The organism is Streptomyces sp. NPDC051207 (assembly GCF_040682395.1).
In the GTDB taxonomy this organism is placed as follows: Bacteria; Actinomycetota; Actinomycetes; order Streptomycetales; family Streptomycetaceae; genus Streptomyces.
In genome coordinates, this window is the sequence record NZ_JBFBAX010000011.1 from 1 (window position 1) to 57,671 (window position 57,671).

Annotated in this window: 44 protein-coding genes and 9 pseudogenes (1 of these 53 running past the window's edge); 20 read left to right on the forward strand and 33 right to left on the reverse strand. The window is 70.0% G+C overall.

The features are described from left to right. A pseudogene (locus AB0M97_RS13520) lies at positions 1-85 on the forward strand (IS5/IS1182 family transposase); the annotation flags it as partial. A 620-nt stretch (positions 86-705) separates the two neighbouring features. Here AB0M97_RS13520 and AB0M97_RS13525 read toward each other — a convergent pair. Beyond that, positions 706-1,173 (reverse strand): hypothetical protein, encoded by a 468-nt coding sequence (locus AB0M97_RS13525; RefSeq protein ID WP_365960991.1) that lies wholly within the window; start codon positions 1,171-1,173, stop codon positions 706-708. A gap of 581 nt (positions 1,174-1,754) precedes the next feature. Between AB0M97_RS13525 and AB0M97_RS13530 the strand changes: the two genes are divergently transcribed. Continuing rightward, entirely contained in the window at positions 1,755-2,081 is a 327-nt protein-coding gene (locus tag AB0M97_RS13530; RefSeq protein WP_365961125.1) for a GGDEF domain-containing protein, read from the forward strand. On the opposite strand, the pseudogene AB0M97_RS13535 reads toward AB0M97_RS13530, so the two are convergent. Then, positions 2,080-2,680, reverse strand: a pseudogene (locus AB0M97_RS13535) (transposase); the annotation flags it as partial. The gene AB0M97_RS13530 and the pseudogene AB0M97_RS13535 overlap by 2 nt on opposite strands. A 316-nt stretch (positions 2,681-2,996) precedes the next feature. On the opposite strand from AB0M97_RS13535, the gene menE reads away from it, so the two are divergent. Next, positions 2,997-4,184, forward strand: coding sequence for an o-succinylbenzoate--CoA ligase (gene menE / locus AB0M97_RS13540; RefSeq protein ID WP_365960992.1), 1,188 nt, complete (start codon positions 2,997-2,999; stop codon positions 4,182-4,184). A gap of 95 nt (positions 4,185-4,279) precedes the next feature. Here menE and menC read toward each other — a convergent pair whose 3' ends face one another. From menC to AB0M97_RS13570, 6 genes are all read right to left on the reverse strand, one after another. Beyond that, positions 4,280-5,392, reverse strand: coding sequence for an o-succinylbenzoate synthase (gene menC / locus AB0M97_RS13545; RefSeq protein ID WP_365960993.1), 1,113 nt, complete (start codon positions 5,390-5,392; stop codon positions 4,280-4,282). Between the two features lie 80 nt (positions 5,393-5,472). Further along, positions 5,473-6,261: an SDR family oxidoreductase gene (locus tag AB0M97_RS13550; protein WP_365960994.1), complete on the reverse strand. Its 789-nt coding sequence runs from the start codon at positions 6,259-6,261 to the stop codon at positions 5,473-5,475. Further along, complete coding sequence (locus AB0M97_RS13555; RefSeq protein ID WP_365960995.1) at positions 6,252-6,968, reverse strand: enoyl-CoA hydratase/isomerase family protein; 717 nt, start codon at positions 6,966-6,968, stop codon at positions 6,252-6,254. Before AB0M97_RS13555 ends, AB0M97_RS13550 begins: the two co-directional genes overlap by 10 nt. A gap of 4 nt (positions 6,969-6,972) precedes the next feature. Continuing rightward, positions 6,973-8,805 (reverse strand): 2-succinyl-5-enolpyruvyl-6-hydroxy-3-cyclohexene-1-carboxylic-acid synthase, encoded by a 1,833-nt coding sequence (menD, locus tag AB0M97_RS13560; RefSeq protein ID WP_365960996.1) that lies wholly within the window; start codon positions 8,803-8,805, stop codon positions 6,973-6,975. Next, complete coding sequence (locus AB0M97_RS13565) at positions 8,802-10,310, reverse strand: glycoside hydrolase family 88 protein (protein ID WP_365960997.1); 1,509 nt, start codon at positions 10,308-10,310, stop codon at positions 8,802-8,804. The genes menD and AB0M97_RS13565 overlap by 4 nt, the downstream gene beginning before the upstream one ends. A 15-nt stretch (positions 10,311-10,325) precedes the next feature. After that, positions 10,326-11,453 carry an isochorismate synthase gene (locus tag AB0M97_RS13570; protein WP_365960998.1) on the reverse strand — a complete coding sequence of 376 codons (1,128 nt, stop codon included), beginning with the start codon at positions 11,451-11,453 and terminating at the stop codon, positions 10,326-10,328. A 1,529-nt stretch (positions 11,454-12,982) separates the two neighbouring features. Here AB0M97_RS13570 and AB0M97_RS13575 point away from each other — a divergent pair. Further along, a pseudogene (locus tag AB0M97_RS13575) lies at positions 12,983-13,162 on the forward strand (hypothetical protein); the annotation flags it as partial. Positions 13,163-13,294: 132 nt separating this feature from the next. On the opposite strand, the gene AB0M97_RS13580 reads toward AB0M97_RS13575, so the two are convergent. The 6 genes and pseudogenes from AB0M97_RS13580 to AB0M97_RS13605 form a co-directional block, all read right to left on the reverse strand. Continuing rightward, complete coding sequence (locus tag AB0M97_RS13580; RefSeq protein WP_365960999.1) at positions 13,295-14,566, reverse strand: FAD-dependent oxidoreductase; 1,272 nt, start codon at positions 14,564-14,566, stop codon at positions 13,295-13,297. A gap of 755 nt (positions 14,567-15,321) precedes the next feature. Continuing rightward, positions 15,322-16,443 (reverse strand): annotated as a pseudogene (locus AB0M97_RS13585) (IS630 family transposase). Positions 16,444-16,710: 267 nt separating this feature from the next. After that, a complete protein-coding gene (locus AB0M97_RS13590) occupies positions 16,711-17,874 on the reverse strand; it encodes a histidine decarboxylase (RefSeq protein ID WP_365961000.1) in 1,164 nt (387 codons plus the stop codon). Positions 17,875-17,954: 80 nt separating this feature from the next. Further along, positions 17,955-19,172, reverse strand: a complete 1,218-nt coding sequence (locus AB0M97_RS13595; protein ID WP_365961001.1) for an amidohydrolase family protein — start codon at positions 19,170-19,172, stop codon at positions 17,955-17,957. A gap of 202 nt (positions 19,173-19,374) precedes the next feature. Further along, positions 19,375-19,590 (reverse strand): hypothetical protein, encoded by a 216-nt coding sequence (locus AB0M97_RS13600; protein WP_365961132.1) that lies wholly within the window; start codon positions 19,588-19,590, stop codon positions 19,375-19,377. Between the two features lie 65 nt (positions 19,591-19,655). Continuing rightward, positions 19,656-19,970 (reverse strand): annotated as a pseudogene (locus AB0M97_RS13605) (nitroreductase family protein); the annotation flags it as partial. Positions 19,971-20,895: 925 nt separating this feature from the next. Here AB0M97_RS13605 and AB0M97_RS13610 point away from each other — a divergent pair. Together AB0M97_RS13610 and AB0M97_RS13615 are read left to right on the forward strand one after the other, a co-directional pair. Then, positions 20,896-21,048, forward strand: a complete 153-nt coding sequence (locus AB0M97_RS13610) for a hypothetical protein (protein ID WP_365961002.1) — start codon at positions 20,896-20,898, stop codon at positions 21,046-21,048. A gap of 71 nt (positions 21,049-21,119) precedes the next feature. Continuing rightward, entirely contained in the window at positions 21,120-21,506 is a 387-nt protein-coding gene (locus tag AB0M97_RS13615) for a hypothetical protein (RefSeq protein WP_365961003.1), read from the forward strand. A 947-nt stretch (positions 21,507-22,453) separates the two neighbouring features. Here AB0M97_RS13615 and AB0M97_RS13620 read toward each other — a convergent pair. From AB0M97_RS13620 to AB0M97_RS13640, 5 genes are all read right to left on the reverse strand, one after another. Further along, complete coding sequence (locus AB0M97_RS13620; protein ID WP_365961004.1) at positions 22,454-23,830, reverse strand: cellulase family glycosylhydrolase; 1,377 nt, start codon at positions 23,828-23,830, stop codon at positions 22,454-22,456. 674 nt (positions 23,831-24,504) lie between these two features. Next, a complete protein-coding gene (locus AB0M97_RS13625) occupies positions 24,505-26,823 on the reverse strand; it encodes an RICIN domain-containing protein (RefSeq protein WP_365961005.1) in 2,319 nt (772 codons plus the stop codon). Positions 26,824-27,578: 755 nt separating this feature from the next. Beyond that, a complete protein-coding gene (locus AB0M97_RS13630; protein WP_365961006.1) occupies positions 27,579-27,803 on the reverse strand; it encodes a ubiquitin-like protein in 225 nt (74 codons plus the stop codon). A 711-nt stretch (positions 27,804-28,514) separates the two neighbouring features. Beyond that, positions 28,515-28,676: a hypothetical protein gene (locus AB0M97_RS13635; protein ID WP_365961007.1), complete on the reverse strand. Its 162-nt coding sequence runs from the start codon at positions 28,674-28,676 to the stop codon at positions 28,515-28,517. A gap of 38 nt (positions 28,677-28,714) precedes the next feature. Next, the gene (locus tag AB0M97_RS13640) at positions 28,715-29,140 is read right to left on the reverse strand and encodes an Hsp20/alpha crystallin family protein (protein WP_365961008.1); all 426 of its coding nucleotides are present in this window, start codon (positions 29,138-29,140) and stop codon (positions 28,715-28,717) included. 292 nt (positions 29,141-29,432) lie between these two features. Here AB0M97_RS13640 and AB0M97_RS13645 point away from each other — a divergent pair, with 292 nt between their 5' ends. From AB0M97_RS13645 to AB0M97_RS13655, 3 genes are all read left to right on the forward strand, one after another. After that, complete coding sequence (locus AB0M97_RS13645; RefSeq protein WP_365961009.1) at positions 29,433-29,951, forward strand: DUF308 domain-containing protein; 519 nt, start codon at positions 29,433-29,435, stop codon at positions 29,949-29,951. A gap of 78 nt (positions 29,952-30,029) precedes the next feature. Then, positions 30,030-30,410 (forward strand): hypothetical protein, encoded by a 381-nt coding sequence (locus AB0M97_RS13650; RefSeq protein WP_365961010.1) that lies wholly within the window; start codon positions 30,030-30,032, stop codon positions 30,408-30,410. Between the two features lie 84 nt (positions 30,411-30,494). Beyond that, positions 30,495-30,917: an Hsp20/alpha crystallin family protein gene (locus AB0M97_RS13655; protein WP_365961011.1), complete on the forward strand. Its 423-nt coding sequence runs from the start codon at positions 30,495-30,497 to the stop codon at positions 30,915-30,917. 422 nt (positions 30,918-31,339) lie between these two features. Here the strand turns inward: AB0M97_RS13655 and AB0M97_RS13660 are convergent. The 3 genes and pseudogenes from AB0M97_RS13660 to AB0M97_RS13670 all read right to left on the reverse strand — a co-directional run. Continuing rightward, positions 31,340-31,729: pseudogene (locus AB0M97_RS13660) on the reverse strand (hypothetical protein); the annotation flags it as partial. Between the two features lie 271 nt (positions 31,730-32,000). Next, on the reverse strand, positions 32,001-32,417 hold the full coding sequence (locus AB0M97_RS13665) for a CBS domain-containing protein (RefSeq protein WP_365961012.1): 417 nt from the start codon (positions 32,415-32,417) through the stop codon (positions 32,001-32,003). A gap of 640 nt (positions 32,418-33,057) precedes the next feature. Beyond that, entirely contained in the window at positions 33,058-33,504 is a 447-nt protein-coding gene (locus tag AB0M97_RS13670; protein ID WP_365961013.1) for an ATP-binding protein, read from the reverse strand. A gap of 238 nt (positions 33,505-33,742) precedes the next feature. Between AB0M97_RS13670 and AB0M97_RS13675 the strand changes: the two are divergent. Beyond that, a pseudogene (locus tag AB0M97_RS13675) lies at positions 33,743-34,066 on the forward strand (transposase); the annotation flags it as partial. A 30-nt stretch (positions 34,067-34,096) separates the two neighbouring features. Here AB0M97_RS13675 and AB0M97_RS13680 read toward each other — a convergent pair. Further along, entirely contained in the window at positions 34,097-34,714 is a 618-nt protein-coding gene (locus tag AB0M97_RS13680; RefSeq protein ID WP_365961014.1) for a hypothetical protein, read from the reverse strand. Between the two features lie 1,125 nt (positions 34,715-35,839). On the opposite strand from AB0M97_RS13680, the gene AB0M97_RS13685 reads away from it, so the two are divergent. Together AB0M97_RS13685 and AB0M97_RS13690 are read left to right on the forward strand one after the other, a co-directional pair. Next, a complete protein-coding gene (locus AB0M97_RS13685) occupies positions 35,840-36,157 on the forward strand; it encodes an STAS domain-containing protein (RefSeq protein WP_365961126.1) in 318 nt (105 codons plus the stop codon). Then, complete coding sequence (locus AB0M97_RS13690) at positions 36,154-37,086, forward strand: anti-sigma factor RsbA family regulatory protein (RefSeq protein ID WP_365961015.1); 933 nt, start codon at positions 36,154-36,156, stop codon at positions 37,084-37,086. The genes AB0M97_RS13685 and AB0M97_RS13690 overlap by 4 nt, the downstream gene beginning before the upstream one ends. A gap of 417 nt (positions 37,087-37,503) precedes the next feature. On the opposite strand, the pseudogene AB0M97_RS13695 reads toward AB0M97_RS13690, so the two are convergent. Beyond that, positions 37,504-37,692, reverse strand: a pseudogene (locus AB0M97_RS13695) (hypothetical protein); the annotation flags it as partial. Between the two features lie 1,029 nt (positions 37,693-38,721). Here AB0M97_RS13695 and AB0M97_RS13700 point away from each other — a divergent pair. Then, the gene (locus AB0M97_RS13700) at positions 38,722-39,651 is read left to right on the forward strand and encodes an ADP-ribosylglycohydrolase family protein (RefSeq protein ID WP_365961016.1); all 930 of its coding nucleotides are present in this window, start codon (positions 38,722-38,724) and stop codon (positions 39,649-39,651) included. A 434-nt stretch (positions 39,652-40,085) separates the two neighbouring features. Next, complete coding sequence (locus AB0M97_RS13705; protein WP_365961127.1) at positions 40,086-41,210, forward strand: phospholipase D-like domain-containing protein; 1,125 nt, start codon at positions 40,086-40,088, stop codon at positions 41,208-41,210. Positions 41,211-41,230: 20 nt separating this feature from the next. Here AB0M97_RS13705 and AB0M97_RS13710 read toward each other — a convergent pair whose 3' ends face one another. The 4 genes from AB0M97_RS13710 to AB0M97_RS13725 all read right to left on the reverse strand — a co-directional run bounded on the left by AB0M97_RS13710 (position 41,231) and on the right by AB0M97_RS13725 (position 46,175). Continuing rightward, positions 41,231-41,653: a hypothetical protein gene (locus AB0M97_RS13710; RefSeq protein WP_365961017.1), complete on the reverse strand. Its 423-nt coding sequence runs from the start codon at positions 41,651-41,653 to the stop codon at positions 41,231-41,233. Beyond that, positions 41,650-42,621, reverse strand: coding sequence for a polyphosphate kinase 2 (gene ppk2, locus AB0M97_RS13715; protein ID WP_365961018.1), 972 nt, complete (start codon positions 42,619-42,621; stop codon positions 41,650-41,652). The genes AB0M97_RS13710 and ppk2 overlap by 4 nt, the downstream gene beginning before the upstream one ends. 24 nt (positions 42,622-42,645) lie before the next feature. Continuing rightward, entirely contained in the window at positions 42,646-42,888 is a 243-nt protein-coding gene (locus AB0M97_RS13720) for a DUF6411 family protein (protein WP_365961019.1), read from the reverse strand. Positions 42,889-43,325: 437 nt separating this feature from the next. Next, positions 43,326-46,175 carry a SpoIIE family protein phosphatase gene (locus AB0M97_RS13725; RefSeq protein ID WP_365961020.1) on the reverse strand — a complete coding sequence of 950 codons (2,850 nt, stop codon included), beginning with the start codon at positions 46,173-46,175 and terminating at the stop codon, positions 43,326-43,328. Between the two features lie 509 nt (positions 46,176-46,684). Between AB0M97_RS13725 and AB0M97_RS13730 the strand changes: the two genes are divergently transcribed. Continuing rightward, positions 46,685-47,650: a YihY/virulence factor BrkB family protein gene (locus tag AB0M97_RS13730; protein WP_365961021.1), complete on the forward strand. Its 966-nt coding sequence runs from the start codon at positions 46,685-46,687 to the stop codon at positions 47,648-47,650. 131 nt (positions 47,651-47,781) lie between these two features. On the opposite strand, the pseudogene AB0M97_RS13735 reads toward AB0M97_RS13730, so the two are convergent. Next, positions 47,782-47,959 (reverse strand): annotated as a pseudogene (locus AB0M97_RS13735) (MFS transporter); the annotation flags it as partial. Positions 47,960-48,793: 834 nt separating this feature from the next. On the opposite strand from AB0M97_RS13735, the gene AB0M97_RS13740 reads away from it, so the two are divergent. Further along, a complete protein-coding gene (locus tag AB0M97_RS13740; RefSeq protein ID WP_365961022.1) occupies positions 48,794-49,486 on the forward strand; it encodes a DsbA family protein in 693 nt (230 codons plus the stop codon). Here AB0M97_RS13740 and AB0M97_RS13745 read toward each other — a convergent pair. After that, positions 49,373-49,906 carry a MarR family transcriptional regulator gene (locus AB0M97_RS13745; protein WP_365961023.1) on the reverse strand — a complete coding sequence of 178 codons (534 nt, stop codon included), beginning with the start codon at positions 49,904-49,906 and terminating at the stop codon, positions 49,373-49,375. The two genes, AB0M97_RS13740 and AB0M97_RS13745, sit on opposite strands and share 114 nt — an antisense overlap. 695 nt (positions 49,907-50,601) lie before the next feature. Here AB0M97_RS13745 and AB0M97_RS13750 point away from each other — a divergent pair. Further along, positions 50,602-51,516 carry a ParB N-terminal domain-containing protein gene (locus tag AB0M97_RS13750; RefSeq protein ID WP_365961024.1) on the forward strand — a complete coding sequence of 305 codons (915 nt, stop codon included), beginning with the start codon at positions 50,602-50,604 and terminating at the stop codon, positions 51,514-51,516. A 93-nt stretch (positions 51,517-51,609) separates the two neighbouring features. Here the strand turns inward: AB0M97_RS13750 and AB0M97_RS13755 are convergent, their stop codons facing one another. The 3 genes from AB0M97_RS13755 to AB0M97_RS13765 form a co-directional block, all read right to left on the reverse strand. Further along, entirely contained in the window at positions 51,610-52,755 is a 1,146-nt protein-coding gene (locus AB0M97_RS13755) for an FAD-dependent monooxygenase (protein WP_365961025.1), read from the reverse strand. Next, positions 52,752-53,300 carry a hypothetical protein gene (locus AB0M97_RS13760; RefSeq protein WP_365961026.1) on the reverse strand — a complete coding sequence of 183 codons (549 nt, stop codon included), beginning with the start codon at positions 53,298-53,300 and terminating at the stop codon, positions 52,752-52,754. Before AB0M97_RS13760 ends, AB0M97_RS13755 begins: the two co-directional genes overlap by 4 nt. A 92-nt stretch (positions 53,301-53,392) precedes the next feature. Then, complete coding sequence (locus AB0M97_RS13765; protein ID WP_365961027.1) at positions 53,393-53,878, reverse strand: carboxymuconolactone decarboxylase family protein; 486 nt, start codon at positions 53,876-53,878, stop codon at positions 53,393-53,395. Positions 53,879-54,305: 427 nt separating this feature from the next. Here AB0M97_RS13765 and AB0M97_RS13770 point away from each other — a divergent pair, with 427 nt between their 5' ends. The 3 genes in view from AB0M97_RS13770 to AB0M97_RS13780 are tightly spaced (at most 51 nt apart) and all read left to right on the forward strand, a layout consistent with a single transcriptional unit that may run on beyond the window. Continuing rightward, positions 54,306-55,391, forward strand: coding sequence for an AMP-binding protein (locus AB0M97_RS13770; protein WP_365961028.1), 1,086 nt, complete (start codon positions 54,306-54,308; stop codon positions 55,389-55,391). Further along, the gene (locus AB0M97_RS13775) at positions 55,391-56,767 is read left to right on the forward strand and encodes an aldehyde dehydrogenase family protein (protein WP_365961029.1); all 1,377 of its coding nucleotides are present in this window, start codon (positions 55,391-55,393) and stop codon (positions 56,765-56,767) included. The genes AB0M97_RS13770 and AB0M97_RS13775 overlap by 1 nt, the downstream gene beginning before the upstream one ends. 51 nt (positions 56,768-56,818) lie before the next feature. Next, positions 56,819-57,671, forward strand: partial view of a 3-deoxy-7-phosphoheptulonate synthase class II gene (locus AB0M97_RS13780; RefSeq protein WP_365961030.1) — the 5' portion only. 527 nt of this gene lie beyond the right edge of the window; the window shows 853 of its 1,380 coding nt (coding positions 1-853); its start codon is at positions 56,819-56,821; its stop codon lies off the right edge, out of view.

Here is a 57,671-nt window from a genome sequence, read left to right on the forward strand (position 1 = left end):
CCGCTACGAGCGCAAGCCCGAGCACTTCCTCGCCTTCGCTGCCATCTCAGCCACCCTCATATGCCACCGTAGACTCACCAACTGAAATGGCCTCTTACCGGCGGCCATCGGCGGTCTGGCCGGTCAGCGTCCGGATCCCGATCCGGACGGGCTCCGCCGCCCGCGTACCGGGAAGCGGGAAATACCCCCGACACGTGCACCCGCTAAAGCGCTCACCCGGTCGCTCCGCCTGGCCCTCGCCCACCCGACCCCGGCGGGCGAGGACCGGACAGGCCGACCGGCCGCCCTGCCCGCGCCCGCCAACGAACAGCCGGCGGGCGCGGCGCTTGCTGCCCACCGACATCAGGAGGGCCAGCTCGTGCTCATCCCCCGCCCGCGCCGCCGGATCGGCCGGCCCCGTCCGCAGCGCCCCGGCCTCCGGCTACCCGCACCACCCCGACCGGCTCCCCAGCGCCTGGAGCTGGTGATGCGGAGCCCTAGGAAGAAGCGCCCTCGCGAGTGAAGCGGTGCCGCGCAGCGACGCGACGCTGCCAACTGGAGTTGCAGCAGGTTCGACGAGGCCCGCAGCGACCGCGTTGCCGCAAATGCGCAGGTGAACATGCTGCCTGGCACGGTCAGACGGCCGCGAGTTCTCGCAGTCATGGGCAGATTCTTCGAGCGGATCCAGCCTCCTGCCCATTGCTGGAGCAATCCGGAAGTCGCCGCCTAAGCAATCCAGTCCTCGCTGTGCCGATGGCGATGCAGCCCCACGGCTGCGAACTCGTCCGTGGCCGCATCTGCCACCACACCCAGCCTCCGGAGGGCCTGTGAGATCGGGCTGCCGGCTGATCCGAAGGGCTGACCCTCCGGGACATGGAGTGGTCCCAGTACGAGGGCCCCGTCAGCCCAGACGGCGGCGTGTTGCTCGCCGACACCGCCGAAGTACTCGGCTTCCACATAGGCCACCAATCCGGCGGCTGACCAGTCCGCAAGCCGCTTGTCGAACCCGCCCGGAAGCCGCCAGAACCCCACAGGCACTTCGGCGCCGTCCGTTGCAGCGTCGAAGAGCTGGTCCGTGATCGGCATCAGCGACAGACCTTGGCCGAGAGAGGCCACCCGAGCGGCAGGCAGGTCCCGTGAGGCACCACGGAGCACCTCGTCTTTGGCGATGACTGCCTGCAGTTCGTACCCCATCCCAACGCCCCCTCCACGGATCGGAGGCCCCATCTTGTCGCACGCGCTGACGTCGAACCCGCGTGGCACCCATGGCCAGGGCTTTCCCTCCTCCACCGGGTTCCGGAGAGAGCACCGATCAGAGTCCTCGAACCCGCTGGTTTCGGAGTTCGATCGGCGCGCTCTTGAGATGCCCGGCAAGCTGCCGGACGGCTGGGAAGCGCGCGGTGTGCACCTCGGCTGGGAGCTCGGCTGGAAGGCCGCGACCGCCGGCCGCTGGAACGACCCGTACAGCTGGCACGCGCCGACGGCGGCGACTTCGAGCTGTAGCTCTGCCCCGGGACGGCCGCCATCGGCCTGGTAACCACGTCGACCGCCCCGGGCCCACCCAACGGACTCCATCCTGCGCGTTCAGGGCGGGATTGGCCCGCGCACCCTCCTGACACCGCCGCTGACCGGCTGGACCGTGCACGCCGTCGCGTTGCACCGCAAGCTCGCCGCGATCCACAAGGACCCGCTGACCGGCCTGCTGCGCCGCGACGCTTACACCGCCCCGCGACCGCCGGATCCTGGCTCGCCACGGCGACACCGCGACCGTGGTCATGGTCGACGCCGACCGGTTCAAGGAGATCAACCACGGCCTGGCGCACGTGGCTGGCGACACCGTCCTCGCGGTGATCGAGGCCCGGCTCACGGCCTGGGCAGGCCCGCGCGTATCGGCCGGCCACCTCGGAGGCGATGAGTCCTCTGTGGTCCTGGACTTGCCCGCCGATCGCCGGGAGGAGCGCCTGGGCCAGTTGGTCCGGATGCTGCACACGCCGGTCACCCTGGGCGACGGCCGCACCGTCGACGTTGCCGCCTCGGTCGGCGCCGCGTCCCCGGACGTGATCGGCACACGCGATCTGACGAGTCTGCAGAGGGCGGTGTGAGCCTCAGCTGTGTGTGGGCGGTGATGACGCGCCAGGTCCAGCGGTCCACGCCTCGGCGAGCGGAGCTTGGGGCGGGTCCAGCCGAGGGCCTGCTTGATCATGCGGAAGGTGTGTTCCAGGTCGAAGCGGCGGAGCAACGCCTGCCAGCGCAGGTCGACATCATCGTCGGTCATGCCGGTGCGAGAGGAGCACAGCCACAGGGGCAGCCGGTCGTGTCGCCAGGCAGGCGGTCGACCTGCAGGCGGATCAGCGTGCCTTCGATGACGGGGAGTGCGCCGGTGTAGTCGATCCACGCCGAGCGGGGGGTGAGCCGGGAGGAGGCGGTCGAAGGACATGGCTTTCGCGGTGCCGTAGCGGTCGGTGACCTGCACGGTTGCCTGGTCGGGATCGCTGCAGGTGTCGGGCTTGGCGAAGCGGAACTCGCCTCCGTGCTTGGGCGGGCACCGGCCATCGGGGTGGGTGCGGTGAAACTCCTCGCGGGTGGGTGCGGGGCGGCGCATCACTCGGTCCGTGCACTTCCGCCCGAGCACCTCAACCGGCAGGCCGGCCAGGAGGTAGGCCATGCGCGGGGCGTCGTAGCCGGCGTCGAAGACGACCAACGACCAGCATCTCCGGATCGCCCAAACACCGTGGTGGTCCGCCCCATCGGCCAGGCCCACTGCCCCCAAAGGGCACCGGGGGCGAGTCCCCAAAACCTGTATCAGGGCTTCGCGGGCAGCAGTCTGGAACGGCTGTCCGCCCTCAGCGATGGCGTCGGTGTCCTGCCATGCGCGTGGGTGGCGAAACAGCGTGCTCCGTTCAGGTCTAGGCAACTCCCCTATCACATAAGGCCGTTAGACTGCTCGGCGGCAGGATCTACGGCGCGCAAAGCGTCCTGGGGCCGCACCTCGGGCGCTCGACCGGGGGGCGGCGACGATGTTGGTGACACTGCCTTGTGACGGGTCGCCGGAGTCCACGACGGCCTTGGCCGCGGCGGTCGGTGCCGCGTTGGAGAGTGGTGGTCCCGCGGTCCTGCCTGTGGCGGCCGCCGCCGCGCGGCCGTCGTTCGACGTCACCGCCGGTGTACCCGACGGAACGGCGGCCGTCGTCGGGACGTCCGGCTCGACGAGCCACCCCAAAGGCGTGCTGCTGTCGGCCGACGCCCTGCGCGCGTCCGCGGAGGCGACGCACGCCAGGCTGGGCGGGCCGGGCCGTTGGCTGCTGGCATTGCCGTCTCACCATGTCGCGGGACTTCAGGTGGTGGTGAGGTCGCTGCTGGCGGGGAGCGCCCCTGTCGTTCACGACTCGCGCGACGGGTTCCGCGCCGAGGATTTCCGCTCGGCCGACTGCCGGTACACCGCCCTCGTGCCCACCCAGCTCGTACGTCTGTTACGGGCGGGCGGCGCGGCCGTCGACGCCCTGTGTGCCTTCGACGCGGTTCTGCTGGGGGGCGCCGGCGTGCCGCCCGAGCTCATCGACCGCGCCCGGGCGGCGGGGGTGCGGGTGGTGACCACGTACGGTATGAGTGAGACCGCCGGAGGGTGTGTCTACGACGGGGTGCCACTCGACGGTGTACGCGTGCGGGTCGTCGATGACCCGCGGCACGTGGACGCCGAGGGCCCCGCAGAAGGGGACAGCCGGGGGTCGATACTCCTCGGCGGACCGACCTTGGCCTCCGGGTATCTGGGCGAGCCGGAGCTGACGGCACGGGTCTTCTCGGGCGGCTGGTTCCGTACGGACGACCTCGGCCGGTGGCGTGCAGACGGCCATCTGGACGTGCTCGGCAGGGCTGACGACGTGATCATCACGGGAGGGGTGAAGGTTTCCCCGTCAGTGGTGGAAGCGGTTCTGCGCGAGCAGCCCGGGGTGGGCGATGCCTGCGTCGTCGGCGTGGCCGACGGCCACTGGGGGCAGATCGTGGCTGCGGCCGTCGTGCCCGACGAACCGGGTGCCCTCGGGGCGGGCGCAGAGGGTGAACTGGCAGGTGCGGTACGGGTCCGGCTCGGGGCCGCGGCCGCGCCGAAGGCTGTACGAGTGCTGGCCGAGCTGCCCGTGCGGGGCGTGGGGAAGCCGGATCGGAGAGCCGTCCACGGACTCTTCGAGAGCGGCGGCGGCCGTCTCTGACTGCGCTCAGCCGTCAGTCCCCTCGATGGTCAGCTGTCAGCCCCTCGGTGATCAGACGTCAGTCCCCTCCGTCATCACCGTCAGCCCTTCCGCGATCAACCGTCTGCCGTCAGCCGCGCATGCCTCCGCGTGTGCGCGGCCAAGAAAGCCATGTCGACCTCATACGGGACAGGCTGATCGGGGACGTCGATCAAACCGTCCTTGGCCCGGGTCTCGGGGGTGACGATGTCCCGGTCGAAGTACTTGTCCGAGCCGGAGTTGTCGCCGGGCAGGGTGAAGCCGGGCAGTGAGGACAGCGCGATGTTGGCCGCGCGGCTGACCCCGAAGTCGTGCATGCCACCGCACCAGACCGGTGTCCCGGCAGCCAGACAGGCGTCGTGGGCCAGCTTGGCTTCCAGCAGGCCGCCCAGCCGGGCCGGTTTGATGTTGACGACCCGGCAGCTGCCGAGTTCGAGGGCGCGACGGGTCCGCTTGGCGGAGTTGAGGCTCTCGTCGAGACAGAGCGGTGTGCGCAAATTCTGTTGCAGGACGGCGTGCTCCGCCAAGTCGTCCCAGGCGAGGGGTTGTTCGATCATCATCAGGTCGAAGGCGTCGAGCTCCTTGAGGTGGGGGATGTCCTGGAGGGTGTAGGCGCAGTTCGCGTCGACCATGAGCGGCAGGGTGGGGAACCGGTCGCGTACCGCCTCCAGCACGCTCACGTCCGCGCCGGCGCCGATCTTGAGCTTCACCCGGCGGTAGCCTTGGTCCACGTGGCGCTGGACGGTGTCGCACAGCCGCCCGAGATCGCGGTCCATGCCCAGGCTGACGCCCGATTCCACAGTACCGCGGGCGGCGCCGCCGAGAAGGTCGGGCAGCGGGCGGCCGGTCGCGGCGGCCAGCAGGTTCCAGGCGGCCATCTCAATGCCACTGCGGGCGAAGTTGTTGGCCTTGACCCGGGAGTACAGAGCGGTGAACTCCTCGATGGTGTCCCATGCACGTCCCAGGACGGCGGGCACGAGGAAGTCGTGCATGACGGACCACACCGTGTCCGTGGTCTCGCCCGTGTAGTACGGGTCCACGGGCGCGGGTGCTTCGCCCCAGCCCACCAGCCCCTCGGCGCTTGCCCGCACCACCACGTGGCGCAGTGTGCCGGCGCCGTGGGTGCTGGCTTGGAAGACATGGTTGAGGCGCAGCTCGATGACGTACAGATCGATCCGGTCGACGCGCATGCGGATACTCCCGCTTGTTGGGGTGACAGGTGTGGGGGTGGCGGGTGTGGGGGTGGCAGGTGTCGGGGTGACAGGCTGACTCATGGTCTGAGGGACGAACCCCCGTCCACCGTCACCGTGGTGACCGTAAGGTGTGCCGCCTGGTCGGAGGCGAGGAACCCCACGACGGAGGCGATCTCCTCCGGATCCGCGAACCGCCCGCGCGGGATGCCGACGCGGTAGCGGTCCGGCTCCCCGTGCAGCAGTGCCTCACGGCGACCGGAGACATGCCAGTTGGCGCGGGACATCGCGGTCTCGGTGGTGCCCGGCGCCACGACGACGCAGCGCACTCCGAGCCCGGCGAGTTCCAGGCCGAGGCAGTTGGTGAGGTAGTGGGCCGCCGCCTTGGAGGCGCCGTACAGCCCCTGGCCGTTCTTGACGATGGTGGCGCTGTTCGACCCGATGGTGATGATGCGGCCCGCGCGGCGGTCGGCCATGCGCCGCCCCACCGCACGCATGCAGTTGAACGGGCCGCGGGCGTTGACCGCGAAGACCCGGTCCCACTCCGCGTCGTCGTGCGCGGTGAGCTCGGCGACCCGGCCCAGCACTCCCGCCGCGTTGACCAGAACGCCGATCGGGCCGACCGTACGCTCGGCCGTCTCCACGACCCGTTCCACTTCGGCGGAGTCGGTGACGTCCAGACGCATCCCGAGCGCCGATGCACCCTGGTCGCGCAGCGACCGTGCCACTGCGCTGGCACCCGCGTCGTCGATGTCGGCCACCACCACGGACGCTCCCGCCGTGGCCAGGCAGGAGGCGACGGCGGAGCCCATGCCGCCGGCCGCGCCGGTGATGAGAGCGGTGGTCCCCGCGATGCCGGTCAGTCGCATGTCTCGTCTTCCCCCTCCCCCGGACCGAAAAAGGCGTCCAGCGTGCGACGTTCGACCTCCATACGCTCCATGTCGCCCCCGAGGGCCTGTAGTTGGCGTTTGAGATGGGAGGACGTTACCGGGTCCGCGCGAGCGGTCTGCGCGGCCACCTCGACGGCGGCCGCCCGTGCCTCACCCCGTGGTACCAGGCGTTGCAGCAGCCCGATCCGGAACGCCTCGTCGGCCGGTACCCAACGGGACGTCAGGAGAATGTCCCTGGCGGCCGCCGGTCCGACGACACCGACCAGCCGGGCGGCCCCGATGGGGATGCCCATCTCGGCGCCCGGGAAGCGGAAGGAGCTGCCGTCGGCGCCGACCCGGATGTCGCACGCCGCGGCCAGCTCCGCCGCGACGGCGACACACCGCCCTTCGACGGCCGCGACGACCGGCTTCGGCGCGGTGGTCACCGCCTGGTGCAGCCGGGAGAAGGCCCGCATCCTGCGCGCCCGCCCCGTCGCGTCCAGTTGCTGGTTCCGGTCCGCGCCCACGCCGAAGTCCTCTCCTGTGGTGGCGATGACCAGGGCGCGTACGCCGGAGTCCGCTGCCGCGTCCGCCACGGCGTCGGCGACCAGCTCGGCCATCGACGTCGTCAGCGCGTTGCGGGACTCGGGGCGGTTGAGCAGGAGGGTCCGTACTCCTGGGGCCAAACCGTCGACGACCTGGATCACGCGGTCACCCGAGCCGTTCGAGTTCGAGGGCGGCGTCGACCGCTTCGGCCACGGCCGAGTGCACACGCTCGTGCACGGTGACGTTCGCCTCGCGGTCGGTGCGGACATGGATCACTGACACCCCTTGTTTTCCGACGAGTTCGGCCAGGACGGCATCGAGATGACGGTGGTCGCCGGCGGAGCGGACCGTGACGCCGTACGCGGCCGCGATGGCGGGTATGTCGGCGGACTGCGGGGTGCCGAAGAGCGCCTCGAAGGTGGCTGGTGGCAGCCGCCGGGCGGGTGGGAGGAACGAGAAGATGCCGCCGCCGTTGTTGTCGACCACGACGAACGTGCAGCTGAGCCCGGCGTTCGCCGCGCCGAGCAGGGCACCGGCATCATGCAGGAAGGTGAGGTCCCCGATCAGTGCGACCACGGGGTCAGCGGATGCCGCCGCCGCGCCGAGCGCGCTGGAGACGACGCCGTCGATGCCGTTGACCCCTCGGTTGGACAGGACGGTCGGTGGCCGGTGCCGAGGCGCGGTGAACCACTCCAGATGGCGGATCGGCATCGACGATCCGACGACGAGGGCCGTGCCCGGCGGCAGGACCGACCACAGTTGGCGCGCCAGGCGTGGCTCGGTCCAGTCGCTGTAGCTGTTGAGTACGGCGTCCATGGCTTGCTGCGCGGCGGCCTCGGCGTCGGCCCAGGCATCGCGCCAGCCGGACGGGACGGGGTGCGGCACGGCCTCGGCGGCGGCGCGGCAGAGCGCGGTCGGGTCGGCGCACAACACCGTGTCAGCCCTGCGCTGCGGGTCCCGCCACCGCCAGTCGGGGTCGACGGCCAGATGCTCGATGGCCGGCTGGGCGAGCCACTCGGCCATGACGCGCGAGGCCCAGCGCTCACCCAGGTGGAGCACGGCCCCCGGACGCAGCCGGTCGCGGGCGGCGGGAGCACGCAGGATCGCGTCGGCCGCGGCCACGGTGGTGGAGTGGGGTGTACGGGCGCCCGAACGCGGGTCGGCGAGCACCGGCCAGCCGAGCGCGTCCGCCAGCGCCCGGACCGCCTCCGGGTCGCCCGCGCCGCTGCCCGCGACGATGACACCGCGCTGACCGGCCCGCCCTGCCAGATCGCGGACGGCCTCCGGGGAGGGGGCACGCACACCGCGTACGACACGGTGCCACGGCCCGGCGGCCCGGGCAGGCGGGAGCGGCCCCGGCTCCGCGACGAGGGGATCGCGGAACGCGAGGTTGAGATGGACCGGTCCGGGCCCCGAGGGACCGTACGCGGCTTCGGCGGCCGCCCTGGCGGCCAGCGACCGCCAGAACACCCCCTGGTCCGGCTCGGGCACCCCGACCTCGGCCGCCCAGCGTACGGCGGATCCGTACAGGCCCGGCTGCCGCATCGTCTGCGGAGCCGCCACCTGCTGGAGCTCCGGCGGCCGGTCGGCCGTGCACACCAGCAGCGCTACGCCGCCGAGGTCGGCCTCGGCGACGGCGGGGTGCAGCTCTGCGGCCGCCGTGCCGCTGGTCGTCAGGACCAGCGTCACCCGCCCGGTGCGGCGGGCGATGCCCAGGGCGAAAAACCCCGCCGAGCGCTCGTCGAGCCGGATGTGCAGCCGCAGCCTGCCGTCGGCGGCGAGGGCCAGCGCGAGCGGCGTCGAACGGGAACCGGGGGAAACCACCGCGTCGGTGACCCCGAACCGTGCCCACTCGTCGACCAGGGTGGCGGTGAAGGTGGCCTGGACGCGTCCGGCGTCCGCCCCCGAGTGGGGCGCGCTCGCACTGTCGGCCGACTGCTCGGTGGCGTTCCCACGGGGCCGCGCGCGGTCCTCGGAAGCGGTCTGGGGAGTCTTCATGGCCGCGTCCAGTCCTTTACCGTGCCGAGCCGCACCAGTGCGGCGCCGAGCTGCCCCATCAGGCCGTTGCCGACCCCGGAGAGCATGCGGTAGCCGCTGCGCTGCAATTCCTCGCCGCCCTTGTTCGACGGTGAACCGCCCGACAGCCAGCCGTCCTCGGTGAGATGGGCCTCGGCCAGCACGTCCCACGCCCGCAGCGCCGCCGCGCCCTCGCGGCCGGCCTCGAACTGGCCCTGCTCGGTGCCCAGAGCCAGGGCCGCGGCGATACCCGCGGATCCGCAGGTCTCGGCACCGGTCTCCGGCTCGCCGAGGTAACAGTCCCAGATGCCCGCGGCATTGCGGTGGGCCAAGGCCAGGGCAGCGACCCGCCGGGCCTCGTCCCACAGCCCGGCGGTGTCCGCCGCCTCGCCGAGCTCCGTCAGCGTCCGCACCAGGCCCAGCAGGTACCACGCGTAGGCGCGGGCCCAGTTGCGGTACAGGTGGGTGCCGTCCGGGAGCAGACGCAGATGGAGATCGTCCTGCGTGCACAACCTGGCTCGGCGCAGCCGCAGTTGTCGCAGGGCCGACTCACGCAGGGAGGGATCGGCCGTTCCCGCTATCGCCGCCATGGGGTAGGCGACGGTGTACGAACCTTCGGCGGTCGTCGGTGCGTCCTTGACGCAGCCCTCGTCGTCGGCCCGGACCCGCCAGGCCTCGACGGCCCGGGCCAGGGCCGGATCGAGGGGATCGAGCTTGGCGAGGACCGCGTACGGGAGTGTGGCCTCGATGCCGTAGAGGCGGTTGTCGGCCGGGCGCCCGCGCGGATCCTCGTACCGCAGGGTGCCGTCGGGGAAGTAGACGGCCAGATGGTCCGCGAGTGCGGTGCGCGCGCGGCCGTCACCGGGAAACGTGACGGTCAGGTCGTACAGCGCATCGAGCACGCACCCCTCCATCCAGCCGAACGGCTGCAGGCTGCCGATCCCGGTGAGGGTGCGGTGCAGCGCGGTCACGCGGTCTGCCGCGTCCGTGGCCGGGGCCGGCGTGGCGCCGTCGAGGCTGTCGAGGTCGTCGAGGAGCAGCATGGGACGGCGCACCGGGGGCGCCTTCGGGCCCGCGAAGATCCACAGTGTCGGAGGTCCACCGGCGAAGTCGCTGTCGGCAGGCGGTGGTTCGGACAGGCTGAGCGCCACACCCTCGGCGAGGGCGAGCCGCGTCGCGTCCCGGTCCAGGGGCGCGTCGTAGGGCTGATGGCAGTCGGGGTAGCGGATGTCGTACGTCGTGAGCGGCTGGTGCGTCTTCGCGGAGTGCGCGTGCAGGCGCACGGCTCCCCGCAGGTCGCAGGCGACGAACAGCCGCAGACGCCCCGTTGCGGCAGCGGCCCGCACGGGCTGCTCCAGCAGGGTGGGGCCGCCCTGAGAGGGCGTGGTGACGGGGGCGACGGACCAGTCCAGCGGGGTGCGCCTGTCGGCCGGGAACGGGATGTCCGGCGCGCGTACACCGGAGAATTCGGCAGCGGTCGATGCCATGATTCGCTCCTCCGGTCAGGGCGCGATGAGAGCGGGCAGAAGGGCGTCGAATTTCGCGCGGGTCTCCGCGAGCTCTTCGGCGGGATCCGAGTCGGCCACGATTCCGCTGCCGGCGAAGACGGTCGCGATCGCCCCGTCCAGTTCGGCGCACCGAATCGTCACGCACAAACAGCCGTTGTCCTGTGCATCCACCCACCCCAGAGTCCCGCCGTAGAGGCCGCGGTCCCAGTCCTCGACCCGGTCGATCACTTCGTAGGCGGCGTCACGCGGCCAGCCGCAGACGGCCGGTGTCGGATGCAGGGAGTCCGCCAATTCCAGAAAAGGCGGGTGATCCGGTTTGAGTTCGACCGTCAGATGGGTCATGAGGTGCTGCACATTGGCGAGTTTGAGGATCTGCGGTTCCTTCTCCACGTGTACGCTGACCGCGTGGGGTGCGAGCGTTTCGAGCACCATGTCGCGCAGAATGCGGTGTTCCTGCTGGTTCTTGGGGGACTCCACGAGCCAGCGGGCGAGCTCGCGGTCCGAGGCGTCGTCACCGCCGCGGCGGACGGTGCCGGCCAGGGCCTTCGACTCCACGTACCGCCCCTGCTTGGAGAGCAGCAGCTCCGGGCTGGCTCCGACCAGGCCGAACGCGGAGAAGAGATAGGCGCCGGGGAAGGTCTGCGCCAGTCGGCCGAGGACCTGCGTCGGCTGGATGACGGTGTCGCTCATGACGACCACCCGCCGGGCGATCACCGCCTTGCGCAGCTCTCCCCGCCGTACGGCACCGGCCACGTCGGCGACGTTCCCGCACCACTCCTCGGGCTGCTCGACCGGCCGTAACGAATAGGATCGCGCTGCCCGATTGATCTGCGGCGGAGGCCCGAGGGAACCGAGGAGCGCACGGTGGTCGCAGCCTGGCGCCAGGCGCAGAGTGCGTTCCGGGACGGCGAGCCGGACGGGTTCGCCGCGCCGGAAGGGGAATGCGATGAAACCGACCCCGTCCCCGTCCCGTAAGAGGTCGGCAATGTCCTGACCCGGGCGGACGGCGTGGTCTGCCACCTGCTCGACTCCGAGCAGGGAAAGCTCTGGTGAGGAGAAGAGGATGCGCTGGTTACCGATGAATTGAATCGCTGCTTGGGCAGCGTCGGATAAGCTCGGCACAACAACCCCCGTAGGTGAGCCGAAAAATGCGATGTGGCCGTTCTTGCCGGTCAGCGAGATTCATCAGCCACAGCGAACACCCGGGTCGAGCGTGACCGCGTTGTCGCGACGAAGTCAAGGGAGAATTCGCGCCACGCGAGATATCGGTGATCCGATGCGCCGAGGGTTCTGGGGGTGTGACCAGCTAGAGGCTGGTTCTAGAAAGGTATTCCATGCGGATGCTTCGCGGCGCATACTCGGCTCAGGCGTTGCGTGCTCTGGAGCTGGAGCACGGCGGCTGGCGCGGGTCGGGTGCGCCGGGGACCCTCCGCTTCGCGTACGGGCCAACTCCTGGCGTACGGGTCGCCGCGGGTGTCAGGGGCTTCCCCTTGGAATGCCCGGCAGGGGGAATAGCAACCACCCCGCTCCCGCACTCGGGTGGCGGCAAGTCACCGGTCCGCATGGCTGGGCCGGCACAACGTCGGGGAGACCGCAGAGCGGGCTGCCCCCGACACCGCCAGTGCCTTCGCGTCCTGGTCCCTGACCGCACGAGGGGAGGCCGAACCATCGGCGCCGGCCGAGGAAAAGACGGACTCGCCATGGCGGAGCAAGCGATTCGCCAACCGCGTCCACGCCAGGCACGCCACGGTCCACGAAGTGCTGGAAGGTGGCCACAGCCGCCGTTCCATCGGACGCCATCCGAACATGACCTACCGCGCCGTCAAGAGTTCCGCCGGCGCTGCGGAGCCGGAAGACCTCTTCCGCGGCCAGGCAGCACACCAGGACCTCCGTCCTCGACGAGTACAGCCCGACCTGGACGAACGCTGGGACGAGGGCTGCACCAAGGCCTGGAAGCTCTGGCAAAAGATCGTTCCCCTGGGCCCAGATACTCACCGAGTGCCAGGGCGAACGGCTCCCGCAGTGGCTCGGCGCCGTCCGTCAGGGGACATGCCAAGCGGATCAAGATGCTCACGTGCGAGATGTTCGGCCGGGCCGGCTTCACACTGCTCCGCAAGCGAGTCCTGTTGACTCTCTGATCGGCGTCAGATGCGCGCGATAGCTTCACGGCATGGGTGTTTGTCTGGTGAGCGTCGGCGCGGAGGAATGGTTCGGCGACGAGGAGGACGGGTGGGCGAAGTTGGCCTCGGCGCTCAATACTGAACTCACAGGGCGGAGCCTGCCACCCTACGAGGACGTCCCCGCAGAGACGGACTTTGCACCTGGTTCAGAGCAAGCCTTCGAGGAAAGGCTGACCCCCGATATGAACGGGTTCCTCGCCTTGTGTCAGACGCATCTGTAACGGAAGGAAAACGGGAGGAATCGGAGGCCCTCTGCGGCTGGGCCGTGCTCGTGCCCTTCTGGCTCGATCAGGAGATCTGGTAGCCCCTCGATTCTGCCGACTACGAATTCATGGTGGTCGGCGTTCCTCAGGTACCCACAACTCACACAGGAGCGTGGACCAAGGACCCGGACACAGCCTTCTACGTCGCACTGTTCCTGCGCGCTGCACAGCACTCGATCCGACGCGGCTGCCCCCTTGTGGGCACCGGAACATGGGCCAGCCCAGCAAGTGCAAGCGGGCCGTCCGGATGTCCGAGGACACCTTTCGGCGATGCCGGGCTCGAGGGCGAGCCGGAGCCCGACTGGATCCAGTTCTTCTCCGAGGCCGAGCTCAACGGCGAGAACACCCCTCCTTCCGCGACCTCGCCTATGCGGCCGGCCGCAGCCCCAGGCCACGGAGAGCGGCGTCGGAAATCGGTGCGCCGCAGGTGCCCAAGATCTCTGCGCGGGCGGCCCTCAGGCTGGCCGCCCGCCCCGAGCTTCACGGCAGGCCCCGGATTGGCGCCCTTCAGCGGTGCCAATCAGCCGTATACGGGCTGTTCCACGGAGATTTCCTGCCCGTCGAGCTGAACCGTGGTGAAGGTGGGCATCCGCAGGTCGGCGTAGGCGTCGGCATGCTGGTCCACTGCAGCAGGACGCAGGTCGACCGCCCTGAAGGAGGCGCCCTCCATGCTCTCTAGCAGGCCGATGACCTCGCGGGCGCAACCGTAGGAGAGGCTGAAGCCACTGCCCCCGTGACCGTAGTTGTGGACGATGTTGAAGCCGTACTCCTTCTCGACGCAGACGTTCTCCACACGGTACGGACGCAGACCGGCGATCACGTCCACGTCCGCGTCGGCCAGTTCGATTTCCTTGAGCAGCTCGGGCGCGAACCGCTTGCAGCGGTCGAACATCTCCTTGACCGGACCGTACTCCTTGCCGATGTGCGTGTCGTACTCACTGGGCTCCACCAGGCCGCCCAGGATCAGGTGGGTCTGGCGCGGGACGATGAAGACCATGTCCTGCTGGTGCGCAGTCTTGGAGATGGCGTAAGCGGTCTTGGGCTGCTTGCCATTCTCCCAGCGGGACATCGGCACCCTCACGAGGGCACCGCGCAGGGGAACCATGGAGGCGCCGGCCAGCTCCGCGGCCCCCATGCCGGTGCAGTTGACGATGGCGTCCACACCGAAGTCCTTGCGGATCTTCGCGCTCTGCGGCGCCAACCGATCAGTGATCCGCTTGCCGTACTGCACTTTGACGTTGTCGTACTTGTCGAGCTCGTGGCGCAGCCAGCGCGTGTAGAGGGGGGTGTCGATGGCCGGCACCCGGAGCTGATAGCCGTCCTTCACCCTGAAGGACGAGGGAACCTGCTTGAGCTCGTCCTGGGTCAGGCGGCGGAAGCCGTCGATCTTCTCTTCATTGGAAAGCTTCTGCAGCTCCTCCATCTTCGTGCGCTCGAGCCAGTCGTCCTCGATCTTGATGCCGAAGTAGGAGTTGGCTGTGACCATATGGACACCGGCCTCCGGGGCGAGCTTGCGGAACTGCTTGTACGACTCCACCGACCAGTTCTTGGACCGCATGATCGACAACTGGTTGCCGTGCTGGCCGCATACCGCGGGGGGAAACTCCCACAGGGCGCCAGCAATCACGGACACGGTCTTGTCGGCGGGCCGCTCGGCGATGACCTGGACGTCGTACCGCGGCTCGCCGTCATCTTGGACCCGGGCCAGTTCCAGGGCGGTGGTGAGGCCGCTGACTCCGGCCCCTACGACCAGGACCTTCTTCACACGTTGCGGATGCTGCTGCTCAGACATGGCGCTTACCTCGTTCGACAGAAGAGTCCCATGGGAAAGGACACTCACGGGGGGGGCTGGCACCGCCAGAGCAGGAAGACCCTGCCGGGCGGAGGCCCGATTCATCCGGGCTTGCCCCTCAGTGATCATCCTTCACCGGTCGCAGCTGCCTGGCTCGTCCGACAGGCACGCAAAGAGTGGGCGCTCGCAGCACAACCCCCGGCGCATTAGGGGCGCATATGACAACGGCACAGGATGAACGATCGTGAGAGGCGGTCCCGCCCGTCACCTCAGGGGAAGAGCGCTGCCGAACAGTGCCGTGCCACCCGCCGGCTAGTGCTGTGACCGGCATGGTTCGCCGGGCTGATGGGTGGGGAAGTGGCGGTGCTGATCGGGAGGTGTTTCGAGCAGCCGCTGCGTAGGGTCTGCCGGATGACGCTCGCTCATGATGTGGCCGGAGACGGTCCGGTGCTGGTGCTGTTGCATTCCGGGGTGTGTGACCGGCGGATGTGGGATGCCCAGTGGCCGGCCTTGATTGACGCCGGCTAGCGGCAATCCTTGCGCCCTGCCGTGTCCTGTCGGGCGCGCACGATCTGGCGGACTTCCGACAGATCGCTGCCCGACTGCCGTATCTGCTCGCGAACGCCGGCCACGTCGAACTGCCATGGGCAGGTCACCTTCCCGGCCTGGAGCGGCCATCGGCCGTTACCGGTCTGCTGATCGGCTTCCTCAAGGAGAGAGTCCCTGTCGGTTGAGCCTGCTCGCGGCCCGTCCTGTCATGAGGCGTTGAGGAGGGGGCGTCCGTCCCGGCGGATGCCTTTCTCGCCGCCGATGCGGGCACGTTCCTTGCGCTGGGCGGCCAGCACGTCGGGAGGGCGGGGTTCTGGCGTTGCGCCAGCGCACGCAGGCGTGCGGTGCACGGGTCTGGACAGTGTGGTTCGGATGGTTGGAGTCGGCCAGGGTGAACTGCCGCAGCGGGCCGAAGTGCGCCTCGATCGGGTTGGCCCAGGAGGCGTTGGTCGGGGTGAAGCACAGCTCGACCTTGTTCTTCCGAGCCCATTTGGCGGATCTTGCTGCCCTTGTGAGCGGAGAGGTTGTCCAGGATCACGTAGACCGGGGCGCCGTCCGGACGCGCGGTCCGGATCGTTTTCAGCGCAGCCAAGGATGAGGCCGCGCCCCTGTGGCGGCGGTTGTCGCCCCACAGGGTGTCGTCGCCGCCCGAGTAGCAGCCGTGGAAGCAGGTGACTCCGTGGGTGCGGTGGTAGGTCGCCGGTTGACGGTTGGGCCTTCCCTGCTCGGCCCAGCAGCACCCGCCGGTCGGCCGGATACCCAGCGGTCCGAACTCGTCGAAGGCGAAGACCCGGTCGGGGAAATGGGCCAAGACGTGCTCGGTCCGGTCGAGTTGGCGTCGCGGTCGGGGTCGGTGTAATCCTTCCATGTCTTCGTGCGCTGAAAGGTGATCTTGCGGCGGGCCGGCGGACAGCGCAGGACCTCGCGGCCGATCTGTATCGGGCGGGCGACGTTGCGCCACATGTGGTCGGCGAGTTTGCTGATCGACCAGCGCGTGAAGGGATTGCCGAACTTGGTGGGGCGGGTGGTGGCCGTCTGGATGACGAAGTCCTCGTCGTCATCGCTGGGCAGGCGGGGGCGGCCTCCCGCCCACCGAGGGTCCAGGCAGCCGAGCCCGATCTCGTTGAATGGGTGGATCACGTCGCGAACAGTGTCCTCGTCCGCCTGGACGAGCTGGGCGATGACCGGCACGCGGTTCCCGCCAGCTGAGGCCAGGAGCATCATCGCCCCCGGTAGCGCACCGTACTGGCACTGCCCCGCCTCACGATCCACTGCAGCTGCCGCCCCTCTGGATCGGTCAGTCTGCGTACTCGGACGGGCTCTGCCACCGGGCCTCCATCTGCCAGACCGGATGTGGCCTTACATCCAACCGGCTCAGCCAGCACTCCGGCGAACCTTCCCGGTCACAGCACTAGTCCGGGTGTTGAGGTTTGCTGCAGCCAGCACCTCCGGCACACCCCGGTCAGCATTGAGCGCGATGGTGCGTCAGCGAGCGACAGGGCCGCCTCTGTGAAGTGTCCCCTTTGTCGCGGCGCAGGTCAGCTGGGGTTCAGTGGAGTGATGCCGGTGCCCGCGTACAGCTCGGGTGAGGCCGATCACCAGTTCGCCTCCAGGTCGCGGCAGAGTGCATCGATGTGCTTGCGTTCGACATGCGGCATGGTGTTCAGATGGGCGCGACCGCCGTCGTGCAGCAGGGCCCAGCGGTCACACAGTTCTTGGCACGGCGCATCGAACAGCACCGTATTGGAGTCCGGTACGTACGACGGATTTCGGCCGCATGCCCGCAAACGCTCGGCAGCGTACTCGGCGGTGCGCACACAGTGCATGACCCGGTCCGCCAGCCCGCGACGTCCCAGCCGCCGCAGCTCCCGCCACAGCAGTGCCGGTGCCAGAGCGTCACGCGAACCGCTGATGGTGTCGTCGTCCGCGCCTACGGCCACACCGGGCTCCCTGACGTCCGCCACGAGGTCCGCGCGGGCCAGGGCGATCCCGCTGGGCACCGGAGAGCCGATCATCTTGTGACCGCTGATAGCGATGCTGTCGGCCCCGTCGGCGAATCCCCAAGCACGGGGCCGCGGCCCCAGGGCGGCGAGGGGCCCGCCGAACGCGGCGTCTGCGTGCAGGTGGTAGCGGTCGACCCCGGCCTGATGCAGCGCTACTCGCACACCGATGAGATCGTCGACTGCGCCCTGCCCCGTGGTGCCGATCGTGGCGACGACCACCGCGGCCCTTCCGGGGTGCTCACGGCAGCGGGCCCGAAGACTGTCGGGGTTCATGGCCGCGTCGGGCAGAACGCCCACTTGCGCGTAGTCCATCCGCAGCAGGCGGGCGATTTTGGGCACGGAGTAGTGAGCTTGGGTGGAGGCGTACAGGACCGCATCCGGGTAGCGTTCCCTGCCCAAGTACACCCCGAAGATGTTGCTTTCCGTGCCTCCGTTGGAAACGTAGCCGAACGTCGTTCCGGGAACGGCGCCCGCGAGGTCCGCGAAGAACGCGACGACGGCGCGTTCCAGGGGCTTGGTGTTGAGATGGTACTGGCTCTCGTCCTGAGGGCTTCCCACGTTGTTCGCATGGAGGCCCAGAAAGCCGGCCAGACTGCGGTGGTCAAAATCGAGGTTGACCGGGAAACCCAGGGCAGTCCCGCGTGCTCGCAGCCCTTCGGCCATGAATCGGTCGAGAAGCTGCTGGTCGAAGCGCAGCCCTTCCTGAGTGCGGCCTTCTTCGCCGATTTCCAGGTCTCCGTCTGACGGAAAATGCATCGCTTCTCCCTGGGTCGTCTCCTTGGCACGTCGCCCCGACCGGCGGGCGTCCTGTCTTCCTGCCCGCGTCTGCGGCGTGGCTAGTTTGTGTGGTGCACGATTTTTCCCTGCTGCATCACGAACCGGACCAGCCCCATGGAGCCGATGTCGGTGAAGGGGTCACCGTCGACTGCCACCAGATCGGCGATGAAACCGGGTGTGATACTGCCCAATTCGGGCAGGCCCAGCAGTTCCGCAGCAGTGACGGTGGCCGACCTCAATGCCCTCAACGGCGTCAGCCCATGCGCGACCAACGCCGGAAACTCCTGCCAGTTGTCGGCGTGCGGGAACATACCCGCGTCGCTGCCAAACGCGATCCGCACCTCGGACCGGCCCTGTCGGCGCAGCCCGTCTCGGACCTCTTCGGCACTCACACAATCCGCCTGCCCGCACAGACCGGTGCGGGAGCCCGTCGTCTCCAGCCGGTTAAGAGCTTCGATTTGGCAGTATTGCGTGGGCACGAGAAAAGTGCCGCTACGCGCCATCATCTCCAGCGTCCCCTCGGTGGCCAGCGAGCCGTGTTCCACGCTTCGCACCCCGGCACGTACCGCTCGCGCAACCGCCTCGTCGGAGACGGCGTGGACAGCGCAGGGCAGCCGCACATCCCGTGCGGCACCCACCAACGCGTCCACCTCCTCCTGAGAGTAGGCGACGGAGTTCGGGGCGTCGGCGGGCGAGGAGAACCCCCCGCTTCCCGCGTACTTGATCCAGTCGGCTCCGTAGCGGCCCTGCGCCCGCACTTGGCGACGGATCTCCTCCACTCCGTCAGCCACCGTTCCGATCTGCGCACCGTAGCGTTCGGCGAGGCGTGGCGCTTTGTCAGCGTGGCCCCCACGCGGAGAGATCATGTTCGGGGCCGCGAGAATTCTCGGCCCGCGCACCAGGCCGTCCGCCACGGCCCGCCTCAACGCGACGTTGAGTGGCTGATGGGAGCTTCCCAGGTCCCGGACGGTGGTGAATCCGTTGGCCAGCACTGCTTGCATGGCCGGGACCGCGGTCAGCACCTGGTACAAGGCGGAGTCCTCGTCTGCGCCCTCATCCGGCAGATGGACGTGGCAGTCGATGAGGCCGGGCAGCAGCGTGCAGCCCGGCAAGTCCACAGGGACAGGACATGCACCCGCGCTCGAAATACCACGGCCGACGCCGCGGATACGCTCACCTTTCACCAGCACGTGCACGTTCTCGACCGGTCGTGGCGCTCGTCCGTCCCACACCCGGGCCGGCCGCAGTAAGAAGCCTTCAACGCCCTGCTCGTCCATCACCCCGCCCTGTGGCCGGCCACCTCGGACAACGGCGGCCATGCCTGCCGCTCTTCCCGTGTGCAGATTTCCAGACAGTTACCGCGCTCCTACCCGGCCGGTGCGTCGGCCGGGTCACCAGCCGTTCACCGCAGACACAACCCCAGCCCTCCTCCAGCCGACGAGCAGCCCCTCCAGCCCCACATGAGATCGGCACCGTGTCTCAGCGGACCTGGTGCTGGGCTCGGCTCTCGGCGTCGTCCAGTAGTTCCGCGATGGTTTCCGCGAGCATTCCGGCGTCCTGCGCGGCACGCCCCAGGGCGACACCGTTCCAGTCGGCGGCTTGCCGCATGCGGGTGTAGGTGCCGGGCAGGACCGCGCCCCCGTAGAGAAAGCGCACGCTGCGGCTTGCGGTGGCCGCCCGCACGGCACGAAGCACGTGACCAGCGTGTTCCTCATACACACCGACCGAGACATCCCGCGTTCCACGCGCTCATGCATCGACGCCAGATATGGCCGAGCAGCGTCGCGGTACACGGTCGCGAGAGCGCTTCGCGTGTCCTGATCGGTGATCACGATCCAGTGCCATGGCTGATCGTTCGAGCCGTTGGGTGCTTGCAGTGCCACCTTCAGCGCGGTGCGCACGGTGTCGAGGTCGACGGGCCGTGAAGTGTCCAGACGGCGGCGCACCGACCGGGTCGTGGTCAACAGCCGTAGACACGCCTCACGGTCTTGGGCCGTCGGCTCACACGGCATCGTCTCCTTCGGCCACTGCGAGTCGGATGCCGATCGGCCGGACGACTGGAGCGGCGGCGTCATGAGCCGGCCAACCCGATGCACACCATGCCGTGACCGGTGCCACTGGGTGCCGCTGCGGCCGGTGACGTCACCGGAGCACGTGACCGCATGGGCGCGGATTTCCTTCGGGCAACTTGCACGAGAGCAGGCTCCATTGTTGACAGTGCGCGAGAAACGCCTCTAATACGGGAGGGGAGACAGGATCTCCGATCCCAGGTGCCGGGCCCAGCTCTCCGCGGCCGCTCTCAGGGCCTCAGCGCGGTCGGTGCGCTCCCAGGTGAAGTCGGGCAGTTCCCGGCCGAAGTGACGCCGATTTCATGTGAACAGCTCACTTGTCCGGGGCGCGTCGGAAAAAGCAGGAGAACACAACAATGTGCAGGAAACCTATGACGGGTCAACCACGCGCCGCGCGATTCAGCCAGGACTAGTCTCTGAGTCACATTTCTCACGCCAACAGCTCTCTGTACCAACTCCCACGACAACCTCGCCACCAGTGATCGGGAAATGCTGGTTGTCGACGGCATCGGTTTTCGCGGCCAGGCTGTTCGTTGCATGGCGAGTAACAGGTTGTTTTCTCCCGTTGTCTCATCCGGGAATCTGCGGTCGATGCGGCTTCGCGGGGTCGCGTACGGCGCACTGCGGCGAAAGCCTGGTGGGCGCCGTGGAGTTCCTGGTGAGGACGACAGCCTCGGCACCGGCTGCTCCGGAGCCCTGTGCGGCCCTTGCCGAGTTGTGGCAGGACCGACGCTCGGAACTGAAGGAGAGCCTCGAAGAGGAGGGCCCCTTGAGCGCTGAGCTGGCGCAGGCGTACTTCTTGTTCCTTGAAGCCCGTGCCATCGACGATCAGCGCGCGCACTCCACCCCGGCGCTCAGTCCGGACGGGCGGCTTGGTGAGCGTCGTAGTACCGGTGCTGGAACCCGAGGACGAAGGCGGCCCTGGTACGACTTGGAGCCGGACCGCAACTACACCTGGGACGACCCGCTGCTGCCCGACGCGGCGACCGGCGAGGTGCGCGGTCGGCGGCAGCTGCGGTCGCCGGCGTCGGCCGCGGTACGGTCCTGGTGTCCGGACGGCGGTGCCGTCGTGGCGTCCTGCTGACCGCGCGGCAGACCTGGTCGACCTGGTGGGGTCGACCCGCGCGCCGGCGGTCTTGACGGGCTCGGCGGCGCGTGGATGCATCCTCCGGCGGGTTCCTCTCCGGCTCGCGCGTACTGACCCAGCGGTACGCCGATTTCGTGTTCCCCGACGACGACCGCGACGAGCCGACGGTGTACGACCTCGGCTCCGGGGAGCGGACGGCGTTGCTGGACCTGACGGAGCTCGCCGTCGACCAGGAGAACGACGAGCTGTCCTCCGCCGAGGTGCTGGACGGCAGCCATGTGCTGGTCCCGGGCCGGGTGTGCACGGGTGATCCATCCGCTCGGCCGGCTGGACCACCCGGTGCCGGCGGGCGAGGACGTCACCGGCTCTGGGAGACGGCACCTGGCTCACGTACGACAGCGACCGGCGCACCGCTGGCACTGGATCGCACGGGCCTCCCCGGACCCGTGCGGTGACCTCTGGTGGGCGATCCGGCGGCGCTTGCAGTTGGCGTGGCGACCGCACCTCCGAAGCGCTCGGCTGCGGCTCCTTCCTCTGGCAGCCAACGCCGCCGCCCTTTTCGATCTCGGCAGGCGCGGGAATTTTCGCACCCCGGCCCGGGGCCCGGGACGGGTCTTGCACCTACGAGGGTTGCGCCGCCTTCGTCCGAGAGCCCCGGGAGGAACAGTTCCTCGCGGCGGTCGCCAACTTCGTCTCCCAGCGGACCTTCTACGGGAGCGATGCGGAGCGGGACGATCGGTTCGTCCGCCTCGTCGGGGAATCGCGGTCCAGGCCCCGGCCGCTGTGCCGGCTGCGCGGCGAGGGCAACATGCGGACGGCATCCCTGGTGGCACGGCCTTCCGTTGCGGTGACGTGCTGGACCTGGTCCACCCCTCCCCCGGCTCGGACAAGCCCTGGCAGGGGGCGCTGTTCCGGTACGCCCTGGATCGCCGGCGCCACCCGGAGCAGGCGGTTCCGGCGGCCTCCGACCAGGCTATGTCGAGGTGCCGACCGCCGTCGATCAGGTAGTGGAGCAGGGGCCGGCCGGGCCCCGCCCACAGGGGCACCAAGTTCCACGGCGGCCACTGCCCGGTGGAACGAGACCGGCGCTCGGGATCCGGTGCCCAAGGCATACGGCAAGGAAGGTCCGGCGGTGAGCGGCGAACCGGATTTCCCGCTGCCGTCGCTCCTCGCCCGCTGGAAGCTCGGACTCGACCGGGACACCGCCAGAACGCCGAAGCTTCCCCAACTCACCCTCTCGCCGGGGCGCGTGCGGGCCACACTGCGGGCTCCGGCCCACCGGCTGGTTGCGAGCTTGAGGACCCGCGCCCCGGGTCGGAGCTGATACGACGGGCCCGGCAGGTCGCCGGGCCCGCCGGGCGGGACGACGGGGCTCCGGACGGCCGGAGCCCCGCCGCGCGGGTCAGCTGGTCGGGAAGGAGTCGGGGGTGCTGATACGGCTCTTCATCAGTGCCCCGGACTCGGTCAGCACACCGCTGCTGCTGTAGTCCGTGCCGTTGCAGGTGCCCGGCTTGAAGGCCGCGCTGCCCTCATTGGCGTCCGAGTAGGTCCAGTTCGCGTAGCCGATCTTCAGCTGGTCGAGCAGGTCCAGCCATGCCTTGCTACTGGCTTGGTCCACCGCTCCGCCGCCGGTGTAGGTGACCGTCCCGAACTCGGTGACGAACAGCGGCAGCTTCGTGGCCGCCCGGCTCACCGCGGCGCGGTAGGTGTCCTGGTGGCTCGCAGCGTAGAAGTGGAACGCGTACATGATGTTGGTGGCGTTGACCGGGTTGTTGATGACCTCGGTCTCGTTGGAGCCGTCCGAGACGCCCAGCGAGGACCAGCCGCGGGTGCCGACGATGATGACGGCGTCCGGGTCGGCGGCCCGGATGACCGGGATGACCTGCTCGGCGTAGTTCTTGATGGCCGCCCAGCTCACGCCGTTGGGTTCGTTGGCGATCTCGTAGATGACGTTCTTCTTGGCGGCGTTGCGGGTGGCGACGGACGAGAAGAAGGTCTTCGCGCGGTCGAGGTTGTAGTTCGGGTCACCCGGCGTCAGGGTGTGGAAGTCGATCATGGCGTACATGCCGCGTGCCTCGGCCATGTCGACCAGGCTGTTCACGCGGCTGGTGAAGCCGGCCGGGTCGGTCTCGTAGCCGCCCTCCTGGACGTACATGGCGATGCGGAACAGGTCCGACTTCCAGTCCTTGGCCAGCGCGTCCAGGGATGCGTTGTTGTAGCACTTGCTGAACCACTGGATGCCGTGGGTGCTCATGCCGCGCAGCTGGATGGGACGGTTGTACTGGTTGCACAGGTGGACGCCGCAGACGCGGAGCTGCCCGTTGATGTCGACGGGGGTGCCGGTGCCCGGCACGGGCGGGGGCTCCTCGCCGACGGAGCCCGTACAGGCGACGCCGTTGAGCGTGAACGCCGTGGGCTTGGGGTTGGCGCCGGTGAAGGAGCCGGTGAAGCCCAGGTCGGCCGAGGCGCCGGTGGCCAGGTTGCGGTTCCAGTCGACGCCGGCGGCGGTGACCGTGGAACCGGACTGCGACCAGGTGGCGTTCCAGCCCTGGACGAGCTTCTGCCCGGCGTCGGGCAGGGTGAACTTGAGCGACCAACCGCTGATCGCGGACCCCAGATTGGTGACCTTCACTCCGGCTTGGAAGCCGCCCTGCCACTGGTTGGTGATCGTGTAGTCGACTCTGCAGCCGGTGGCGGCCTGCGCCGTCTGCGGGCTGACCAGCGCGGTCAGCCCCAGGACGGTCGCACAGGTCGCCAGTAGGGCCAAAAGGCGTTTCACAGCGTTCCTCCTCATGGGAAGCGGAAACAGCGTCATGGGAGCGCTCCCAAAACGGAGTGGGAGCGCTCCCAAAACCCATCGGCCCGGAACCGTACACCGGTGCGCGAGGCGCGTACAGGCATACGACCAACCAGATACGACCCTTGGGTCGCGCAACACCCCGTCAGAGACACGCGTTTCAGGCTTGACACACCGGGGGCGAGCCGTGACGGCGGCCCCCGGGAGTCGCCTCTGGAGACCCAGGCCCACATGCCCGCGGACCAGGATGAGTTCGGAGGCGATGCAGGAGGACGCCAGGAAGGCCATGACATCCGCGTGCATGTCCAACACCACGACCGGGCAGCGCCCCGAGGGTCCACTCGAAGACCTTGGAGCGGGTTTTGCTCCCGGACATCTCCCCGCGGCCATCACTTTTTCTTCACACGATGCAGAGGGCCGGTGCCCAAGTCTGCCGACGCCCGGGACTCCGGGAAGCCGTTCCGGGTCCGTATGCGCCGCGTCAGAGCGGCGAGAACTCCCTTGCCGTTGACGCAGGTGTCGGCACGAGACGATGTGGGGTTGTCCTCACCCCGTTCACCTTCGCCTTCGTGGTGGTCCGGAGACCTCGATGCCGACCGGAGGCTGTCCCGGCCGGCATCGAGGTGTTGTTCCTTCCCGTGTGTCGGCGAGGTCCGTCAGCGCACGTAGATGTTGGGCTGCGGCGGGCGGGTCATTCCGGCGCCGAGGAAGTAGCTCGGGTGGGGCGGCTGGTTGTAGGCCGTGTTCTGCCAGGCCAGGGCGACGCGGTACTGGGCGTCATGGGCCAGGGTGTGCAGTTTGGTGGTCGTCGGGGCGGACGTTGCGTAGATGCGCAGGGCGTTGTTGCCGGAGTGGCGCCAGATGACTTCCTCGCGCCAGTCGCCGAACAGGTCGCCCGAGAGCACCGGGGTGGACTTGGTGCCGTTGCTGGAGGCGACGCCGCTGCCGGTGAGCAGCCGGGTGTCGCCGCCGGTACCGTACTTGTCGATCTGGACGCCGTTCAGCAGTTCGCGCACCGGGTCGGCGTCCCACCAGGCGAGGAAATTCGCCGAGGACGGGTTGCGGCCGACGTTTTCGCCGGAGGAGTTGCGCAGGTTGGTCATGTTGGGTCCGGAGCCCCAGAACTCGGCGCCCGCATTGCCGGCGTAGATATCACCGGCCACGCCGCGGCCCGGTCCCTCGGAGCCGCTGGTGGGGGTGCGGTGGATGACCTGCCCGGTGCGGGCGTCGTGCAGGTCGGAGCCGGGCTGGTTGCCCGACTCGTGGACGCCGAAGACCTCCAGGCCGGCGCGGTTGGGCACGAAGTCGCCGACGTGCAGGGCGTCGCCGTGGCCGAAGCCCGTGGCGTACATCAGGCGGCCGTTGTCGTCGATGGTGGCGGAGCCGTAGACGATCTCCTGACGGCCGTCGGCGTCGACGTCTGCGACGGACAGCTGGTGGTTGCCCTGGCCGTACGCGGCGCCGTTGCCGGAGGTGTTGGAGTCGAACGTCCAGCGCTTGACGAGCTGCCCGTTGCGGAAGTCCCAGGCGGCGATGACGGCGCGGGTGTAGTAGCCGCGGGCCATGATCAGGGAGGGCCGCTGGCCGTCGAGGTAGGCGGTGCCGGCCAGGAAGCGGTCCGCGCGATTGCCGTAACTGTCGCCCCAGGAGGAGACGTTGCCGCGCGGCGGGTCGTAGTTGACGGTGGACATCGCGGCGCCGGTCAGGCCGTTGAACATGGTCAGGTACTCGGGCCCGGTCAGGATGTAGCCGCTGGAGTTGCGGTGGTCGGCGCTCGCGTTGCCGATGACCGTGCCTTGGCCGTCGCGCGTGGCGTCCGCCGTCTTCATGGCCACCTCGGCCCGGCCGTCGCCGTCGTAGTCGTACACCTGGAACTGCGTGTAGTGGGCCCCGGCCCGGATGTTGCGGCCCAGGTCGATGCGCCACAGCCGCTGGCCGTTGAGCCGGTAGGCGTCGATGTAGACGTTTCCGGTGACGCCGGACTGCGAGTTGTCCTTCGCGTTGTCCGGGTCCCACTTGATGATCAGCTCGTACTGCCCGTCGCCGTCCACGTCACCCGGGCTGGCTTCCACGGGTGTGTAGCCCGAGCCGGGTGAAGACAGCGGCACATCGAGGTAGTTGTCGCCGGTGAAGCGCAGCGAGGGCTCCGAAGCCGGCTGCTCCGTGCCGTTCACCACCGCGCGCACGGTGTACGAGGCATCCGAAGGCGCGCCGTTGTCGAGGTAGTTGGTGGAGTCAGTGACCGGCGAGCCGTTCACCTTCGTGCCGTTGCGGTACACGTTGAACGTCGTGTCGTAGCTCTCGGTGCCCAGCAGCCGCCAGGACACCAGATTGTTCGAGCCCGAACGCACCGAGACCAGGCCCCGGTTCAGGTCCTCCATCTGGAGGGCGCCACCGGTCGGCGGAGCGGGATCCGGGTCGGTGCCGCCGTCGACCTTGACCAGCCGCCACTGCTGATTCAAGCCGTCGATGTCGTCGTACTGCGAGATGCGAGCACCGTCGTCCGCCGACCGCTCCCAGACGTCCAGGGCCTTGCCGCTGTTGCGGTTGATCAGCTGCACATACTGGCTGTCGATGTCGACCACGCTGAACTGCTGATTGACAGCGTTGTTGTCCGTCCACTGCTGCACCTTGGCGCCGTTGGCCGTGGACCGTCCTTCGACGTCGAGCACCTTGCCGCTGTGCCGGGCCATGATCCGGTAGTATCCGTTGCCCGAATCGACGAACCGGAACTGCTGGTTGGCGGCGGTTCCAGGGGTCCACTGGACGACTTCGGCGCCATCGGCGGTGGAGCGTCCGGAGATGTCGATGGCCTTGCCACTGTGGCGTGAGACCAGTTGGTAGTAGGCGGACGTGTCGATCACGGCGGCGCTCGCGCTGGACGCGGGCAGCGCGACCAGCGAGACGGCGGCCAGTAACACCGCCAGCACATACGTGACCGGTCCGCGGAACCTTCGCGAACTTCGAACGGACATGTACAGCTCCTCCAGGTAGGGCGGGTAAGGGCTCGCGTGCTTCCCGGCGACTGAATGAAACGATTCATCCGCGTCGCGCACGAGGGCAGGGTTCTGTTGTGACAGGGAGTGGGAGCGCTCCCAGCGAGGCTAGGGGCGGGCTCTGCGTGTGGCAATACGTGTGCACCGACTGAATGTGTCGATGTGTTTGATCAAGTGGATTCCTGGCGCAGTGCCCGGTCGGTCATCCCTGCGTGAGAACGATTCACGTCGGCGCGTCAACCTGGCTCAATCCGAGGAGTGCGAGCCGCCGTTGCCCCCGGGCTGCCGCTGTCACCGGCACATGGCCGAACCCCTGCGCAATCTTGTTGCCGCCGTACTCGCCGTCCTGTCCCTCGGCGCCTCATCAGCCGCCCACGCCGCGGACACCCTGCGCGCTTCAGGCACTGGAACGTCGGCCTGCGGCAGGGCGTCTGCGACACCCGCAAAGAGATCCTGGTCCACGAGGTGGTCGAGCCGCCCTCGATCGGCCCCCGCTGCCGCCCGACGGGCGGGCGGTGGCGGTCGTACTACGACGAGAAGCATGGTCTCTTCAACGCCCTCCAACCCGGCACCGTCCCCCGGTACGACGGGTCTGGCATCTGGGCGGTCACCAGGGCCCGGGCGGAGGGCCTGGCGCTGACGGGCGAGGGGCAGCGATGCCGGTGGTGGGACAGGGGGAGCCAAACTTGACAGGGCCCGCCAGAAGCTGACGGGCCCTCACGTACAAACCGGAACTAGGGAAGTACGAGCAGGTCCAGGGTGTCCCCCTCCTGAATCCCGTAGAAGCCGACGGTGTTCTGATTCTCCAGCACGATGGCGTTGCGGGTGAGGACCTGCTTGTCCACCGGGTCACCGGTCTGCACTTGGATCTTCGACTTGACGTTGTCGATCCTGTCGGAGGACTCAACCTCAAGGGTGATCTTTACGCCCGAAGCAACGAGCTTGACAAAGAGTCCCATTTTCGCTTGCTGGGACGCTGCAGTGCGGTGGCCACGTCGTGGGAAGCGGCGATGCTCGGGGTGGTGGACAGCCCGGCGAACGCCAGGGCGGCGACCGCGCCTATCGCAACTGTGCGCCTGCGTACCATAGCGACGACTCCTTCGGTGGGATCCTCTTGCCTGCGGCAATGCGAAACCCCGCCGACAGAGAATGAGCGGTGTTCACAGCCAGTCCTCAGCCGTTGCCTCATCCTCCGGGCCCGCTTCCTCGAAACCTATGCCTCAAAAGGACCGGCGCACATCTAGTCACACCGCTTCGCACCGGTGAGGCCTGACCTCAGGGTGCGACGAAGTCCAGGAGGACTCCGCGTCGGCGCGGCGCGTGGTGATCTCCAGCTACCGGTCCGCTCTGAGGTGAGGACCACGGCCAGCGCCACCTGGATGATGAGCGCCCGCCGTCACGCGAGGGACGACGAACGAGCCGAGTTGCCAGAACTCGCCTCGGACATCGAACGGCTCCAGGCCAGGCGCGCCGAGTCGCTTGACACACCGCCGAAGGACCGGTCCCCGGCGCCGGCCGGCGGCTGCACCGACGCGCGAACTGCCACACCCCGCACTGGAGATCAGGTCGGCATGACGTGCTCATCGCGGCGTTGCAGAGTCACCGACCGAGGCCGGGCCGGCTGCGTCGCGGAGGTGGCGGGGTCGGGCAGGGCCGTGGGTAGCGGGTGGTCAGTGGTTTCCGAGGACGGTCCGCATCCGCTGGTAGCGGTCGAGGTCTTCGAAGGTGTCGCGGTCGGGCGGACCGGGGTCGCGGCGTCCAGTGCCCCAGGCCCAGACGCCGGCGGTGATGCCGGTGGTCAACGGTATGAGCAGCCACAGCAGGGCGTCCATGATTCAACCTCCTTCAGCATGGCGGCTGGACGGCTTGTTCAGGGGGTGAGCTGCTTGGGCTTGCCGCCGGAGATGTCGATCTTGCGGGGCTTGGCGTGGGCGGCCAGCGGGATGCGCAAGGTGAGGACGCCGTTGTCGTAGGCCGCCTCGGCAGCTGCGGTGTCCAGGGCGTCGGACAGGGCCAGGCGCCGGGTGAAGCGTCCGGTGGGACGTTCGGTGAGCAGGGCCCGGGCACCGGCCGGGACCGGCGAGGGCCGCTCGGCGCTCAGGGCGAGGGTGCCGCGTTCGGTGGTCAGTTCGATGCTGGAGCGGTCCATGCCCGGCAGATCGAACTGGAGGTACAGCGCGTCGTCGTCACGCCAGGCGTCCACCGGAATGACGGCCGCGGCCGGGTCGGCGGCGGCGCGCGCCAGCTGGTGCACGAGCCGGTCGATATCTCCCAAAGCGCCGGTACGCGCAAGCATCCTTTTTCTCCCTTCACTCGCCGGTCGCCCGCCCATGGCGGCGGGGCCAGGTCCCTGCCACTCATCCATATAGCCGATCGCAGAAACCTTGACAAGCATCCACTAGGTGAAGTTGACAGTCTTCGACTCAATCCTGTCACGTGCGGTAAGCATTTGGTTGCGCCGAGGCCCTGGCCCTGCGAGGGCGGAGCAGTCGGCGCGGACGACCGGAAGGGAGGGCTGCCGGTGACGGAGAGCAGGAAGACTGTCTGCTGCTGAGGCCCGGGGCGCGGCTGCGGTCGTCTTGGGCGCGGTGACGTTGGTGTGGCCGCAGCTGACGGTGTCGGCCCCGGCTTTGGTGTTCGGCGCGTACGCGCTGGCCGACGGCGCGATGCTCATGACGACGGCATGGCGCCACCGCCGCGAGCGCCGGTCCGCTGCGGCCTGTGCGGGCGCCGGTGTGCTGAGCGTGGTGGCCGCTGCGGCAACGACCCTGTGGCCGGGGCTGACGGCTCTGGCGCTGGTGGTCATGGCCGGCACCTGGGCGGTCGTCACGGGCCGTCTGGAGCTGTGGGCTGCCACCCGGATGCGGCATGAGCTGCGGCAGGCGTGGCCGTGGCGCATCTCCGCCGGCGTGTCGGTGGGCGCGGGTGTGCTGCTGTGGCTGCGCCCGGATGCCGACGCCGAGACCATCGCCCTGGTCCTGGGCCTCTACGCGCTGATCGTGGGCGGTATCAGGCCGGCTGCGGCCCGGCGTGAGTACCGCACGCACGTCGGGCACGCATCCCGGTCATGGAGGCGGCCGGCGTCCGGCGGCCGCACCGCCCACTGACAGCCGAGGTTCGTTCGTCCCGTCTGGGCGCCCTGTCGGCCGCCGGCCCGCGGTGCGCCCCGCATGAGCGGGAGGCAGGTGAGCATCGTGACGCGGCTGCACATCGACGTTCTGGTGGTGCGTCTGCCCTGGCGGTGGGCGCTCCCGGCGCGGCGCCGGACCGTGCGCCTGCCGCTGGAGTTCGTGGACGAGGTGCGGGTGGAGCCGCACTGGTGGCGTGCGGTGCGCCCGCACCCCGCCCCCGGCTACCGCTTCCGGCCGGGGCGCTGGTGCGTGGGCGAGATCGAGCACGCGCACGGGCGGCACTTCGTCGCCGTGCGCGCACAGGGGCCGGTGCTCGTGGTGTCGACCTTTGGCCGCGACGCCCCCTATGCCCGACTGGCCCTGTCCACGGCGGACCCGGAAGGCGATGCCGCCAGGCTTCGAACGGTCGCCGCTCAGGGCGTCGACAAAAATTGAGTCGATCGTTGTCAAGTTTATCGCGGTGCGGTATATAAGGAGGAGAGTGAAGGACGCGGGAACGACGTCGAAGGAGGGATAAAGATGCTGATGCGTACGGATCCCTTCCGCGAGCTGGACCGGCTCGTCGATCGGGTCTGGGGCACGGCCGCGCACCCGGCCGGCATGCCGATGGATGCCTGGCGCGAGGGTGAGACGTTCTTCGTGGAGCTGGACCTGCCGGGTGTGAACCCGGAGTCCATCGACCTCGATGTCGAGCGCAACGTCCTGACCGTGAAGGCCGAACGCAAGCCGACGTACGGCGAGAACACCGAGACGGTGGTCACCGAGCGGCCCGCGGGGACGTTCAGCCGGCAGCTGTTCCTCGGTGAGACCCTCGACACCGAGAAGATCGAAGCCTCCTACGAGGCGGGCGTGCTGAAGCTGCGCGTCCCGGTCGCCGAGCAGGCCAAGCCGCGCAAGATCGCCATCAGCGGCGGTGAGAGCCGCAAGGAACTGGGCAGCTGACGGCGACCAGACACCTCTTGAGGGCCCCGGGCTTCAGTCCGGGGCCCTGAGCCGTCCTGCTATCGAACCGGTCGCCGCTTTTTCTCGTGAGCGCGGGGGATCACCCCGCCCGCTGCTGCCCACTGCCGCGCGCATGTGGGCCGCCGCCGGCCGGTGAGGGGCACGGCGGGCAGGGGGTATGCGGCTGCCAGCACTCTCGCCCTCCTGCTCAGCCTCCTCCCCTACGGCGCGCCTCCGGGGCGGTCTTCGGTTTCATCGGTCACGCACTCACGGAGGCGGCGCGACTTCACCTCCCGCAGCCAGATCATCGCCAGCCGCTACGGCGTCGTGGCCGACCCCGACGTCGCCGACGAAGCCAGGAACATGCTGATCAAGCCAGCTTGACCCGCTGCTTGCATACCAGGTGCCGCTGGGCCTTGTTGCTCGGCTGCCTTCTCGGCGTCCTGCGGGTCGGCGGAGGCCGTCAGTTCGATCTTCTTGCCCAGCACGCGGCTGGCGGTGGCCGTAAGGGCGGCGCCGGTCAGGACGGTCTTGGCGAGGGTGGAGGCGGACATACCCTGCTTGGGCGGTGACCCGCGGGGCGTTGGCGGCGAGCAGGCCGCCTGAGCCGAACAGGTGCGTGGCGATCACCACGGCGTTGACGGGCGTCCACTTCGCCCAGCTGGAGCTGGCGATCCTCGCGGTGGTCGCCCAGGTGCCGCCCTCGTCGCGGGCGGCACCGTTCAGCCGACCGCGCCCATGGGCGAACCGCCGAACCAGGCGGCCGACCCCGCATCGTGCAGGCCGCGCAACACCGTATTGCGTGTCGACATGACCGGTTCCCTCGGCCCAGGCGGTGAAAGCCCGGCGAGGCGGCCCGGCGCGCCTCTTCACCGTCGCCGAGCAGCCGGCCGACCACCATCGTGGTGGGTACGACGCGTCGAACGCCGCCACCGCGAGCCGCCGCACCTCGGCGGTCTCCTCCTCTGAGCGGGGCGGGTTCCGCCAAGAAGAGGGGCCGCAGTCGCCGGATCTTGCTTCATCGGAACACGCCGATGGGCGCGAGGTCACGACGGCGAACGCTGTGCTCCCCGCAGGGGTGGGTCAGTCGGTGGACAGCGCATCGAGGAGGTCGCCGACCTTCGGGTCGGGCAGGGCACGGGCGACATCGGCCTGGGCGACGATGCCGACCAGGCGGTGGCCGTCGATCACGGGCAGGCGGCGGACCTTGTGCGAGGTCATGGTGCGCAGGATCTCCTCGGCGTCGTCGTCGGCGCCGATGGTGACCGCCTCGCCCTGCGCGAGGTCACCCGCCTTGACCTGAGCGGGGTCCTTGCCGACGCCGAGGACCTTCACCACGATGTCACGGTCGGTGAGCATGCCCTTGAGCTTGTCGTCGGTGCCGCAGATCGGCAGCGCGCCCACCCCGAGATCGGTCATCTTCTTCGCCGCGTCGAGCACGGTCTCCTCCGCGCCGATGCACTCGGTGCCTTCCGTCATGATCTCGCGAGCCGTCGTCATCCGATCAGCCTTTCTGGTCGTGTGGTGAGCGCGTCTGTCCCGGTGCCTTGGTCGGCGGGCCGGGGCGGGAAGACGTGTGCCCCGCGAGCGTCGTGGATAACGCCGTTGGCCGGTCAACTACCCGGCAACCGGAACGCAATGCGGCGTGCCGTCTCTCCTGGGTGCGGTGCCTCCTGGCCGGAGGCGCGGTGTGCGCGCTGACGAGCGCGTCGGCGGGTGCTGGAGTCGTGCAGACGCTGAGCAGGGCTTGGTCTCGGAGTGTCCGGGACGATTTCGGCCAGGTCGCGTTGATGATGGAGCATGGCGTATGAAGAGGGCCGCAGGTGGTCTGAGACCACCATCGCCGGGTTGCAGCTCCGCGCGGACGGTGCCGCTGGGATGCGTCTTTTGGGGTGGGAGGGCGTCCTGCCGTTCTCGGTGGTCAGAACGGTCGCCGTGACGCCGACCGCCGGACCGCTGTCAGTTCCCGCCCCTACGCTGCCGGGCACGGCAATCGTGGAACGTGAAGACGACCGGCCATAGTGCGGATACGGGGACGGTGTGCGGCCGTTGCCGACGTCCGGGACCGGGACGCCGAGGAGATTGGCACAGTACTGCGGCAAGCCGGGTGCCGAGAGTTGGGTGACACGGACCGGTGAACTCACGGCGCCGCTGGCCATACTGGGTCATGCTGCACGGGCAGACGGCCGGAGACCGCGCCGCGGGCGGCGTCGACGAGGGCGAGGCGGGCGGTGATGCGTTTGCCGACCGACTCGCGCTGGGCTTCGAACCCCTGGGCGACGGCCATGACGATCTCCAGGCCGTGCTGGCCGACCCGGCCGGCGTCCGCGGCCCGGGCGATGGGCAGCACCGGGTCGGAGTCCCACACCGCCACCTCCACCAGGTCGCCGGTCACGCGCAAGTCCAGCAGCACCGGACCGGGAGCGTACTTACGGGCGTTGGTGACCAGCTCGCTGACCACCAGCTGGGTGAGGTCCAGGGCTCGTTGCAAAATGGGCAGGCCGTGCTCGGCCTGCACGCGGCTGAGGAAACCGGCCGCCAGGTGGCGGGCCTGGGCGATGTCCGTGCCGTCCCCCTCCAAGGCCACGGTGATCTGTAGGGCGCGCTCGTACGGCGCGGTGCCGTCCAGCCCACAAACGCTGATTCCATCGGTAGTCTTCGCTCCCCCTGATGTCATCGTCCACGCATACCCCCGCAATTGCGGGAAACGCCGCATGCTCTGATGTCGGCTCGGCCACAGTCGGGCATCGCCCGTGGCATGCGGGGTAGCGCGTCCGGATGGCGGACTCCAGCGGAGTGGCCCTGTCCACGGTGATGGACCGGCACGCAAGAGACACATCGTGGTCGATGCCCTTGGGCTGCCGGTGATGATCACGGTGACAGCCGCTGGCACCACCGACCGCGACGCGGCCCGCGAATTTCTCTGGCACCTGCGGGCCATGCAGCCCCAGATCACCCAGATTTGGGCCGACTTGGCCTACGCCGGACGGCTCACCGCCTGGTCCGAGGACTTTCTGAACATCATCCTGACGACACGCCGGACCACCCACAGAGGCCGCCCTCAGCCCAAGTGGACGAAGGAGTCGTGTGAACGACGGGTGCGGCCACCGGGACAGGAATTCGCCGGTGGCCGCGCCTGGTCCTGGTGAGGCGATCGCCTCACCAGGCAGGATTTCTTGTTATTCGCAGCCGGTGACCTCTATCTGCGAACCCAATGGCTCGGTGATGTCGACGCGTACCTTGTTCGACTTGGCGCAGTCGAGGCTGACACCGCCAGCCGTAACGGAGGCGGGGCCGGTGCTGGTGACCTCAACCGTCGTGGCGGTGAGGTTGATTTCTGTCGTCGTATTGCCCTTGGTGTCCACGGTCACGGACTCGCCACCTACTTTGATGGTCAGGTCGCACTGGCCCCTGCTGAAATCCTTGAAGGTGAGCGTCGCCGTGTTGATTTCGAAGCTGTTCGGGCCGCTGCCCATGCAGGCAATACTGACGCTGACGCCCAGGAGGCTCGTGATGTCGGTGTTGCAGGTGCCCCTCTGGTCGTTGAAGATCAGTGTGGTGCCGTTGACGCCGGGTTTGTCATGGCCGTCGCACCGGATCTGAATGGTGACCACCTGACCGTCGACCGTCACGTTGCAGTTGATCCGCACGGTGGCGTCATCGCTGACGTCGACGCATCCCGTGGGCAGCGGATCGGCGGTGGTGGTGGCCGAGGCGGTGGCCGGGAAGACCATCAGCCCCACCACCAGCACTACGGCTGACAGCAGTGCGCGTATCAGGTGGCGTGGTGTCTGCATGAACAGCTCCTTCGGTCGGGACCGGGTGCGGTACAGCAGTGCAGAGTGCGAACGGTCGCCGCGCGAGTCAGCGCGCGTCGCCCGGCCACCGGCCGACATCGAGCAATCCGGTCGGGAATACGTAACCGGCGGCTGCACTGGGACAGGAGCAAGGTCGCGGACCCACTGCAGAACGGACGTGTTGCCACACGCCTGCCGGCCATAGGGGCCATCACCCGCACACCCGTCACTCAGCGCAGCAGTTATATCGCGCTGCGCATCGGAACGGCAGGGCGGAAACCGGCCGCGCGGTCTCTGGCCCCACAGACAGACGGCACACCGCCAGATGTGAGCGGTGCGCTCAGACCGAGCGACCGATCCGGTCAGTCATGCTGAGAACGAGAGGTGCCAAGCAGGTACGGAGAGGTCACTGACACGACCAGGCGGCGCCCTGGAAGGTCGTCGGCCCGAACCGGGCGGCGCCGTCGAAGGCCGCCGCCGTGAATCTGGCGTAGCCGAGGCGGGGCTGTCCGGTGGCGGGGTTACGAAGGGCGTTGAGAAGGCGTTGAGGAGGGGTTCGGTGGAGAGAGGAACCGCCCTTCTGAAGATCTGCCCGGCTCCACGAGGTGTGTTCGGAGGGGTAGACCTGCAAGTGGTCTGTACCGGAGAGATCATCGCCCCACGGGTGGTGTGCGCCCCGGGCCGAGGGCCCGTCGGCGGGTGGGTCTGGAGGTAGGTGGTCCAGTCGGTTCCTGTTCGGCGGCGCCACTGCTGCGCGGTAATGACGCGCATGTCGAGAAGCGGGGCAAGTACGGCGGGCGGCACGTGTTGGGCGAGCTGGAGGAGCGCGGTCGCGCGCGAAGGCGAATCTCACGTCAACCTCGCCGCCGCCTGGTCCCCGCGCCGCGTCCGCGGCGGAAACGGCACGGGCGACTGCGGCCGGGGCGGCGCCGCGAAGGCCACGTCCCCCGGCATCGTTCCCCGGCGGCTGGCCCCGGCCCCGATCAGGGGCCTGCCTGCCGGATACACTGCGCCGTGGGGCAAACATTCCTCTGCCCGTTCCGTGCCGGGCCGCCAGCAGGCGGCTTGATGTGAAGGAGTCCGAGCGTGGATGCCCCGCATGCAGTGGGCAGGGCCGGCCCGGCGATGTCCAGGAGGGCCGCGTTGGAGGTGAGCCCGTTGCCCGGTCGTTCCGGGATACGTGCCTGTGGTGAGATCAGCGTTCTCACCCGTCCGTCCTGGGAGCAGGCCCTGTCGGAGCTGGCCCGGAGGCACGCGGACGTGTCGTATGTGGAGCTGTCCGACGTGGTGTTCGTCGACGTGGCCGGGGTGACGGCTCTCGCCGTCACCGCCATGAACCTGCCCGACGGAAAGGTCGTGATCGAGCATCCCCCGCCGCAGCTGACCAGGGTCTTGCAGATGTTCTGGCCGGGCCAGCGCCGCATCGAGGTGGCGCCGCGATGAGCACAGTGACCACCCATGAAGCGTTCGTGCATCCGGCCCTCTTCTACCGCACCGAACAGGAGTACACGCAGCGGACGGTGGCGTTCCTGCGGGCGGGCCTGGCCCATGGCGAGCCGGTGGCCGTCGCGGTGCCCGGCCCCAACCTGGAGCTGATCAAGGCCGGGCTGGGCGCGGACGCCGAAGGCATCGTCTTCCTGGACATGACCGAGGTGGGCCGCAATCCGGGGCGGATCATCCCCAAGGTGCTGCGCGGCTTCGCCGACGCCCACCCCGAGGGAAGGGTGCGGATCATCGGCGAGCCGATCTGGGCAGGCCGGTCCGAGGTGGAGTACCCGGCGTGCGCGCAGCACGAGGCGCTGATCAACGCCGCGTTCGAGGGCAGGGCGGTGACGATTCTGTGCCCGTACGACGAGACGCGCCTGGACGAGACGGTGATCGCCGACGCGAAGGTCACCCATCCGATCCTCATCAGCGGCGACGGCCGCGAGTCGGTCAGCGACGCCTACGACTGGGAAGCGGTTGTCGACCGGTACAACGAGGCGCTGCCCCCCGCCCCGGACGCCTCGGTCTTCCCCTTCGAAGAGAAGGAGCTTCCCGCGGTCCGGATTTTCGCCGTCAATGAGGCCGTGCGGCTGGGCCTGGCCGGGGAGCGACTGCTGGATGCTGAGCTGGCGGTCGCGGAGCTGACGACCAACAGCGTGGTCCACGGCGGCGGTGGCGGGACGCTGGCCATCTGGGCCGAGCAGGGACAGCTGGTGTGTCAGGTCGGCGACAAGGGCCGGCTGACCGATCCGCTGGCCGGCCGCCGCCCGCCGGGACACGCGCAGCTGGGCGGCCGTGGCTTGATGCTGGTCCACTATGTGTCCGACCTGGTGCGCGTGCACACCGGTGAGACCGGCACGACCGTCCGCTTCTACCTCAGCCGGTAACCCGCATGCGGAGGCGGCCGCCCTGTTCGGGGTGGCCGCCTCCCTTGTGCTTTTCACCTCGCAGCGGTCACCCATCCTGGGCGCCGGGGCACCGGCAAGGAACGTGGAGGCCATGTCACCAGCAGGAAACGCGGTCAGGCGGAGTGACCGCCGCGGGCAGCGGCCGGCGCTGAGCGCGGCGGGCGAAGCCTCCCGGCTGAAGGCGGTAGCCCGCTACGACATCCTCGACATCCCGCCCGACGGCGCGTTCGACCGAGTCGCGGCGATGGCTGCCCGGCTGTTTCAGGTGCCGGTGGCGAGTGTGGCGATCGCGGATGAGGACCGGATCTGGTTCAAGGCGGGCCGGAGCAGATTCCAGCGAGTGAATCTTCTTCGGCCGTGGTGCTGCTGGGGCACTTCGACCTGCATCCCGCGGAGTCAGCCACAGCGTACCGCCGTGGACACAAGGCCGTTCTCACAGGCAGCGGCCTCTTCCACCGTCGCCCGCACCTTCAGGACCGTGTCCACTCCGGTGAGTTGAAGGAGCCGTCGCACCTGCTGCGTCGGCGCTGCCACGCGAAGGTCGGCCGCGTGGTGGGTGAGGATCAGCAGGTTGAGCAGCGTCGCGCACAACCAGCCGCGCCAGCGGTGAGGGAGGGGCCGTTGCGACCTCCCCAGGTGTTACGGCCCCTCCCAGCCTGTACGCGACTACCCGCCCGGACCGGCCTCACTCCCACCCTTCGGCCAGGTGGAGCCCGCCAGCGCCGCAGGTGGCCGTCGCCGGCGAGTTCGTGGCCGACTTCTCCCTGGAAGTACCCGCAGGCCACCGGGCCGCCGCTGACCGCACCCCGTGGAACAGTCGGCCGACACCGGGGAAGGGCAGGCGCATCAGGTGCTGATCAGTTGCGCACAGCCCGTGCCGACCGTCGTCCGACGGCACTGCGAGGCACCGACAGCGCCGGCGCCGTACAGCGCGCCACGACATCGGTGATGCAGGACCCGGGTGATGCGGAACAGGATCGTCCCTGTGTGGGCGACCAGGTCATGGTCCCGTAACCATCAGCTCCGGGGCGATTCCGCCCACCAGTGGGACCTTCGGCAGAGGCACCTCGACTCGCCGGCGGATCGCTCCGCTGTCCAGGTCCAGGCCCGCCAGGTTGCCCGACGGGTCCGCGTAGTACGCCCTCCGGTGAGCCGGGTCCACCGCTGCCGCGGACGGCAGCTCGCGCCTTTCCGTGCGGTTTGGTCCCAGTTGTGCAGAAGGTCCCGGATGACACGGTCCAGTTGATCGGCGTCGACGTAACGTCCTCGACGAGGCATCCGTACGCTCCGCGCGGGCAAGCAGGCCTCGACCATGACCCACTCCCCCGTCGCTTGCCGTGCCCGGCTCGGCATGTACGCGGACGGACGGGTGCTGCCGGGCTCACTCACGGCAGGCAGGGAACGGACATGACTGGCTCTTTCCTCAGGGTCCGGGCGGCAGGCCCTTGCGCAGTTGCCGGTGGGCACCGGCCTGGACGGCGTGGTGTGACTGTACGGGCGTCTCAGGCGGCACACGTCCGGAGACGAGACGAGTATCGCCGCCCGTCGTTTGGGGAGGCCGAGATGAGCAGATGGGCCGCGCGGCCGTCTGCTCGGCACAGCTAGCCTGCGCGGATGGAGTGGAATCAGCGGGCCGCCGGCGTGATCGTCGGCTCAGCGGTGGGTGACGCGCTGGGTGGCCCCTTCGAGTTCGGTCCCCCGGGAGCGTTCTCGGCGCGGTTTCCCGTGCCTGGTGCCGGGGGTGAGATGTGCGGAGGCGGTGGTTGGGACCCCGGCGAGGCGACCGACGACACGCAGATGGCCGTTCTGGTCGCGGAGTCGCTGCTGGAGCGGGGCGGACTGGATCTGCCGGACATCTTCGCCCGCTTCCAGCGGTGGGCAGTGTCGGCACCGAAGGACATCGGCCTGCAGACCGAAGACGTCCTGACCAACGGCATGCCCTGGGACCTCGCCGCCGCGATCCATTTCCAGGTCAATCAACGAGCCGCGGGAAACGGCTCATTGATGCGGGCGTCGACCTCCGCGGTCCACTTCGCGGCCGGCGGCCAAGAAGCCACCATGGACGCGGCCCGCCGGATCGCTGCCCTGACCCACGGTGACCGGGCGGCTTGGGAAGGCACCGCGATCTTCCACGAACTCATCCGCGTCGCGTTCGAGGACACCGACCCCCTCACCGCGCTCCCGACCATCCTGGCTCATGTCCACCCCGACCACCGCGGTCGCTACGCCACCGTCCTCGCACCCGACTGGCACCCCGATCAGGCGACCGAGTTCAACGGTGCCGTCTGGCCCTGCCTGGGCTCCGCCGTCTGGGCTCTACGTACTACCGCTTGCTTCGAGGACGCAATACGCGCGGCGATCGACCTCGGCGGTGACACGGACACCGTCGCCGCGGTGACCGGGGGCCTCGCGGGGGCGTACTACGGGCTCGACGCCATCCCCGCCCGCTGGACCCAGCCGCTCCATGTCCCCCTCCCCGGATTCGACGCACGGGTGCTGCGCCTGGCGGATCTGATCCACCTCGCACACCGCCTCGGGGGCTGAGACCGGGTGCCGCTCCGCGATGGCACTCACCACGAACTTCACCCCTCGGCCGTCCGCCGCCCGATCTCCCGCAAGAAGCCGCAGAGCACATCAAGTCGCTCCCGCCCCTGCCTTCGCCGTCCTGATGAACCTGGTACCGGCCATCGCCGCCCTGGCCGGATTCCTCGTCCTCGACCAGGTGCGGCCCGCCCCGCAGGCGGTGGCCGTCGCGCCGCTCGTCGCGGTCGGTATCGGCGCGGTGCGCGCGCACGTGGCGCGGCGGCGCGGGTGTGACCCGGGGGCGGATGGCCCGGCCGCCGGGGCCCGCTTTAAGGTGTGGGGTCGCCGCGTGCGCGGTGTAGCAGGAGAGTGGAGGACCGGTGTCAGAACAGGCCGCGGTACGGCCCGTGGAGCAGACCGGCGCCGAGCAGCGCAAGCAACGGCTGCGGCGGCGCATGGAGCGACTGATCGGCATCGCCGCCACCGAGGGCAATCTGGTGACCCCGCTGCGCAACGGCGACGAGATCTTCCCCGCGATGCTCGGCGCCGTCCGGGCGGCCCGGCACACCATCGACATGATGACCTTCGTCTACTGGCGCGGCGACATCGCCCGCCAGTTCGCCGAGGCGCTCGCCGAGCGGGCCCGGGCCGGCGTAAGGGTGCGGCTGCTGCTGGACGGCTTCGGCGCCCGCCAGATAGAGCGGCACCTCCTGGACGAGATGGACGCGGCGGGGGTGCAGGTCGCCTGGTTCCGCAAGCCGGCCTGGGTGTCGCCGTTCAAGCAGAACCACCGCTGCCACCGCAAGGCCCTGATCATCGACGAGCACACCGCGTTCACCGGCGGCGTCGGCATCGCGGAGGAGTGGTGCGGCGACGCCCGCCACGCCGGCGAGTGGCGCGACACCCACGTCGAGGTGCGGGGACCGGCCGTGGACGGCATAGCCGCCGCCTTCGCGCAGAACTGGGCCGAGTGCCACGACGAGCTGTACGACGACCGGGACCGCTTCACCGGCCACGACCCGCACGGTGACGCGATCGTCCAGGTCGTGCGCGGCTCGGCCAGCATCGGCTGGCAGGACATGCAGACGCTCATCCGCCTCATGCTGACTTCCGCCGAGGAGCGCTTCCGCCTGGCCACCGCCTACTTCGCGCCCGACCGGTACTTCATCGACCTGCTGCGCGCCACCGCCCGCCGGGGCGTCGAGGTGGAGATCCTGCTGCCCGGCCCGCACACCGACCAGCGCGCCTGCCGGCTCGCCGGACAGGCCCACTACACCGAACTGCTGGACGCGGGCGTGCAGGTCCGGCAGTTCCAGCCGACGATGATGCACGCCAAGATCATCACCGTGGACGGGGTGGCGTCCCTGATCGGCTCCACCAACTTCAACCGCCGCTCCATGGACCACGACGAGGAGGTCATGCTCGCCGTGCTCGACGAAACGTTCACCGCCACTCTGGACCGCCACTACGACGAGGACGTCGCCCGCAGCGTCACCATCGACCTGGGCCGCTGGAAGCGCCGGGCCGCCCTCCAGCGGGCGGCGGAGCTGGCCGTGACGCCCGTCCGCCGCTTCCTCTGACCGCCCCCCCGGCGACCGGCCTACGCCGGGGCGCCCAGGGACCAGCCGGAGACGTCGCTCACCCGGCCGCGCCACAGCGACGACGTGGGCGCCCCCGGCGCGGACAGGAACGTGACGTCGATCAGGTGCGCGAAGTCGTGCAGGCCGCCGGAGCCGTCAGGCTCGAGGGCGTTCTGCACGGCGCGGGGCAACAGGACGACCTGCTCGGCGTGGTCCTGGTCGCCGACGGCCCGCGCGACGACCTCCTCCCACCGCTCCGCCCAGATCCGGCTCGCGACGAGGCTGCCGCTGACGATGCCGCCCACGGTCGTCAGGGTCACGGCGACGGCGGCGCCGGGCTGGGCCTCCACCAGCCGCAGCAGCATCTCCAGGTGCGCGTCGGCCGCCAGGGCACCGGGCCCCGACTCCCGTCGCCCCGCGCCGTTGCGGTCCTGCGCGCTCATGCGCTTCCTCCCGGTGGTCCGTCCTCCTGGCCGGGGTGGGTCCCCGGGCCGTCGTGGTCACCGGCCAGCGGGGTGGGAGAGAGGTCGGCGGGTTCCTCGCCGGGCTCCAGCAGGGTGTCGGCGGAGCCGACGATCAGCGGGTCCGGCTTGCCCACGGCGGCGTGGTCCTTGGCCGGGTAGTCGCAGCGGTCGAGCAGGCTGCGCATCGCTTCCAGCCGACCACGCCGCTTGTCGTTGTTCTTCACCACCGTCCAGGGGGCGTGCGGGGTGTCCGTGGCGCGGAACATCTCGACCTTGGCGGTCGTGTACTCGTCCCAGCGGTCCAGCGAGGCCAGGTCCGTCGGCGACAGCTTCCAGCGGCGTACCGGGTCGACCTGGCGGATGGCGAACCGGGTGCGCTGCTCGGCCCGGGAGACGGAGAACCAGAACTTCACCAGCAGGATGCCGTCGTCGGTCAGCATGCGCTCGAACATCGGCGCCTGCCTCAGGAACCGCTGGTGCTCCTCGTCCGTGCAGAAGCCCATGACCCGCTCGACGCCCGCCCGGTTGTACCAGGAGCGGTCGAAGAAGACGATCTCCCCGCAGGCGGGCAGATGCGCCACGTAACGCTGGAAGTACCACTGGCCCGCTTCCCGCTCGGTGGGTTTCTCCAGCGCCACCACGCGGGCACCGCGCGGGTTCAGCCGCTCGGTGAACCGCTGGATGGTGCCGCCCTTGCCGGCCGCGTCCCGGCCCTCGCAGAGCACGACGACCCGCTGACCGGTGTCCTTCACCCAGCGCTGCATCTTCAGCAGCTCGATCTGCAGGACCCGCTTCTGCCGCTCGTACTCGGCCCTGCGCACCTTGTGGTCGTAGGGGTGGTTCTCCCGCCAGGTCTCGATGGGGGTGCCGTCGGCGTTGAGCAGGATCGGCTTCTCCGGCCGCCACTCGTTCACCGCCAGGCCGTCGAGAAGCTCGTCCTCGGACACGTCTGCTCCCTCCTCTCCCGGTGGTCAGAACCGCAGGTGCCGGCGCGCCCGCCGGCCGGCGGAGCCACTGCGGCCCACGGCACGCGAACTGGAGCTGAAGGGCTTGCTCAGCAGGCGCCCCAGCGGGCCGGGGGCCTTGGAGCCGGTGCGCGAACCGGCTCCGAGCGCGCGCTGGGCGCCGTTCTGCGGGTGCCGGGACAGCCGGGGAAGCAGGAAGGCGAGCACGGCCAGGACGACACAGGCGCCTATCACGCCGACGATCATCACGGGGAACTCCTGAGGTCTCGACAGTGGAACCGGACACGGATGCGCACCGCGCACCCGCTGTGAACCGCGTGCCCACTCGCGCCGTGAACAGTCGCCCGCTCCGGCCGGAGACCGAAGCCATGGCATGAGGGGGCGGGTGGGCCGGTTCATCGACCGGCACGGCCGGAACCGGCCGCCTGCGTGTCCTTCCGGCGGTGCTTCGGCCGGAAGGACAGGCCGGCGGTGCACTGCGCCGGGTTCCAGGCGCTGCGTAAGTCACCAGCGCTGGTGCTCGGGGCGGCGGACGCCGGGAACGCGGCGGACGTCATGTGCGGCGAAGACGACGCCACGTCGGACGCTGCGGACTCCAGCGGCTCACCGGCACCTCTGGCACTACTGGCAGCACGTCCGCCGGCTGATCAGCCGCGTCGAGGCGGACCTGGCACCTGGTCGGATCGTCAGGGGTCGTAAGGGTCGTCGTAGAGGCTGAGCAGGAGGTCTTCCTCGTTGTCGGGGTCGAGGGTCAGGGAGAGGGCCTGCCGGACGGGTTGTTCGGCCCAGACCGTTTTGCCCTGGGTGCGGTAGCGGGCTCCCCAGGCGTGGGAGAAGCGGGCGACGAGGAACAGGCCACGTCCGCCTTCCTCGGAGGTTCCGGCGCGGCGGATGCGCGGTGAGGAGTTGCTGTGGTCGGTGACCTCGCAGACGAGGGACTCGCCGCGCAGCAGACGTACCTGGACGGGGCCTTTGCCGCCGTAGCGGACGGCGTTGGTGACCAGTTCGCTGACGATGAGTGCCGTGCCGTGGGTGAGGTGCGCCAGTCCCCACCGGGTGAGCTGGCGGTCGACGAGTGCGCGGGCCTCGCGGACCGCGGAGGGCTCGGGCGGCAGTTCCCACTGGGCCACCCGGTCCCCGGCCAGCTCGTGGGTGCGGGCGAGGAGCAGGGCGATGTCGTCGTGCGGGCCGTCGGGGGCGAGGGCGGCGGTGATGTCGTCGCAGGCGCGTTCCAGGGACGGCTCGCGGCGGCCGAGCGTGGTGAGCAGGGTGTTGAGCCGGTCGCCGGGTGTGGACTGCCGTCCGCGGGAGGTGACCAGGCCGTCGGTGTACAGGGCGAGGACGCTGCCCGGGGGGATGTCCACGTCGGCGGATGCGTGGGGGACGAAACGGCCAAGGCCGAGCGGGGGGCCGGCCGGCAGGTCCAGGAGCCGGGTGGTGCCGTCCGGGGTGGTGAGGGCGGGCGGCGGATGGCCTGCGCGGGCGGCGGTGCACTGCCGCGAGACCGGGTCGTAGACGGCGTACAGGCAGGTGGCTCCGCTGGCCGAGTCCTCGGCGTCGCCGTCCGGGGAGAACCTGCTGACCAGGTCGTCGAGGCGGGCGAGCACCTCCTCGGGCGGGAGGTCGAGGTCGGCGAGGGTGCGCACGGCTGTGCGGAGCCGGCCCATGGTCGCGGCGGCGTGCAGGCCGTGGCCGACCACGTCCCCCACGACCAGGGCCACTCGGGCGCTGGAGAGCGGTATCACGTCGTACCAGTCGCCGCCGACGCCGGTGCGGTCGTCGGCGGGGAGGTAACGGGAGGCGACCTCCACGGCGAGGGAGGGGGTGAGGTCGCCGGGGAGGAGGCTGCGCTGGAGCGTGAGGGAGGCGACGCGTTCGCGGGTGTAGCGGCAGCCGTTGTCCACGCAGGTCGCTGCCCGTGTGGTCAGTTCCTCGGCGAGCGCGATGTCGTCCTCTTCGAAGGGGTGGTCGTGTGCGGCCCGGTAGAAGGTCGCCAGGCCGAGGACGCGGTCGCCGTAGCGCAGCGGAACGGCCAGCAGCCAGTGTTCTCCGGGGCCGAGGTGGCGTGCCGCGGCGGTGGGGGCGTCGTCGGGCGCGGTGTCGGAGGGTTCGCCGAGCACCGGTTCCAGCACCGTGCGGCCGTGGGCGAGGCAGCGGGCCTGCGGGGTCTGCGGGGGGAAGGTGAATGTCTGGCCGGTTCCGAAGCGGCCGTCGGCCGGGCCCGGGGCCGCGGGGAGGGCGCCGTGGGCGGCCGTGCGCAGCAGGAGGGTCCGGGGCGGTGGGGGGCCGGCTTGCGGTTCTGTGCCCCGGACGACTCCGTCGATCAGGTCAACGGTCACCAGGTCGGCCAGTTGCGGGGCCAGGGTGGAGGCGAACACCTCGGTGATGCGGCGGACGTCGAGGGTTTCGACGAGCCGGGCACCGGTCTCGTTGAGCAGGGACAGCCGCTGCCGGGCGGCGACGGCCAGTTTGCCGACGCCGGGCTCCCCGACCAGCAGGAGCCATCGGTCGGCCTGGCTGACGGGTTCGCGCGGGGTGGCGGGTGGCGGTGCGGGACGGTTCGGGGGTGTCGCCGTCAGTGGCAGGGCGTCGCGGTCGGTGACCGGATGGTGCCGTGCGCCCGCGGACAGGCTGACTTCGATGGCGACGCCGTAGGCCTCTCCGTGGTGCACGGTCCGTCGGCGCAGCAGTGCCGAGCCGCCGCCGTGCAGCGGCACCTCCACGAGGGTGGCACCTTCGGAGGAGATCATTTCGGTGGCTTTGTGCAGGAGTGTCGCGCGGTCGTCGGGCTTGAGCGTGCGCAGCGGCTCCTCTGTCGTCGTCAGGGCTCCGGAGCGCATGTGCAGGAGGGTGCCGGCGGGCCGGTCCGGTTCCCGGGCGGCGAGGAACTCACTGGCCAGCGCGCGTTCACGGGCTGTGCTGAGTTCGAGCAGGCGGTGTTCCACCTGGTTGACGGCGTCCTCGAGCACCACGGCCATGCGGGGGTGGGCGGCCTCTCGGGGTATGGAGAGGTTGAGTACGGCTTCGACTCCGCCGCTCATGGGGTCTCGCACCGGGGCCGCCATGCAGACCAGGACCTGGAAGCTGTGGAAGAAGTGTTCCTGGCCGACCACGACGAACGGGGCCCGGGTGCTGAGCGCCATGCTGATGCTGTTGGTGCCGATGTGGCGCTCCGCGCAGCTCGCGCCCAGGACAAGTGAGGCGTCGTCCATGAGGGACAGCTGTGTGGTGTCTCCGCGGCGGGCCACGATTCTGCCCTGGGCGTCGGTGACGAGGATGGCGACGGGGACGCCTGCCAGGCGGTCGTTCAGCTGGTCCAGAGCTGGAGTGCAGGCCCGTAGCAGCCGGGTGTCCGGGTCCATGTCCTGTTCGAGGGGGATGAACAGCTCCTGCTGGCTCACGCCGAGGGTCCGCGACCGCCGCCAGGAGGCGAGGATCGCTTCCCTGACTTCCTCGTCCGTCGGTTCGCGGCCGTGGTGGAGGAAGAGTTCGTGGGCCCGGGCTATCTTGCGGGCACCGCTCCACGGATCGGTCATGGGCCCGTCCTGGGCGCTAGTCGTTGAGGGGCGGGGCACGGTGGGTGGGCTGGGGTGGCTGCCTCCGGTTCGCGGGCCTGTCCGGCATGTGCACACAACAGTGACGGTGATTCCATCGTACGGGCTTGGCCGAGTTTTACCGCTCTGCTGTGCTGGTTTGCCCGGTCCGGCTCCCCGTCCTCAGCGAGGTCGCCTCTCCCCCGCAGCGGGCCGGCTGCGCTTGATCGGGCTCGGCCGGGCCCGGCCACGGTTGGTTGCAGGTCGGCTCCGGCTGCTCCGGCTTGAGAGATCTTGCAAGCGTTGCGGGCGGGCCAGGGGCACACGGACGCCCTGCGGATGACGGGCCGGCCTCCGCTCTTCCTCGTGGCGCGACCACTCGGCAAGGCCTGAATCCGGCTCCGCAGGGGAGAAGATAGCCCGAGGCCCGTACGCCGCTCGCGCGTCCGTGGACCCGTGGACAGGCAGCACCGGCCCTGCCGCCGACCACCACACGAGGAGGCACCCGCCCGATGGGGACCGCCGTGCACGTCCCTCAGACCCGGGACATGATCGGGGAGGAACTCTCCGGCGACGAGGCGCTGACCGCGCTGCGGCACTACGGAGGGGTACGCCTGCTCGTCGACTCGTTCTCGCGGTTCCGGTACGCCGACGGGTTCACCAACGCCCGCGCTCTGGGCTTCCAGGTGGTCCTCGGCATGGTCCCGTTCACCTTCGCACTCGTCGGACTCGCCACGACGGTGCACACCGAGAGCGTGGGGCGCATCATCGAGCTGACCCTCGGCCGGATCGTCCCCGGCGCCAGCGCGGACGTGGTCGAGGAGGCGCTGGCCGGGACGCGGCGTACGGGCCACGCGAGTCTGTGGAGCACGCTCGCCCTGTGGCTCGGCCTGGCCTTCGCCGTCCTCAACCTGACCTCGGCGATGGGCCAGGTGGAGCGGGGCGCCAACCGCATCTACGGCATCGAACGCGACCGGCCGTTCGCCAAGAAGTACGGCCGCTCGCTGCTGCTCGCGTTCGCGGCGGGCGTCCCGATGGTGCTCGGGTTCCTCGTCCTCGTCGCCGGAGACGCCATCGGCGAGGCGGTCGTGGAGACGTTCGCCTGGTCCCGGCACTGGCTCGGCTGGTGGCAGTGGGTGGAGATTCCGCTGGGCATCACACTCGCCTGGGTGGCCTCCGCCGTGATCTTCCGGTGGTCTCCGCGGCGTGTTCAGCCCGGTTACACCTGGCTCGCGTTCGGCTCGGCGGTGCACCTGGTCCTGTGGATCTGCGCGACATGGCTGCTCGCCCTGTACGTCGCCGAGAGCGGCTCCTTCGGGGCGGTCTACGGACCGCTCACGGCGTTCGTCGCCCTGCTGCTGTGGGCCAACCTGACGGGGGTCGCGCTCTTCCTGGGCATCGCGTTCGCCGCACAACTGGAAGCGGCCCGCGCCGGCATCACGTCAGCCGTGGAGCCCGACCCCGGCCCGGGGGCGTAAAAAGAACAGTGCCTGCCCGGGCGTTGGCTGACGTGCAGGGTCGCCAAGGGCGGGCTCGCCGCTGAACGACGGAGGCGAACACGGTCCGCTGCGGCCGCCGAAGCGGTCACCGCGTAGCTGCAGGACGGTCACAGGACCGCGCCGACCACTGTCGGGATGACGACCAGTCAGGAACTTCTCCCCGGCCAGGTATGCGATGCCGTTCTCCGGGGACATGAACAGCACCAGCACCGACCACAGGCTCCCCACGGAGAAGCCGATGTGCTCAGAGAGCATCGACGGGATCAGGTTCCGGCGTGCGATGCGCCTGCTGCCCGCCTCCCAGGCGGCGTCGCCCTCCGGGTTCCGGTTCCCGGTGCGGCGGCCGCGGCCCTCCGGCTGGGGGCCTGTGCGTTGTGCAGCCGCCCGCTGCTCGAGGGAGCACCGCACAGCGGGTGCGTGTCCGTGGGTGGGCATCGGCGGCACGGCTCCCCGCGGGGCGCCGGAGGCGGGAGCGTGAAGGCGAGCCGAAGCTCGCGCGGAGGGCCGGAAAGTGGCCTGATCTCCTGGGCTCGTGAGGACCGTGGACGAGCCGATGGCCCTCGAGTGGTCCGCCCGCGCGTGGACACTCTGGTCCACCCGCCCGTCCAGGCCCGGAGGGGACTCCCCGCTCGGCGTCGGACAGTCGCTGATGAGCGGAGTTTCCCTTTTTGCATGTATGGGCTTCGTGTGCCGGAGGTCAGACTTTCTCGAAATTCCACTGAAGGCCGTCTCACTTGACAAACTCGTCCGGAGTCACCTTGAGGCGCCTTGAACTGCAGTAATGTCAATAATATTTTGAAGGGCGCCGAGGAGACAGCCCACTACGGAAGCGGAGGCCACTCGATGCAGAGAGCCCGATCGGTCGGGCCGTCGCGGCGTGCACCGTCGCGCGGCGGAGCGCGGCGATTACGGATGCCGCTTCCGCGCGGAGGAATGTCACGCCCGAGCTGCCCACGCCGACTTCCTTCCGCGGCATGTCACCGCCGTGACGTCGACCTCGCCACCGACCGTGCGTCCGGACCGGCGGGGCCGGACACCCGGGAGAAAGCGAGTGAATGCCGACCGATCCGCCGGCTGCGTTTTCACCCAGGGCGAAACGGGTGGAAGATGAGGACGTTCCCGATGGCAGCAGATATTGATTTTTGGTTCAACTACTCATGCCCGTTGAGTTTCCTCACGCGCCGGCTGCTCCTCCGGGCGGCTCAGGAGTCGGGCGCACGGATCCGATCGCACCCCTTCGAGCATCGGCCCGGCATACGGAATGCCGTTTTCTCCCAGCGGGTATGGGAGCACACCGTCCTGCCCCTGGCCGCAAGGCTCGACGTTCCCATGGGCGAAGCGCCGCCGATGTCGGCGACCGACACCCGGCCGGCCTCGCGGGGATACCGGTACGCGCGCGACCGCAAACGCGGGGAGGCCTACAGCGACCAGGTCTTCTCCGCCCATTTCCAGGAACAGGCCGGCATAGGAGACCCTGCGGTGCTGGAGCAGCTCGCGGGCCGCGCGGGCCTCGACCCCGGCGAGTTCCGCGCGGCGCTGGCGGCACGGGAACGAACGGAGCACCCTCGGCCGACCCCTGAGGAGGGGAAGATCCCGGTCACCCTGACGCCGACGATCGTCAGCGGGCACCTCCGCATCGAGGGAGTGCCGACGGCCGAGCAGTTCCACCGGCTCCTGCAAGGCGCCGGGAGCGGACGGCTCTCACGCCCCGGAGGGAATGTCAGGCCCTCCGGCCGGTCGGCCGCGTCTGACCGGGCGGTCTGCGGACGGCAGGACAGAACTGTCGTCGAGGTGGTCGAGTGCGGTCTCCACTAGCCGGGCGAGGTTTTCGGTGACTCCCTCGGGCAGGCGGCGGAGCAGGCGCGCGCGTGCGGCCGTCGCCGACTGCGCCACCAGGCCCGCCAGCCGGGCGCCCTCCTCCGTCAGGTTGACCCAGGAACTGCGCCCGTCGTGCAGGTTCGCCTCCCGGTTGACGTACCCGGCCGCCGCGAGGCGGTGCACGATGTTGCTGGTGCCACCCGACGACAGCCCGCAGCCGACGGTGAGTCCGGTCGGGCTGAGACGCTGCTCCGGGGCGGCGTACAGGGCCAGCAGCACGTCAGCGTCGATCCGGGCCAGGCCGGCCGCGTCGGCGGCATCGGCGGTTGCGGCGTCCAGCAACCGGGCCAGGCGGATGACGTGCCGTGCCAGCCGGTCCGGCATGCCGGGGCGCTCCCACGGAGCCGAGTCGGTCACGGCCTCCCCCCTGGACGGCGACGCTTCAGCTCCGTCACCTTTTGCCCGTTTTATTTCTTTTTCCTGACCCATGAGACATCCAGCACTGCGCACCTCTTCAGTCGCTCTCCTAGAGACAGAAGAATGCTTCCTCGGACTTTTCATGTTTTTTCGCGCTCCCGAACGTTCGACTGCGCACATTGCGTGGTGCCCCGAAGGAATCCGCACGGAGGGGAAGCGTTTGCGGTGCCCTCGGGCGCCGCCCTGCACGTCGCGTACGAGCATGCTGTCCGCCGATGAGCGGCGGTGAGCCGAGAGAGTGCTACCTGCCACCGGGGGTCTTCAAGCGCGCCCGTGCACACAATGACCGATTTGACTCGCTGGTCGGTACGAATCTTTCCGGAGCGCGACGCCCAGGGGCGGCCGGCCGGCACCCCGATCCGGATGCCCAGGTGGGCAACTGTGCGCGACATGCAGTTGCCCACCACCCACACCCAGTCCTGCCCAGCCCGACCATCCCGCCGCCGGGACCGGATCACCAGGAGGATACTGACGTGACCGCCACATCCGTACCATTGGATGGATTCAAGGAAGAGTTCGGAAGACCGCGGGAACGACACCTCAGCACGGTGCACGTGTTACCCGTCGACATACTGCGCGCGGCCGACTCGCCGCGATCCGCCCCCGAGGACACCGAGCACTTACGGGTGTTGGCGATGGCCGAGGAGGCTCTGCCGCCCATCATCGTGCACCGTCCCACCATGCGGGTCATCGACGGTATGCACCGGTTGCGGGCGGCCGTCCTGCGAGGCCGAACCAGTATCGAGGCGCGGTTCTTCGACGGCAGCGAGGAGGACGCCTTCGTCCTGGCCGTGGAGTCCAACACGGCCCACGGGCTTCCGCTGAAGCTCGCGGAACGCTCCGCCGCCGCCCTGCGCATCCTGACCTCGCATCCGCATTGGTCGGACCGGGCGATCGCCACCGTGACGGGGCTGTCCGCGCAGAAGGTGAGTTCGCTGCGGCGCAACCTGCGAGCGGATTCGGTGCCGGCCGGCGCGCGGGTCGGCCGGGACGGGCGGGTGCGTCCCCTGAGCACCGCCCAGGCCCGCAGGGAGGCGAGCCGCCTGCTGTCGTCCTTCCCCGAGATGTCCCTGCGGCAGATCGCCAGGCGGACCAAGCTGTCCCCGGGCACCGTCCGGGACGTGCGCGACCGGATGCAGCGGGGCGAGGACATCGTCCCCCGGCGTCAGCAAAAGCTCGCGTCCGCGCTTCGAGGGGCCGTGCCGTGCGGGACCGAGCCGGGTCATTCCGTCGTCGTCCGGTCCCCTGTCGACCCTCCGGCCGAGGTCGCTCCGGGCCCCCGCGTCGGGCCCGAGGCCGCGCGGTCCGGGCCCGCGCCGGACCCGGTCGACCTCTACCGCAGGCTCTGCCGGGACCCGGCCCTGCGGCAGAGCGAGGCGGGACGCCAGCTGCTGCGCCTGCTCAGCCCTCTTCTGATGTCGTCCGACGAGTGGAGCGCCCTCGTCGGCGCGGTGCCCGCACACCGCGCCGGCGTCGTCGCCGACCTGGCACTCGAGTGCTCGCGCGCCTGGCGGTCGCTCGCCGACCGGGTCAGGGAACAGGGCTCCTGAGAGGCGGCACCGGTAAGGGCCCCGAGCGGCGGGAGCCTCGCTGTTTCCGGGCCCTTACCGCCCAGTTCCTCACCGCGCCGCCCGGCACCCCGCTCAGTACTGGACGGAGCGCAGCCGGGGCCCGTACGGAGCGGCGTCCAGCCAGCGGCCCGCCCGCGGCCACAGGGGTGCCACGGCCGCCGCCGCCCGCTGCGCCACGCGCTGCCCCGGCCGCCGGGCCAGCAGGTGGTCCAGGGCGGCGCCCGCGGCCCGCACATTGCGTTCCGCGGCCTCCCGCCTGCGCCGTGCGTACTCCCCGGTGTTGCCCTCCTGCACGGCGCGGGCGGCTTCCACTGCGTCGGTGATCCCCGAGTTCATCCCGCGTGCTCCGAAGGGCGGCAGCAGGTGGGCTGCCTCGCCGGCCAGCAGGACGCGCCCGGTGGCGTCGGTGAAGCTGCTCGCGATCCGCCGCTGGAAGCGGTAGACCGACACCCATGTGACGCGCGCGTCCGGCACCTGGGGCAGGACCCCGGGCAGCCATCGGGCCGGGTCCCCGGCGATCCGCCGCGCGTCGTCGCCGGGACGGCACTGCACATCCACGCGCCAGCCGCCGCGGAAGGGGAGCAACAGCACGTTGCGACGGTCCGCCGCCGGGTGACGGTAGTGGAAGACGCGCTCGGCCGGAGCCGGTTGCGGCCCTTCGGCGACGTCGACGACGACGAACTCGGTGGCCTCGGTGGAGCCCTCCAGGCTCACACCCACCTGCTCACGAACCGGTGACCGGGCCCCGTCCGCGGCGATGACGTACGAGGCGTCGTACGCGGCACCGGAGGCGGTGCGCACCCGCACCCGGTGGTCACGGCGCGGCGAGACCGAGACCACCGCGTCCCCCCAGACGGACACCACGCCCGCCCGGTCGCATGCTTCGCGCAGCAGATCCTCCACCACGGTCTGCGGCAGGCTGGTGAAGGGCGGGGAGACGGAGGCGCCGTAGCTGCGGGCGTACACCTGCCGGCCGCCCCACAGAGTGCGCTTGGTGGTCCACACCAGTCCCCGCGCCGCGACGGCCTCTCCCAGCCCCGGGCTGATGCCCGACAGCCGGTCCAGAGTCGCCCGGTGTACGAAGAGGGCGCGGCTTCCGGGGCGGGCCTCCCCGCGCGGGCGGGCCTCCAGCAGGACGGTCTCCAGGCCCTGTGCTGCGGCCGCGAGTGCGGCGCTCAGGCCCACCGGACCCGCGCCCACCACCACGACAGCGGTCACGACGCGCACCCGAGCGGGACGCGGACGGTGCGCGCGGAGGAGACGACGGCCGGGTTGAACAGCTCCTCGATGTACAGAGGCGCCTCGTCCACCAGTGACAGCAGGTAGGAGCGCCGTACGGAGAAGGCGGTGGGTGAGGAGCCCGGCCAGGGCGCAAGGGCGATGTCCAGCGGCACCCGGCGTGGCGCGGCGCGCTGCACCGCCGCGGAGATCCCGAGCGGGACGATGCGCCCGGTGACCGCCCCGGCCAGGCGGGGGTCGCCGGGCAACCGCCCGGCCACCAGGTTCCGGGACACCACCAGGCCGCGTGGGCCGATGAGTTCGCTGCGGCGGATCACGTACGGCTCGTTCGCGTGCGGTTCGGGCAACCGGCGCGGCGCGCAGGGGGCAGCACCGGACGGGGGCCGCGGCGCGACGGCCACGCGCTGCGCCGTGACACGCAGGCGGAGCGTGCAGCGCAGGCGCTCCTGCAGGAGTTCCGTGGTCGGCCCGGTCAGGCGCAGCAGGCGGCGGGTGAAGACGTCGGTGAACTCCTCCGCCGACACGCTCCGCGGTGGGGCACCGCCCACGGAAGCAGGGGGGACGGGTGCCGTGGCCGACTGTGCGGCCACGGCACCCGGAGCCCGACCGGGAAAGGTCACGACGAGGACGAGGGCGTGTGGTTGCCCGGTACCAGTCGCTGGGTGATCGCGAGCCGGTTGTAGCTGTTGATCGTCACGACGATCCAGATCAGCTGGGCCAGTTGCTCCTCGCCGAAGACCTTCAGGGAACGCTCGTAGACCTCGTCCGGCACCTGGCCGTCGTGAACCAGGGTCACGGCCTCGGCCAGTTCCAGGGCCGCACGCTCGCGCTCGGAGAAGAAGGGCGTCTCCCGCCAGGCGTTCAGCGCGTAGATGCGCTGCTCGGTCTCGCCGGCGTTGCGGGCGTCGATGCTGTGCATGTCGATGCAGAAGGCACAGCCGTTGATCTGGGAGGCGCGGATGTACACCAGGTAGCGCAGGGCTGTCTCCAGCCCGGCTTCCTCGGCTGCCTTGTCGGCAGCGGCGTACAGACGGCCCATGGTGGCGTAGGTGGCGGAGGAGAGCTTACCGAGGTCCAGGCGTGCACTGATCTTGGTGGTCATGGATCCAACGCTAGGAGACCCGAGGGCGGGTGCACCACCGTGCAACAAGACAGGTGGACACACGAATCCCCGCCGCGCACGGCTGCTCAGCGGCGGTGTGCACGGCCACTCGGGGGCGCTTGACAGCCCAGATACCTCACTGAAAAGTTAAATCGCGCGCCGAGAGGGCGGCGATCCCGTGCCGCCTATCTCTGTGCCCTTTTGCAACGTTTACATTTCATCCATCGCGGCCTCATGTGTCCTCGCAACACGCCTGCCAGTCGCTGCGCGTGACATGGCGTCACCGCAGGGCCCACGAATCCCGCTCCGCCGGACGTCCGCACCACCACGACCGGCGGACCACGGCGTTCGGTTCCGGGGGAACGCTCCTCCCGGAGCTGGACGTCGGCATGCTCCAGAGGCTGACTGACGAACGGTTTGGACGGATATGACCGAACTGACACACGTCCCAGCGCAGGACGGCGAACTGCCGAAGCCCACCGAGTACCTGCATGACATCCTGCGCTGGCACTTCGACCCCGCGACCGGCTCACCCTTCTGGCTGGCCAAGGCCAAGACCTTGGACTTCGATCCGCTCACCGACATCGCCGAGATCTCCGACCTGCGCCGCTTTCCGGACGTCAGCGACGATCTGCGCACGGTCCCCGTCGAGGATCTGATTCCCGCGGGTCTGAGGGGCGAGAGCTTCGAGGTGTTCGAGTCCGGCGGCACCGTCGGCGCCCCCAAGCGGGTCATCGACAGCACCGCCCGCATCAAGAACATCGACTGGGTCAGCACTGTCCTGGCGGAGCACGGCTTCCCCGAGCACGGACACTGGCTGCACGTCGGCCCGACCGGTCCCCACGCAGTCGGCCGTAGCGTGCGCCGCCTGGCTCAGCTGCGCGACGGCATGTGCTTCACTCTGGACTTCGATCCTCGCTGGGTGAAGCGGCTGATCGGCTCCGGCCGCACGGAACTGGCCGGCGAGTACCGCGAATACCTGCTGGACCAGATGGAACTCATCGTCAACACCCAGAACATCGCGGTCCTTTTCATCACCCCGCCGGTACTGGAGGCGGTGTGCGCGCGCTCCAGCCTGTACGAGCGCCTGGCGCACTCGCTCAAGGGCCTCCTGTGGGCGGGCACCAGCATCAGCCCCGAGACGCTGCACCAGATCGAGGAAACCTTCTTCCCCGACACCACGGTCGCCGCCATCTACGGCAACACCATGATGGGCGTCGCCCCGCAGCGCCCTCGCGAGGCGAGCGACACCCACCCCTGTGTCTTCCGGCCCTACGTCCCGCAGTCGATCGTCGAGCTCCTGGACCCGGAGACGGGCGAACCGGTTGACTACGGCGAACGGGGCCAGGTTCTCGTCCACCAGATGAGCCGGGACCTCTTCCTCCCCAACCTGCTGGAGCGCGACACCGCCATCCGCGTCCGGCCGGCCACCGGGGACAGCGTCGACGGCCTCGCCGACATCGCACCCCTGCGCAGTGCCGACGCTCCCAAGGTCGTCGAAGGGGTCTACTGATGTCCGACGTGCCACCCGTCATCGGTCCCGTCATCGGCGGCCGCGCCACCGACAGCCGCGACCGCGCCGAGCTGACCGCTGTCGACGACACGCCGCTGGCCACGGTCGGGCTGGCCCCGCGGCTGCTCGCCCAGGCCGCCCTCAACCGCGTCCGGGCCGCCGCGGACGGCTCCGCCCCGCCGCCGGAGCTGTTCGCCACCGCCGGAAAGCTGTTCGCCACCGCGGAGTTGAACGGCGAGACGCCCGAGGAGTACCGGCGCCGGGTCGTCATGGCAACCGGTACCCCGGCCGGGGCCATCACCCGCGCCATCGACGGCATCCGCAACTCGTTGAGCATGGTCGAGCGGCTCAACCGGGCCGAACTGCCCGCACCCTTCGAGGTGCCCGGCCACACCACCTGCTGGGTGCCGCGCGGTTCGTCGCTCACCGCCGTCGTCCCCAACAACCACCCCGAGCCCAACGTCACCTGGGTCCGCGCCCTCTCCATGGGCGTCAGCGTGCTCGTCCGGCCAGGAAGCAAGGATCCCTTCACCCCCCGTCGGCTCCTGGCCGCCCTGCTGGCCGCGGGGCTGGACCCGGACAAAGCGGCGTTCCTGCCCGGCGGGCACGACATGGGCGAGCACCTGCTGGCCCAGACGGACCTGGGCCTGGTCTACGGCGGTCCGGCCGCCGCGGCCCGCTACGCCGGCCGGGGTGACGTCCTGGTCCGCGGGCCCGGCCGGAGCAAGGCACTTGTCGGATCCGGCGCCGCACAGGACGACGGCCTCCTCGACGACCTGGTGCGGTGGATCGCCGACGACGGCGGGGTACGCTGCAACAACATCTCCCTGGTTCTCACCAGCGGCCCCGTCGAACCGCTCGCCGAGGCGCTCGCCGAACGGCTCGGGGCCCTGCCGGTGCTGCCGGTCCTGGACGAGCGCGCCACACTGCCGGCCACCAGCCGCGCCAACGGGGAGGCCATGGCGGAGTACCTCGCCGAACTGACCGCCAAGGCGACCGACCACAGCAGCGCTCGCTACGGCGGATCACCGATCGCCGACCCCGGCGACGGCACCGCGGTCCTGCGGCCCCTGGTCGTGTCCGTGGACAGGCCCGACGCCGCCCCGGCGGGCACCGAACTCGGTTTCCCCTTCGTCGTGGTGGCTCCCTGGAACCAGGAGGACGGCACCGGCCCGCTGCGCGACTCCCTGGTCGTGAGTCTGCTCGACGAGCACGCCTTGCTGGCACCGCGGGTCCTGCGCGAGCCGTCGGTCCGCAAGGTGGTCACCGGCCGGGTCGCACCCTGGGCGGGCCTCCCCGAAACACCGCACGACGGCAGCCTCGCCCAGTTCCTGCTCGAGCCCAAAGGACTGGTCACGGCAGAGGCAGAGAGCTGACATCCACCGACGGTCCTGCGGTCGACCGTCGCGCCGACGGAGAGAGGAATCGTGACCCTCACCACATCCTCGTACCAGGTCAGTCCCATATCCGAACCCGCCCCGGGCATCCGCGTCCCGCCCGTCACGGACTGGCGCAGCCTGCCGGCCGAGCAACAGCCGGTGTGGCCCGATCCCGCCCTGCTGGAACAAGTCCAGGACCAACTGACCCTCCAGCCCCCTCTGACCGCGCCCGCCGACGTCCGCCGGCTCGGTTCAGCGCTCGCCCACGCCGGAGCGGGCCGGGCCTTCCTGCTTCAGGCCGGCGACTGCGCCGAGCCCACGGGAACGGCCGGGGTCGCCGCGGTCCGCGGCAAGCACCGGATCATCAGCCAGATGGCCGAGATCATCAGCAACCACACCGACCTGCCCACCGTCACCGTGGGACGCATCGCCGGGCAGCACGCCAAACCGCGGTCGGTGGCGCAGGAGACCGTCGGCGACCGCACCCTGCCGGTCTACCGCGGCGACCTGGTCAACGACGCCGCGCCACACCCCGAGGCCAGGGTTCCCGACCCCCGCCGGATGCTGACCGCCTACCGCACCGCCCGAGCGGTCATCAACGAACTTCACCTCATCGCCCACGAGACGGTGTCCGGACTGCTCCCCCACACCTGGGAGGAAGACGCGGTGCACGCCGCCGTCCCCACCCGCCCGTACGACGGCACGCTCCGCTCGGTGATCAGGAATTACGGCCGCACCGTCAAGGTGAACGGCTCCTGGCGCCGGACCGGCCTGTGGACCAGTCACGAGGCACTGGTGCTGGACTACGAGCAGACGCTGGTGCGGCGCGACCCGCACACCGGAGAGCACTACCTCCTCTCCACTCACCTGCCCTGGATCGGCGACCGCACCCGGCGCCTGG

Bases quoted from the DNA above. Each gene is read 5' to 3' on its own strand.
- AB0M97_RS13525 (WP_365960991.1), bottom strand. From the start codon at position 1,173: ATGGGGTACGAACTGCAGGCAGTCATCGCCAAAGACGAGGTGCTCCGT.
- AB0M97_RS13530 (WP_365961125.1), top strand. From the start codon at position 1,755: ATGGTCGACGCCGACCGGTTCAAGGAGATCAACCACGGCCTGGCGCAC.
- menE (WP_365960992.1), top strand. From the start codon at position 2,997: ATGTTGGTGACACTGCCTTGTGACGGGTCGCCGGAGTCCACGACGGCC.
- menC (WP_365960993.1), bottom strand. From the start codon at position 5,392: ATGCGCGTCGACCGGATCGATCTGTACGTCATCGAGCTGCGCCTCAAC.
- AB0M97_RS13550 (WP_365960994.1), bottom strand. From the start codon at position 6,261: ATGCGACTGACCGGCATCGCGGGGACCACCGCTCTCATCACCGGCGCG.
- menD (WP_365960996.1), bottom strand. From the start codon at position 8,805: ATGAAGACTCCCCAGACCGCTTCCGAGGACCGCGCGCGGCCCCGTGGG.
- AB0M97_RS13565 (WP_365960997.1), bottom strand. From the start codon at position 10,310: ATGGCATCGACCGCTGCCGAATTCTCCGGTGTACGCGCGCCGGACATC.
- AB0M97_RS13580 (WP_365960999.1), bottom strand. From the start codon at position 14,566: ATGTCTGAGCAGCAGCATCCGCAACGTGTGAAGAAGGTCCTGGTCGTA.
- AB0M97_RS13590 (WP_365961000.1), bottom strand. From the start codon at position 17,874: ATGCATTTTCCGTCAGACGGAGACCTGGAAATCGGCGAAGAAGGCCGC.
- AB0M97_RS13595 (WP_365961001.1), bottom strand. From the start codon at position 19,172: ATGGACGAGCAGGGCGTTGAAGGCTTCTTACTGCGGCCGGCCCGGGTG.
- AB0M97_RS13625 (WP_365961005.1), bottom strand. From the start codon at position 26,823: ATGTCCGTTCGAAGTTCGCGAAGGTTCCGCGGACCGGTCACGTATGTG.
- AB0M97_RS13630 (WP_365961006.1), bottom strand. From the start codon at position 27,803: ATGGGACTCTTTGTCAAGCTCGTTGCTTCGGGCGTAAAGATCACCCTT.
- AB0M97_RS13635 (WP_365961007.1), bottom strand. From the start codon at position 28,676: ATGGACGCCCTGCTGTGGCTGCTCATACCGTTGACCACCGGCATCACC.
- AB0M97_RS13640 (WP_365961008.1), bottom strand. From the start codon at position 29,140: ATGCTTGCGCGTACCGGCGCTTTGGGAGATATCGACCGGCTCGTGCAC.
- AB0M97_RS13655 (WP_365961011.1), top strand. From the start codon at position 30,495: ATGCTGATGCGTACGGATCCCTTCCGCGAGCTGGACCGGCTCGTCGAT.
- AB0M97_RS13665 (WP_365961012.1), bottom strand. From the start codon at position 32,417: ATGACGACGGCTCGCGAGATCATGACGGAAGGCACCGAGTGCATCGGC.
- AB0M97_RS13680 (WP_365961014.1), bottom strand. From the start codon at position 34,714: ATGCAGACACCACGCCACCTGATACGCGCACTGCTGTCAGCCGTAGTG.
- AB0M97_RS13685 (WP_365961126.1), top strand. From the start codon at position 35,840: ATGTCCAGGAGGGCCGCGTTGGAGGTGAGCCCGTTGCCCGGTCGTTCC.
- AB0M97_RS13690 (WP_365961015.1), top strand. From the start codon at position 36,154: ATGAGCACAGTGACCACCCATGAAGCGTTCGTGCATCCGGCCCTCTTC.
- AB0M97_RS13700 (WP_365961016.1), top strand. From the start codon at position 38,722: ATGGAGTGGAATCAGCGGGCCGCCGGCGTGATCGTCGGCTCAGCGGTG.
- AB0M97_RS13705 (WP_365961127.1), top strand. From the start codon at position 40,086: ATGGAGCGACTGATCGGCATCGCCGCCACCGAGGGCAATCTGGTGACC.
- AB0M97_RS13710 (WP_365961017.1), bottom strand. From the start codon at position 41,653: ATGAGCGCGCAGGACCGCAACGGCGCGGGGCGACGGGAGTCGGGGCCC.
- AB0M97_RS13725 (WP_365961020.1), bottom strand. From the start codon at position 46,175: ATGACCGATCCGTGGAGCGGTGCCCGCAAGATAGCCCGGGCCCACGAA.
- AB0M97_RS13730 (WP_365961021.1), top strand. From the start codon at position 46,685: ATGGGGACCGCCGTGCACGTCCCTCAGACCCGGGACATGATCGGGGAG.
- AB0M97_RS13740 (WP_365961022.1), top strand. From the start codon at position 48,794: ATGGCAGCAGATATTGATTTTTGGTTCAACTACTCATGCCCGTTGAGT.
- AB0M97_RS13750 (WP_365961024.1), top strand. From the start codon at position 50,602: ATGGCCGAGGAGGCTCTGCCGCCCATCATCGTGCACCGTCCCACCATG.
- AB0M97_RS13765 (WP_365961027.1), bottom strand. From the start codon at position 53,878: ATGACCACCAAGATCAGTGCACGCCTGGACCTCGGTAAGCTCTCCTCC.
- AB0M97_RS13770 (WP_365961028.1), top strand. From the start codon at position 54,306: ATGACCGAACTGACACACGTCCCAGCGCAGGACGGCGAACTGCCGAAG.
- AB0M97_RS13775 (WP_365961029.1), top strand. From the start codon at position 55,391: ATGTCCGACGTGCCACCCGTCATCGGTCCCGTCATCGGCGGCCGCGCC.